We start from the raw sequence: 57,414 nt of genomic DNA, 5'->3' as shown, positions 1-57,414 counted from the left end.
GCCTGGATGCCGGGGTGTGTCAGGCTCTTGAGGTAGGTTTGCTGTTCTGAGAGGTTTTCCATCAGCCGCGCAAAGTGGAAGCGCATGGCGCTGTAGCGGATTTCGACGCCTCGGTGCAGAGACCAGTAATTGGTCAGCATCAGCAGCAACGCGATTCCTGTCAGCACCATCAAGCCTTTGTTCAGGCGCAATGAGCTGCGGGTAAAGGCTTCGAGAATCGCGTTATTGTGCTTCATCAGGGTTTTCCGCAGGCGCAGGATAAATCGGCACTGGATGGAGCTTACTCCTTATATCCGCGGCCGCCAGCTAGTGAGATGTCGCGGGGCCATCATTGTTCAGTAGCTGCTGAAATTGCTCTGAAGACACCGCGTGGGAGATCAGGAAACCCTGCACCTGATTGCAGTCGATTTTGCGCAACAGCGCCAATTGCTGCGGGGTTTCCACGCCCTCGGCGACTACCGTCAGGCCCAGTTTGCGGCCCAGGGCGATGATGCTCGCCAATGCCTGGGCGATGCCTTCGTTGTCGTGGCTACCCTGTACCAGCGCCTGGTCGATCTTGAGTTCGGTAAATGGCGTCGACACCAGGTTGAGGTAAGAGCTGTAGCCCTTGCCGAAATCATCCTGGGACAAACCGAACCCCTTGATCCGCAGCCGGCAGGCGCCGGCGTAGAAGTTGCTGATGTCCTGCGGCACCGAACATTCCATCAACTCAAAGCAGATCATTCCCGGGATACCGTCGTGGTGCAGCACGAACTCCAGCAAGCGGTCTGCCAGGTCATGGCTGTTGAGCAAGTGGGTCGGCAGGTTGATCGACACCGGGATTTCATAGCCGCGCTGGCGCCAGTGCTCCTGGGCGTGGATAGCCTGCTTGAGCACCAGCCACAACAACCGCTCCTCCAGTTCGAACGCTTTGATCGCCGGCAGGAACGCGGCGGGCAGCATCACGCCTTGCTCGGGGTGCATCCAGCGCACCAGGGCTTCGGCGGCGACGATACGGCCGTTGGCCAGGGATTTTTTCGGCTGGAACCAGGCTTGGAACTGGCCGCTGCTCATGGCCTGCACCAGCGTGTGACGGTCTATGTCCATGTGCTCGGGCAATTCGGGGGTGGGCTTGCGCACCCTGTTTCTGAGCTGGTTGACCAGAGTGCGCAAGGCCTCGGCATTTACGGGTTTGGAGATCAGGCCGATCACTTCCACATCGAGGTTTTTCGCCACCAGGCTGGCGGCCATCAGCATGCGCCGTGACGCCGCACTCATGATCGCCAGCGCCGGCTTGCAGCGCAGGCTGGCCAGGCACTGGATAAACTGCACGCCGTCCATGCCGGGCATCAGCAGGTCGGTCAGTACCAGGTCGAAGTCCCGCTGGCGCAGGCGCTCCAGCGCTTCTTTGCCATCCTCGGCGGTTTCGAGCAGGAAGTCCCCCAACTCGCTGAGCAGGTTCTGCAGGTAGATATGCTGCAGGGGATGGTCCTCGACAATCAAAATACTAAGGGGCTTCATGGGTGATCCGTGCATAAGGCGCCAGGGAGTTGAAGAGAGCCCGCAACGCAAAGGGTTTGACCAGGCAATGGTTCATGCCGGCGGCCAGGCACAGGTCGGCCTCGCCGCGCATGGCGTTGGCGGTGGCCCCGATAATCGGCAACGGGCAGCCCTGGCGCCGCAGTTCACGCGCCAGTTCGTAGCCGTTGATGTGGGGCATGTTCACGTCCGTCAACACCACATCGAAGTTGCCGGCGGTGTACAGCTGCAACGCTTCCTGACCATCGGCCGCCAGCTCCACGGTGCAGCCGAGTTCTTCGAGTTGGTCACGCAAAATCAGCTGGTTGATGATGTTGTCCTCGGCCACCAGCAGGTGCAGGTTGAGTTTATTCAGCTCGCGCTGGCGCGTTTGCTCATCGGCGCGGACCACCCATAGCCCTTGTGCCTGGCTCACGGCCTGATGAATGGCGCCCAGGTGGTTGAGGTTGACGTGCCAGGCATCGGCGTCGGTTTCTACTGCGGTGCAGGCGTTGCTGCTCACGTGAATCACCGGGCCAGGCCACTCGGGCACCAGCAACGGGTCCACGCTGCCGGGGTGCACTTGCAGCAGCAGGTGTGTGTCCGCCAGCGTCGGCAGGCCGGCCTGGGCCCTTGCACCCCAACGGCGCAACCAGCCGGCGACGGAGTTCGCCAGTTCCGGGATCGGTGAGGCCACGTAAATGGTCTCGGCCAGTAACGGTGTCATCGGTGGGGTAGGCGCTTCTTCCAGCGGCAGGATCAGGCTGAAACTGCTGCCCAGGCCAAGTTCGCTGACCATGCGGATATTGCCGTTCATCAACTCGGTCAAGCGCTGGCAGATCGGCAGGCCCAGGCCGGTGCCGGCGACCACATTGGTGTTGCCTTCACTCTGGTAAAACGGCTCGAAAATCATCGCCTGGTCTTCCTGGGCGATACCTTTGCCGGTGTCCGAGACTTGCCACAGCAGGCTGGAACGCTCGCCGTCGCGGCCCAGCACTTTGACCCGCAGTACCACGCGTCCATAGTCGGTGAATTTCACCGCGTTATTGAGCAGGTTGTTGAGAATCTGGCGGATGCGCGTCACGTCGCCGGTCAGCCGTTCCGGCAACTTGGGATCGAAGCAGGCATACAGCTGCAGACCTTTGGCTTGGGCCGCAGCGGCGTAGCCCTGGATGATTTCATGGACAAGATCCAGCGGCGAGAACTCGCTCAGTTCCAGTGCCAGCTGCCCAGCCTCGATCTTCGACACGTCCAGCACATCGCAAATCAGTTGCAGCAAGGTCGATGATGAGCCTTCGATCGCATGCAAGTAGTCCTTTTGCTGTGCATCCAGTTGCGTGCGCGCCAGCAACTCCAGGGTGCCGAGTACGCCATACAGCGGTGTGCGGATTTCATGGCTCATGGTCGCCAGGAACAAGGTTTTCGCGGCATTGGCTGCGTCTGCCGATTGCCGCGCCTCTTCCAGCGCCGCCTCGACCTGCTTGCGCGCACTGATGTCGCTGAAGGCGCAAAACAGTACGTCTTCGCCTTTGTAGCGGGTCGGTGCACTGCTCAGATACAGGTGGCGGCCGTCGATGGTTTCAAAATAGTCACTGCGTTCGGAAGGGCCGTTGGCAAAGGCTTTCTCGATCCAGCCGGCGCGCAGCACCTCGCGCTCCGGGCCGTTGCCCAGCCACTGCTGGGCCAGGGTGTTTTCCAGCACCACCTGGCCGTCGGTGCGGCGCAGCACGCAGAGGGCCACCGGCGCGGTCTGGATCACATCGCGGCCGAAGGCTTCGCTCTCGATCAAGGCCTGGATACGATGGATCGACGGAATAATGAAACGCTGGTCGACGCGGCGCATCACCAACCAGATCAGCGTAAGGCTGAACAGGCAGAACAACAATGAACCGAGCAGCTGTTTCCATAGGCCAGTGACCACCGCACGCAGGTCGATGGAGTACATCAACTGCCACTCGGAGGATTTCAGGTGCTTGCGTATCACCAGGTGGTCGGGCAGCCAGCCGCTGCCGACAAAGCCGAAAAAATTGTCCTCTCCGGGCCTCAGGTGTTGTTGGCTCAGCTGCGTATCCGTGCTGTTGGTGAACACCAGCATGCCCTGGGAGTTGAGCATCATGAACTCGCCGGCGCTCTGATCGCTGAGTGTCGAGGAGACTTCGCGGCTATCCATCTCCAGGCCGAGCCAGCCGGAGTCGGGGTCGCGTTCATCCAGGCGGACGAAGATGTACAGGTGCGAGTGCTGTTCAGTCCTGTCGCTCAGCCATAGTTCGTTGAGCGTGGCCGGGTTGCTGCGTTGCAGAGCCTTGAGGCGGTTGAGCATGCATTTGGAAATCGGCAATACCTGCGGTGTGGCGTCGTACAGACGCATCACTTGCGGGTTGGGGCCGGCGTTGACATAGAGCAGGTTGAGTTGTTTAGCCTTGAGGTAATCGCGCATGCGTGCGGTCAGCCAGATGCTCCACTGGTTGCCCGATGTGTCGCCCAGTGCCAGGTGTTGTTCTTCCGGCGAGGACGAGTAGACCCTGGACTGTTTGCGCACTGTCGACAGGCTCAGGCTTTCGAGCAGGGCCTCGCGGTTGGTGAAAAAGGTATGGGCTTCGGCAATGGCGCTGCTCATGTAGCCGCGGCGCTGGGAGATGTCGTTGTTGAAGGTCGACAGCAAAAAGGTATAGACCCCGCTGAGGATGCCCACCAGCAGCACAGTCGCAAAAATACGAAGCAGCCTTCTGGCTGCTTCGGGTCGGGAGAGGACGGGGTTGATCTGGAGCAGATAACTTTTCAATCGCATCGGCAGACTTTACGTCTCGGCCTTTGCCCGTGGCATAAGACGATCCTTAAAAATCACCTATTTGTAGTACATATCCACCACTACGGCCGCGTCGAACGCACCCGGAATCGGCAGGGTGCGCCACTTGAGGTCGGCGCGAAATTCATCGTGGCTCTGGCCCAGGCCCATCAGCTCTTGCAGCGTGAACCAGTTGTTGAAGGGCAGTTGCTGCTGGCTCTCGGCACGAGACAGCGAGATGCCGACTGAACTGTTGTTGTCCGGCACCAGCAAGCCATTGTTCACACTGCCGCCACCCGGCGTGGTGGCAAAGCGTGCGCTGACGGTATAGGGCGTGTCGCAGCCCTTGCGCAGGTTCAGGCTGAAGTTCGCGCTGCTGGCGACTTCACCGATCGCGGCCTTGCGCGAAGGTGTGGGGAAGTTGACCACGCTGGGGCTGATCGTCAGTTCGGGGGTGCACGGCACGAAGCGGATATCGTTCATGCCGGTGACCACATAGTTGAAGTTGCTGTTAGGTCGCGAGTTGAGCCCGCGCACGCCGTCCAGCTGGAACACGCGGTAAGAGGTCAAGGTGCTTGCCTGGCCGCTCGGTGGCGTGGGGTCATACTTCTCGATGAACACGCTGAAATTGAGGGTGAAGCGCGCCTTGTCCCAGCCCACGCAGCTGGACAAATTGCAGCCTCGATCGGAGAAAAAACCGGTACCGACCTTGCCGGTGCTTTGGGTAATCGGTTGGTTGTTATAGCGAATGCCCACGCGAATCCCGGTGCCGATACTCACGCTGGCCGGGTTGACGTAGAAATACACTTCCTCACGGCCGTGGAGGTAGTCGTCCTTGCAGATCACATTGGTCGAGCGCGGGCCGGATTCCCAAATGATGGTGCCGTTGGGCGCGTCGGCCGCGACTGCCAGTGCCGTGCCCAGCGCCTCCTGGGTAATGATCGAGTTAGTGCCGTCCTCGCGGCAGGCCAGCGCGTGGCTGGTGGCGGGCAAAACCGCGCAGGCCCACACCAGAAGCGGTAAATAGCGTTTGGTCAGTGACATCGGTACAGATACCCCGTGATTTATCAGTTGAGCGCCGTGCTATGACGGGCTTGTAAACCGATATCGGTGATTTCGGTGAAATGGAGCGTGGTGCCCTTGGGCAATGCGCTTGGTGCAGTCAGGGTTTTGCGCTCATAGGGCTTGAGCAGCAGGTAATCGCTGAGCGCCAGGTTGTCGGTTCGCAGGTTGACCAGCGACAGGTGGAAGGCGCTGGGGTTTTTGACCGTCACCGTGCGCCCGTCGCTGCTCCATACCAACTGCTGCACCGCCTCGGCCGAGCCGCCCTGGAGTGCGGGTGGCCGATAGAACAGCTTGAGCCGTTGGCGGATCGCGAACTGCACGCTGTTGGGGTCATCCGGCTTGAGCGGGATTTCCATGATATTGAGCCAGAACAGCGATTCACGATCGCTGGGCAAGCCCTCACCGGCATACAGGATGCGCAGCTTGTAATGCTCCCCGGCGCCCAGTTGTACCAACGGCTCGGTGGCGGCAAAGGGCACGGTGCGGTCGGTTGAATCGTCCTCGCCGGTGATCCAGGTTTGCACCACCACTTCCCGCGTGGCCTGGTTGACCACGCTGATACCGGCGCCCTTGTCCTGGCCGAAATAGATCAGGCGCGTGCCTTCAATCTTCAGCGCCGCATCGGCAGGTGGCGGCGCAAGCACCAGCAGCCCGCAGGCCAACAGCACCATTCTGAGTAGAAACATGAACACGACAATTCCAGGGCAGCGTATGGGAACGCAGCTCATGGTAGGGGGCGGGCGGCGCGAGGGCTTTGAGGCGATTCTTAAAAGTGCGGTGTGCCCCGGATTGGCGTTTCAGAATCGCCTTAAAGTCATGTTTCACACCTGACGGTTAATTTGTTCAGCGTTGAATGATCGACGCTGATGCCCAACTGTCAGGTTTACCCTATGTCCAATAAAGCGTTACGCCTTCTGATTGCCGATGCAGAGCTTTTGCAACGGATCAAGATCGAGAAAATGCTCAACCAGCTGGGCTATCACCGCATCGCCCCGTTGAGTTCGTTCGACGAGTTGCAGGCACTGACACGCTCGGGCGTCGTAGCGTTCGACTTGTTGATCATCAATACCGCGCTGGTGCACTCGCGGCAGGTCAACCTGCTGAAGTACTGCCATGACAACCCGTTGATCCGCCATACGCTGATCTATGACGGCCAATGTGCGCAGCGTTCGGTGGTGTCGGTATCGGTGAGCCAGACCTTGCACCTGTCGTTGTCACAGTCGCCAGACTTCAACTCCCTGCGTCGCTGCATGGAAATTGTCGACCCGGCGCACAGTTCCCCGACCGCTGAGCGGCCAATGCTGCGCGCCGTGGACGGCCGAATGCCCCAGCTTTCGATGACCCAGCGTGCGGTCTACCAGGGCGATCCGACGGTGGTGGCATGTGCTGTTGGGTTGTTTCCCAAGCGTTGATCGTATCGCGGGGCGTCAGGCGGGTGGCGATCATGATCTTCGCGATTTGAGCCATTGGCTGATGTACCGCCGTCGCGGCGTGGGAATCTGCACAGTTTTGGCGTGGTGCTGAACCTAATGTTGTGTAGATACTTATGCCCCGATGGCTGTGTGTCAGTCAGCCCATGTGGAGCTGATATACCGCAATCGGGGGCAAGCCCCCTCCCATATTTTGAACTGCGCTGTTTCAACGCCAGTGCGGATGCCTCACCATGACGCCCAACCGGACTTGAGAGGAACACCGCGTCCATGAGCGCCCTGATAGAAACCCACGCCCTTACGCGCCGGGATGAGCGTCGGCAGACGCTCTTGCTGCAACCGACGGACTTCAGCCTGAACCGCGCCGACCGCGTGTCGATCACCGGCTCATCCGGCTCTGGCAAAAGCGTGTTCCTGCGTGCACTGGCATTGCTGGACGCGCCGACCTCGGGGCAGGTGTTGTGGAATGGCCAGCCGATCGCCAACACCGAGATTCCCCATTACCGCAGCCATATCAGCTATCTGTCCCAGCGCCCGGCGTTGATCGAGGGCACGGTGGAAGACAACCTGCGTTTCCCTTTCAGCCTCAAGACCCTGCGCCAGCGCCGCTTTGATTTGGCAGCGGTCACGGCACTGCTGGAGCATGCCGGTAAAACCCAGGAGTTCCTGGGCAAGAACGCTGCCGATCTGTCGGGTGGTGAAGCCCAGGTGGCGTCGTTGATTCGCACCTTGCAACTCAACCCCGAAGTGCTGCTGCTCGATGAACCGACCGCCGCCCTCGACCCCACGTCATCTCGCGATGTCGAAGCCTTGATCAACGCTTGGTTCGCTGCTGATAACGCCCGTGCGTATATCTGGGTGTCCCATGATCTGGAGCAGGCGCGGCGCATGAGCGAGATCCACCTGCAGATGAGTGCCGGGGTATTGAGCGGTGCGGCCCGGCCATGAACTACCACGACCTCACGGCGCTGGACATGGCCATCGCCGCCTCGCTGATCCTGATCAACGGTGCGCTGTCGCTGCTGTTGCGCCTGGGCCTGGAACGCCAATTGCTGTGGGCCGCCGTGCGCACCGTGGTGCAATTGTTGGCGATTGGTTACCTGCTCGGCTGGGTGTTCGAGTTCGCCTACTGGTACGTGGTGCTGCCGCTGATGTGCGCCATGACCCTGATCGCCGGCCTGTCGGCGGCGGGGCGCGGTCGGCGTACTTACCGTGGGCAGCGGGTCGACAGCATCCTGTCGGTGTGGGGCAGTTCATGGCTGGTCACCGCAGTGGGCTTGTTTGCGGTGATCCGTATCCACCCGTGGTACGAGCCACAGTATGCGATCCCGATCCTTGGCATGATCCTGGGCAACACCCTGACCGGCGTGTCCCTGGGTATAGAGCGCATGACCCAGGAGTTGACCTCGGGCCGCAACACCATCGAGATGATCCTGGCGCTGGGCGGTTCTCGCTGGGAAGCCGCCCAGGAAGCCATTCGCCAGGCCGTGCGTGCCGGGATGATCCCCACGCTCAACCAGATGACCGTGGTGGGTATCGTCAGCCTGCCCGGCATGATGACCGGTCAGGTGTTGGCGGGGGAAAGCCCGGTGGACGCGGTGCGCTACCAGATCGTGATCATGTTCCTGATCGCCGCAGCGTCGGCCCTGGGCACGGTAGGGGCGGTGCTGCTCACCTACCGGCGGTTGTTTTCCAAGAGCCATCGGTTTTTGCGTGATCGGTTGCAAGAGCGGGCCTGATTGTTTCGCAAGGTGAAATGCTGGATTGTAAATCCTGGTCATTCCGCGCAATGAAGCAGGGGTGGAACATGGCGGTGTCGACGCCCATTCTTTCGGAGCTTTTCATGACCCAGTCTGCGATCAAACTCTACGGTTTCCCACTGTCCGGCCACTCCCATCGGGTCGAGCTGATGCTGTCTTTGCTGGGCCTGCCAAGTGAATTTATCCTGGTGGACCTCAAGCAAGGTGCGCATAAAACGCCGGAATTCACTGCCCACCTCAACAGCTTCGGCCAGGTACCGGTGATCGACGACGGCGGCACCGTGTTGGCCGACTCCAACGCGATCCTGGTTTACCTCGCCAACACTTACGGCAACGGCCAATGGCTGCCAAGCGACCCGGCCGGGCAGGCGCGGGTACAACGCTGGCTTTCGGCCGCCGCAGGCCAACTCCATGCTGGGCCGGCTGCTGCGCGACTGGCCGTGGTGTTTGGTGCCGACGTTGACACTGTCACCGCGATCAACCGGTCCCATGCCTTGCTCAAACTGTTGGAGCAGCAACTGAACCAAGACCGTTTCCTTGCCGGTGCGCAACCAAGCATCGCCGATATAGCCTTCTACACCTATGTGGCCCATGCGCCGGAGGGCAATGTGTCCCTGGCCGACTACCCTAAGGTGCACGCCTGGCTTGCCAGCATCGAAGCGTTGCCAGGGTTTGTCGGCATGCCGCGCACAGCGGTCGGTTTGCAATCACAGTCATGATCAAGGGGCGCCGATGGACCGATTCCATGAAATGCAGGTGTTCCTGGCGGTTGCCGAGGAGCAGGGTTTCGCTGCCGCGGCACGCCGCCTGAATACGTCGCCGCCCAGCGTGACCCGGGCGATTGCCGCGATGGAGCAACGCATCGGCACTCAACTGTTGGCGCGCACCACCCGCAGCCTGCACCTGACCGAAGCCGGCCAGCGTTACCTGGAAGACTGTCGACGCATCCTCGCAGAACTGGACGAGGCCGAGGAAGCGGCGGCGGGCAGTTACTCGATCCCTTGTGGGCACTTGGCGGTGACTGCACCGGTGCTGTTTGGCGAGCTGTTCGTGGCGCCGGTGCTGGGGGCCTATCTCGACCAGTTTCCGCTGGTGAACATCAATGCGTTGCTGGTCGACCGCGTGGTCAACATGACCGATGAAGGCGTCGATGTGGCCGTGCGTATCGGCCATCTGCACGACCCGGGGCAGCAGGCGATCAAGGTGGGTGAAGTGCGCCGGGTGGTGTGTGCAGCGCCGGGTTACCTCGACCAGCATGGGCGGCCTTCGCGGCCTGAGCAGCTGCGTGATGCGAAGATTGTTAGTGCGTCCTCCAGCCAATTGGTCAGTGAATGGACCTTTGTCGACGGCCGCCAGCCGCTGACGGTGCCCATTGAGCCGCGCCTGGTAGTCACCGCTAACAATGCCGCGATCAACCTGGCACGCCTGGGCTGGGGCATGACGCGGGTGCTGTCGTATCAGGTCGCGGCGGCAGTGGCGGCGGGTGAGTTGGAGCTTGTGCTGGAGACGTTCGAACCCGAGCCGCTGCCGATCCAGGTGGTGTTCCAGAAAAGTAGCCGGGTGCCGGCCAAGGTCCTTACCTTTGTGGACTTCCTCGCCCATCGCCTCGGGCAGGACGCGGCCCTGAACCCGGCGTTGAAGTTGCGCGGTTGCTAGAGCGGTGCGCCTGATGGAACGTTATCGAGATATGCAACTGTTCGCCGCACTGGCCGGGCAATCCAGCCTGGCCAGTGCGGCGCGCCAGGCCCAAGTCTCCGGCCCGACCCTGGTACGTGCAATTGCCCGTCTGGAAGCGCGCCTGCGGGTGGTGTTGCTGCAACGCAGCACTCGCGGGGCCAACCTGACCGACGCCGGCCACGCCTATCTCGCCGACTGCGTGCGCCTGCTGGCGGCAGTGGACGCCGCCGAGGCCTCGGCTAATGGCTCGCATAGGCAGGCCCAGGGCAACCTGCGGGTGTTCCTGCCGTTGCTGTTCAGCCGCTACGTGATGACGCCGCTGCTGGCCGACTATATGGAACGTTACCCGGCTGTACGTCTCTTTGCCCACTACCAAGACTATTACCCGAACCTGCATGAAGAAGGGCTGGACGTCGCGGTGCTGGTGGGCGAGTTGCCCAGCTCGTCGCTGATCGCACGGCAGGTCGGGCAGGTTCGCACTGTTCTCTGCGCCAGCCCGGATTATCTCGCGGCCAGGGGCGAGCCCCAGCACCCGGCTGATCTCAAGCAACATCATCTGATTGCCAACGCCGAAGCGGTGCATTGGGATTTCCCGCACTACATCCTCAAGACCCGCCCACGCCTGAGTTGCGCCACAGTGCAGGGCGCTATCAATGCGGCTGTGCAGGGGGCAGGGGTGATTCGTTGCCTGAGCTATCCGGTTCACGATCACCTGATGAGTGGCCATCTGCGCCGGGTCTTACCCGCCTTTGAGCTGCCGGCGCTGCCGGTGCATGTGGTCTACCGCGAAGGCCGCCATGCACCGATGCGCGTGCGCAGTTTTGTCGACTACTGCGTCACGGCGTTGCGTGAACATCCGGCATTTCAGTTGGCGTAATAGTGGATTGCCCAGGGTGGGCATTCTCTGCAGGGTTGGGTAGGCGCAGCATTCGGTTATCCAACCAGAGGTGATCGCCATGAACTCGATCGAACAATCCCCTTGGCATGTCGGCGAACGGCACTTGCAGGAAAGTGCAGGCGTCGCCGAACGCATGGCCATGATCGGGCCGAAGGTCATTCGTGATCATTTGCCCGAGCAGCATCGTGATTTTTATCCGTTGTTGCCCTACCTCATTCTGGGCGTGGTGGACGAACAGGGTATTCCCTGGGCGACCATGCTGGAGGGCGCGCCAGGGTTTGCCCATTCACCGGATCCACAGGCGCTGCAGATCGACAGCCTGCCGTCCAAAAGCGATCCCGCCTCGGCTGGCGTCACTCGTGGCGCGTCTGTTGGCTTGCTGGGCATCGACCTCAATACCCGACGTCGCAACCGCATGAATGGTCGGATCGGGTCGCTTGATCATGACGGCTTTGCGGTTGATGTGGTGCACACCTTCGGCAACTGCCCCAAGTACATCCAACTGCGGCCCGTTGCTGGGGTTGCGCGCAAACCTGGCGATACAGCCGAGTGCAGCACCAGCCTGGACGCCGCCGCCCAAACGCTGATCCGCAACGCCGACACCTTCTTCGTCGCCAGCTACGTGGACCAGCACGGCGAACGCTCGGTGGACGTTTCCCATCGCGGCGGCAACACGGGGTTTGTGCGGGTGGAAGGCAACGTGCTGACCATCCCCGATTTTGCCGGCAACCTGTTTTTCAACACCCTCGGCAACCTGCGCGCCAATCCGATAGCGGGGTTGCTGTTTGTCGATTTTGAAACCGGCGACGTGCTGCAAGTGGCGGGGCGCACATCGTTGATTCTCAGCGGGCCGCCAGTGGCCGAGTTCGAGGGCGCGCAGCGCTTGTGGACGGTGACGGTGGAGCACGTGGTCCGTCGTCCGGCAGCTTTGGCATTGCGGTGGCAGCTCGCGGAGTTTTCGCCCTACAGCCTGGCGATGGGCACCTGGTAGCCTGGCACGCGCTCCCAGGCACAGCTACCTCACTGATGCAGTGAGATCAAAATGTGGGAGGGGGCTTGCCCCCGATGGCGGTGGGTCAGTCACAGATGTATTGATTGACACTACCTCATCGGGGGCAAGCCCCCTCCCACATAGGAACGTCATTGCCTATTGAATTTGCGTTTATTCATCAGGCCACCGGACATGCCCGTTTCAGCGCTTCATCCATGAACATGTTGCTGGATGTTGAACCGTCTGATTGAGCAGTTCCTTTGGGTTAGCCTTGTTTTCCTACTGCCAACAAGGACTCGTCATGCAAAGAAAGGTCATTAATCCCACGACGGTATTCAATTCCCTGCAATACGGTTTCAGCCAGGCAATGGAAGTGCCGCAGGGTCGAAGGATCATGCTTTCCGGGCAGGTGGGTGTGGATGCTCAAGAGCGTACGGTGGGCCCAGGCATTGCAGAGCAGACAGCCACAGCGTTGGACAATATCGAAAAGGTCTTGGCTGAAGTGGGGGGCGATCTCTCTCATGTAGTTATGCTGCGGTTGTATATCGTCGACACTGCACGGGAGCAGCAAGAGTCGATTGCTGAAGCGCTGCGCCAGCGCTTCGCGCATAACCCGCCGCCGTCTTCGTGGATTATGGTCAGTGGGTTGTCGTTGCCGGAATGGTTGATCGAGGTGGAGGCAGAGGCGGTGGTTCCGTTCAGTTAGGCGGGCGCTTTTTTGAGCGTGGTGAAGGTAAAGGTGCGGGCTGAAAACGACAGCTATCTCACTGATGCAATGCGATCCAAATGTGGGAGGGGGCTTGCTCCCGATGGCGGTGGGTCAGTCAACACATCTGTGACTGACCCACCGCCATCGGGAGCAAGCCCCCTCCCACATGGGTTCGGTGTACACCAAACCAGATGTGCGCTACCCCCATTCAATACCGAATCATCACCGACTTAAGCTCGGTGTAATCCTCGATAAACGCACTGCCAAACTCCCGCCCAACCCCCGAAGACCGGCTGCCCCCAAACGGTACAGCCGGGTCGAGCAAGGTGTGCATGTTCACCCACAAAGTGCCCGCATTGATGGCCGGGATCATGCGCAGGGCCTTGCCCAAATCGTTGGTCCACAGGCTGGCGCTCAACCCGTAGGGCCCGTGGTTCATCAGCGCCAGCAGTTCGTCTTCGCTGTCGTAGGGCAGGAAGGTGGCGATGGGGCCGAAGGTTTCTTCGTTGAGCAGGGTGTCGTGCAGGGTGTTGGCGAGGATCACGGTGGGTTCCACGTAACAGCCGGGGCGGTCGATGAGGTGGCCGCCGTGGATGATCGTATTGTTCTCGGCGCGGGCCTGGTTGAAGTAGCCGAGCAGTTTCTGCTGGTGTTGCTGGTGCGTCACCGGGCCGAATTCGGTGTGTTCGTCCAGGGGCGAGCCGATGTTCAGGCGGCTCAGGCGCGCCTTGAGTTTTTTCAGCACGGCGTCGATCTGCGAGCGGTGCACGAAGAAGCGTTCAGCCGCCGCGCAAATTTGCCCGGAGTGCAAAAAGCCCGCTTCGATGATGCCTTCCACCGCCTTGTCCACGTCCATGTCGCGCAAGAAACCTGCGGCATTCTTGCCGCCCAGTTCCAGGGTCGCACGGGTCAGCCCGGCACCCATGGCGCTGCGGCCGACGGCGATGCCGGTGGGCACGGAACCGGTGAAGGACACTTTGTGTGTGCCGGGGTGTTCCACCAGCCCCTTGCCGACATGGCCGCCGCCCGTCAGCACGTTGAGCACGCCCGCCGGCAACCCGGCGTCGATGGCCAGTTCGGCGATGCGCAGCAGGGTCAGCGGCGTGAATTCGCTGGGCTTGATGATAATGCTGCAGCCGGTCACCAGCGCCGAGGCGAGTTTCCAGATGGCGATCATGGTCGAGAAATTCCACGGCACGATGCCCACCACCACGCCCACCGGTTCGCGCAGGGTGAAGGCGGTGTAGCGCTCGCCATTGAATGAGGGCAGCGACGGGGTAAGGGTCTGGCCGCTGAGCTTGGTGGCCCAGCCGGCGTAGTAGCGCAGGAAATGCGCGGCCTGGTCGACCTCGAAGGCGCGGGAAATCTGGATGATCTTGCCCGACTGGCAGGTTTCGATCTGCGCCAGTTCCTCGCGGTGGTGCTCCAGCAGGTCGGCGAGTTTCAGCAGTACGTTGCCACGGGTGGCGGGGGCAGTCTGGGACCATAGCTGGAAGCCACGGTTGGCGGAAGCGACCGCTGCGTCGATATCCGCCAGGTCAGCGTCGGCGACCTCGGCGATCACCTGGCCGTCGGCGGGGTTGGTCACGCTCAGGCTTTCAGTGGCGTGGCTGCGCACGCTGATACCGTCGATAAACAACCCATGGCGGCGACGCAAAAAAGCTTCGACTTGGGGCAGCAGCGGGATATCGCTCATGGCAGGTTCCTGGCAGTTCACAAAGAAAACCCGAGGGTAACCAACGCACCGAGTCGCGGCTTGACTGTGCCTGCCAGGTTTCATGCCTGTGCCTGCCGCGCCTGTGAAAAGTACAAGCTTGCCTGCCGAATGTGCATTTTCCGCCTGCGTGAGCCGTTCGATACTGGCCCTGCATCCCGCGCCGTTCCGCGATTCGGAACGCCAGCCAGACTTCCAATAATAAGCAGGGCCGCCCATGAAAAAGCCAAACCCGCTCCTCGAAGACCTCAAGCCCCTCCTGCCTGCCATCGCCGCGAATGCTTCCCGCGCCGAACAACTGCGCCAGGTGCCGGATGAGAATATTGCATTGCTCAAAAGCATCGGCCTGCACCGCGCCTTTCAGCCCAAGGCATTCGGCGGCCTGGAACTGTCGCTGCCCGAATTTGCCGACTGCATCGCCTTGCTCGCGGGCAGTTGCGCCAGCACCGCCTGGGCCATGAGTTTGCTGTGCACCCACAGCCATCAACTGGCGTTGTTCTCGGCCCGGTTGCAGGAGGAAATCTGGGGGGCCAACCCGCACGCCACGGCTAGCAGCAGTATTGCGCCGTTCGGTCGGGTTACCGAAGGAGAAGGCGGTGTGTACTTCAGCGGCGAGATGGGCTGGAGCAGCGGCTGTGACCATGGCGAGTGGGCGATTGTCGGCTGCCGTCGCCAGAATGCCGAAGGCACCCAGGATTATTGCTTCGCCGTGCTGCCGCGCAGTGACTATCAGATCCGTGATGACTGGTTCGCCGCCGGCATGAAAGGCAGCGGTACCAAAACCTTGGTCATCGACAACGCCTGGGTGCCCGAACACCGTATCCAGAAAGCCAAGGACATGATGGAAGGCAAGTCCGCAGGCTTTGGTCTCTACCCGGACAGTCAGATTTTCTACGCACCGTATCGGCCGTATTTCGCCAGTGGCTTCTCCACCGTCAGCCTCGGTGTGGCCGAGCGCATGCTGGAGATGTTCCGGGAAAAAACCAAGACCCGCGTGCGTGCCTACACCGGTGCCGCCGTGGGCGCCGCCACCCCGGCATTGATGCGCTTGGCCGAGTCCACCCATCAGGTAGCCGCCGCCCGGGCGTTCCTGGAGAAAACCTGGCAGGAACACGCCGAACACAGCGCCGCCCAGCGTTACCCGACGCGTGAAACCCTGGCGTTCTGGCGCACCAACCAGGCTTACGCGACCAAAATGTGCATCGAAGCGGTCGACCGCCTGTTCGCCGCCGCAGGCGGTAATGCCTGGTTCGAACACAACGAAATGCAGCGCCTGTTCCGCGATTCCCATATGACCGGCGCCCATGCCTATACCGACTACGACGTCTGCGCGCAGATCCTCGGCCGTGAGCTGATGGGCCTGGAGCCAGACCCGAGCATGGTCTGACGGGCCCTTCCACTACAACAATCAGAACGTCACGTTGAGGACGTTCGGGAGTCTTGCATGTCTGACGTCTTCGACCCACGCGCCTTTCGCCGCGCCCTGGGCAACTTCGCCACCGGTGTGACTGTGGTCACCGCCGCCACTGCCTCCGGGCGCAAGGTGGGTGTGACCGCCAACAGTTTCAACTCGGTGTCCCTCGACCCGCCGCTGGTGCTGTGGAGCATCGACAAACGCTCCAACAGCCATGAGGTGTTCGAGGAGGCCAGTCACTTCGCAGTGAATGTGTTGGCGGCGGATCAGGTGCACCTGTCCAACAACTTTGCGCGCCCCCGTGAAGACCGCTTCGCCCTGATCGAATACGAGCCAGGGGAGGGCGGCTCGCCGGTGTTCGCCGATTGCTCGGCGCGCTTTCACTGCGAGAAATACCAGCAGGTGGACGGCGGCGACCATTGGATCATGATCGGCAAGGTGGTGGCTTTCGATGATTTCGGCCGTGCGCCGCTGCTCTATCATCAAGGTGCGTATGCAGAGGTCCGGGCGCTACGTCCGTGCGCGCCCGACGTGGTTCAGAACGGTACCGCGACCACCAACTGACTGTAGACATTGGTGCCGTTGCCGCCGACCTGGTTGCCGCCGGTGTCGGCATCTCTGTTGGGTTTGTACAGCCCGAGCAGCGGCGTGATGATCAGGTGTTCGTTGACGGCCCATTCGGCGTACAGGTCCAGTTCGCGGCCATCCAGGTTCAACTGGCCGCGGGTGCTGACGGTGTTGTAGTCGAAGAACAGTGCGCCGAGGGTGACGTTCTCCAGCGGCTTGACCTTGAGCGCCACGTGTTGCACTGTCGTGTTGCTGTTGTAGGGGCCGGAATAGTTGCCCGCCACTTCGCCCTGCACCCAGGTGCCGTAACCGCGATTGAAGCCTGCGAACATGCCGTCCCAGTTTTTTGAATAACGCGCGTAGCGGTAGGTCAGGTCCGGTGACCAGGGCAGGTCGGCAAAGGTGTAGCCGGCTTCGGCATAACCGGCGTTTTCCTGGCTGTCGCGGCGGTCCTGGCGGGCCAGTTCGAAGGCGAAGTGCGCGTTGTCGATACCTGCGCTGCCGGCGCCGCGCAGGCTGTAGAGGTTCATGCCCTTGCGCTGGCGTTGCAGCTCGGTGGCGTAGCGCTCATCCACATCAATCCCGTGAAGATAAGTGAGCCCCAGGGTGCCGGGTGCGGCGCTGTATTCCAGGGTGCCGGCGGCCATTTCAGTCATGGCCTGGGCGGGATTGTCGGACTTGATCCACATCAGGCTGCCATGCACACCGTCCTTGCCGCCCAGGCGAATCACCGCGGTCTTGTCGAAGGCATGGCGCGCGGCGATGTAGTAGGCGCCGCCGCGATTGAACTCACCGTCGCCCACGCCCTTGCCCAGGTTGGGACCGTCATCATTGATGATAAAACCGTCACCCAACAGGATGATCTGTCGGCCGAACGACAGGTCCACGCCGTCCTTACCCAGCGCTGGGAACAGGTCGCCGGAACGCCAGCCGGCGAAGGCTTCGTCAAATTTGGTGGTGCGTTCGGTGCCGTTGGTGACTCCGGACGCATCGCCATCGCCCCAGGTTCCGGAACTCACCAGGTTGGCCGTGCCATACACGCCACCCAGGCTGCCCAGGCTTTGCTCGACGCTCAGGCCGTACTTGATGAAGGCCTCGCGCCAGGTGGAGCCGCCGCGGCGGCCATCGTAGTTCTTCGGGCTGTTGAACATGCCGTACACGGCGAGGAAGTTGCCGGTGACCTGGGTGTCGGCATCCGCGTACAACTCGACGGCCTGCGCCTGGCCGACCAGCAGCGCAATGCCCAGGCCGACCGTATGGCGCAGGCGGCGGTTTTTCAGTGTGTGCTCCATTGTTATTGTCCCCATCTTGGTTAAGAGTGAGGGTGCATTAGGACGAGCGGTATTGGCCTAAGTCTTTTCTCTGCGTGCCAGGGAATTGACCCTGGCCGCCAGGCAGCCGGCCGTGGCAGGCAGCAACAAAACCGGCGGCAGACAGGGGCAAGACGATCAACGCGGGTGGGGCGCAGAGTGCCGACACACTAAAAAAACCGCTTTCGAGGACCCCACCATGTCGATCAACGACCGACTCACCGCGCACCTCAACCGGGGCACGGTAGGTTTCCCCACCGCGTTGGCCAGCACCATTGGCCTGATTATGGCCAGCCCGGTGATACTCACCGCTACCATGGGCTTCGGCATCGGCGGCAGTGCGTTTGCCCTGGCGATGCTGATTGCGGTGGTGATGATGCTGGCCCAGGCGACCACCTTCGCCGAGGCGGCCTCGATGCTGCCCACTACCGGTTCGGTGTACGACTACATCAACTGCGGCATGGGCCGGTTCTTTGCGATCACCGGCACCCTGTCGGCGTATCTGATCGTGCATGTGTTCGCGGGCACCGCCGAAACCATCCTTTCCGGGGTCATGGCCCTGGTGAATTTCGAGCACCTCAATACCCTGGCAGAATCGGCCGGTGGCTCGTGGCTGCTGGGCGTCGGTTTCGTGATCGTGTTCGGGGTGCTGAATGCCTTTGGGGTCAGCGCATTTGGCCGCGCGGAGATCATCCTCACGTTCGGCATGTGGACCACCCTGATGGTGTTCGGCGTGCTGGGCCTGATCGCCGCACCGGCGGTGCAGTTGGAGGGCTGGTTCGGTGAGTCACTGGTCGGCACCGATCTGGTCACCGTGCTGTCGCTGGTGGGCATGGCGATGTTCATGTTCGTCGGCTGCGAGTTCGTCACCCCGCTGGCGCCGGACCTGCGCCAATCGGCCAAGGTGATGCCGCGGGCGATGATGCTCGGGCTGATGGGCGTGGCGACGTGCATGTTCATCTATGGCGCCGCGATGAAGCGCCAAGTTGAAAACGTGGTGCTCGATGCCGCGTCCGGCGTGCACCTGTTGGACACGCCCATGGCTATCCCACGGTTTGCCGAGCAGGTGATGGGGCAGGTCGGCCCATTGTGGCTGGGCATCGGCTTTCTGTTCGCCGGTGCTGCGACCATCAATACCCTGATGGCCGGCGTACCGCGCATCCTCTACGGCATGGCGGTGGATGGCGCCTTGCCCAAAGTCTTCACCTACCTGCACCCGCGTTTCAAGACGCCGCTGTTGTGCATCCTGGTGGCAATGCTGATTCCCTGCCTGCACGCGCTCTACCTGGGCGGCAACACCGACAACATCATGCACCTGGTGCTGGCAGCGGTGTGCGCATGGAGTTTTGCCTACCTGCTGGTGACGTTTTCGGTGGTGATCCTGCGCATTCGTCGCCCGGACTTGCCTCGGGCGTACCGTTCGCCGTGGTTTCCATTGCCACAGATCGTCTCGAGCATCGGCATCTTGCTGGGCATGTGGTTTATCACCCCGCCGGGCATGAACCCGGCCGACATCTACGTGCCGTTTGGGGTGATGCTCGGTGTGACGGCGAGCTATGCGTTGTTCTGGACCTTGGTAGTACAGAAGGTCAACCCCTTCAAGCCAGCCTCCGTCGAGGAGGTGTTGGCCAAGGAATTCAGCCATGAACCGGGGCCTGCCCATGACGGTTATAACGATTTTGCGGCAAAAACTGTTTGAACTGCTGCGCGCTGACCGTGCTCCGTCGGGGTACCGGCCGGGCGTGACCCTGGAACACCTGCGGCGCAACCTTGGGCTGGCGAGCTTTGAGCGGCTGTCGGCAAACAGCGCCCAGCTGTGTGTGGATGATGTGGCTTTGCAGATTGTCGAGCGCACTGAGTCGCAGCTCTTGATGCACCTGGTGATGACTGAATTCGTCCTGCGCATGCCTGCCTCGGCAGGCGGCACGGGTAGCTTCGACGTACACCATGGCGGCGTGATCCGGCGCAACGGTATTCGTCTGCGGCGTCGTACGGGCAACCAGGCCATCGGGCGTGAATTGCAGGCGCGCTTGGTGGCTGACGAAGCGTTGTTCCAGGCGCTGATGCCGCTGGACTTCAAGCGCCTGCGTATCGAACTGCGGGACCAGCAATGGTGGGTGCGCCTGGAACATATGGGGGGCAGTGAGGTGGTTAATCGGATGCCGGCGTTTCGGCGGTATATCGCGGTAAGCCCGGAGCAACGCAACCATTTACTGGCGGCGTTGGCTGGCATGAAGCGGGTACTGTCGAATCTCTGATTGGCATCATTAGTGCTTCTGCCAAGGGCAAACAGGTTGTTGTTGCGCGCATATAGATAACATGTTAACTATTGCGTCAGAACAACAAAAAGAACGCCACTGCGGAGACACCCCATGAGCATCCCACAGCATGCACCCGACGGGCTCGACAGCTGGAACCGCGAACTGCGCGCCGCGTGCGGTCACTTCGATACCGAACTGGCTTTTAACCGCTCGCTGTTTATCGGCGAGATCCACAATTTGCCGCGTGGCCTGGCCATCCTGCGCACCAATGCCGGGCTGATCAAGCGCCTGACGCACCATGCCGATCACGACAACGACCAGGAATGTTTCCTGGTCAGCCAGCGCAGCGGCTATTCGCAGATCACCCAGAACGATGAGACCGTACAACTGGCCCCCGGCGAGATGCTGCTGATGGACTCGGTGGGCTCCATCGAGATTACCCCCTTCGGTCTTATTGAGCACGCCTCGCTGTCGCTGTCGCGCACTGAGGTCTGCAAGCACCTGGGCGGCCAGGCGCACGCCTTCGGCAAGATCTCCTCGACCAAAGCCTGTGGGCGCATGCTGCATGTGCTGATGGACCAACTGTGCAAGGACGACACCGAAGACGACGTCACGCAAGTGCAGGCCTTGCAAGCAGCCTTTGTCTCGCTGCTGGGCTCGGCTTTGGAGCAGGGCGATGAGTGCCGCGAAGGCGTGGCCTCGTTGCAGGGCAATAACCTGCGCAGCTATGTGCAAAAGGTCATTGATGAGTCACTGAGCCAGCCTGGCCTGAGCCCGATTGGCCTGGCCAACCGCCTGAATATCTCGGTGCGGCACCTGTACCGCTTGTTCGAGGAACAGGACGACAGCGTCTGCCGCTACATTCAGCGCGCGCGGCTCAAGCGCAGTGCGGATGACTTGATCAACCCGTTCCTGCGCAGTGAGTCGATCACCTCGATTGCCTACAAATGGGGCTTTACCGACTCGGCGCATTTCAGCCGGTCGTTCAAGAAGCAGTTCGAGGTGTCGCCCAAGGATTTTCGGTCAAGCCGGCTGCAGGCGGTGGGGGCATAAACAGGTCCTTCAGGCTGCAGGAGATCAAATGTGGGAGGGGGCTTGCTCCCACATTGGACCGAGTTGAGTTTCAGACCTCTGGCAGGGTAGAGCCGCCGTCCACCACCAGGGTCTGCCCGGTGATATAGCCAGCCAAGTCAGAAGCCAGGAACACCATCGCCCCGGCAATATCCGCAGCCGTACCCAAGCGCCCCAACGGCACACGGCTGGCGATGCTGTCATTCAAGGCGGCATCGCCCAGGTTGCCCATCGCCGGCGTGGCGATCATGCCCGGTTCCACCCCATTGACCCGCACGTTCAACGGCGCCAGCTCCAGCGCCGCATTACGGATAAACCCATTCACCCCCGCCTTGGACGCCGCATAGTGGCTCAACCCTGGATAACCGACCCGATTGCCAGTGACCGAAGACGTCACCAGCACGCAACCCCGGCCTTGCTCACGAAACATCGGTAACGCCGCCTGGGTCAGCCAGAACAGCGCCGAGAGGTTCACCGCCAAGGTGCGTTGCAGGATCTGCGGGGTAATATCGGCAAACGCGGTCAGCGGGAAATACCCGGCGTTGTGCACCAGGATATCCAGTTGCGTCAGCCCTTGAACGCAGGCGAATACCGCCTCGGCTTGCGCCAGGTCGACGCCCACGGCCTCGACCTGGTAACCCTGCGCGCACAACCCTGTGGCCACCGTTTCGGCTTGTTCAAGCAGGCGGTCGGCAATCACCACCCGGGCGCCGCGTTGGGCAAATGCCTGGACGATACCCAGGCCAATCCCTTGGGCGCCGCCGGTGACCAGTACCACTTGGCCGCTGAAATCCAGGTCATTGGGCATGGGCAGACTCCAGGCGCGTAAACGCCAGCGTCGGCACGTCGACGATGCTGGACCCTCCGTCAGCTACCAGCGTGGCGCCGGTAATGATCGAGGCGTCAGCGCTGGCCAGGAAGCGGCACACCTTGGCGATCTCATCGGCACGGGCGGCGCGACGCAGGGGCACATCGGCACACACACGGTCGTACGCCTGCTGCAAGGTGTCGCCGTACGCGTCCATCAATGGCTGCATCTCCGCATCGGCCATCGGCGTGTGCACCCAGCCCGGGCATACCGCGTTCACGCGTACGCCGTGGGGCCCGTAGTCCCGGGCCAGCGAGCGATTGAGCCCGAGCAACGCATGTTTGGCTGTGGTGTAGCCGCACACGTCGGGCCCGGCCGCGAGCGAGGCGATGGAGCCGATCAGCACGATACTGCCGGCGCTTTCCTGCAACAGCGGCAGGCAGGCGCGGGCACTGTAGAACGCGCTGTCCAGGTTGCTGCGCAGTGCGCTTTCCCAGGTGGTCGGGCTGGTCTGGGTCGCGCTGCCCAGGCCATGGCCGCCGGCACACGCCAGCAGCACGTCAATGCGCTCGTAGTGGGCGCGGATCTGCCGGATAAAGTTGTCCCAGGTCTCAGGGCAGGCAGCATCGCCCACCAGGACCAGGCCGCCGGTTACCTGCGCCACCTGTTCCAGCGGCTCACGTCGTCGGCCGATCAGCACCAGCCGCGCGCCTTCCTGGGCGTACAGCTGGGCACAGGCTGCACCGATGCCGGTGCCGGCACCGGTGATCACCACCGTGCGCGCCTCAGTCACGGGGATACTCCGTGCGGTTGAGCACCTGGCAATAGGAACTGATCGGGAAGTTCGACAGCGTATCGAAAGACGCTCCGGCATAGCCGAAGATCTTGCCGTCGCTGCGGTGCTGTTGCAGGTCGATCAGCACCAGGCCGAGGGTGGGCACGATCTTCTCTTGCCAGACGAACAGGTACAGTTGCTCGGCGATCTTGTAGTAATGGCAGCGGTCGGTGTCGCACAAGCCTTGCTCCACGCCCTTGAGGCACTGCCAGGCGTAGAACCCCGCGTTGAGGTAGATGTGCTCGTAGACTTCGCTGGGGCTATAGCGGTACTGGTTGCGCAGGCCCACCAGTTCGTCGGTCGGCGCGTGCAGGCAGTGGCCGTCCTGCCAGGGTCGGTCGAGGCTGCCGTGGAGGAAGTCGGCGTGCACCGAGGTCAGCGGCTTGCCGGCCAGGGCGCGATGATAGAGCCCTTCATGGGTGTCTGCCTGATCCGGCAGGCGGCCAATCACGGCGGTAAACGACGCATTCGGCGTGTCCAGCACCAGGCTGATCGACCAGCTTTGCCCGGCCTCGTGCTTGATGAAATCCACCAGGTACAGGCCTGGGCGAATCGAACTGGCGCGGTAGGCGGCGCTGCCACTGGAGTGGCCATCGGCAGCGTGCCAGGCCAGGCGTTCCTGCTCGAAACGGTGTTCGATCTGCCAGCCATTGGCGAAGTGCAAGGTGAAGGTCTGGCCGGCCAGGTCGGCAAGGTTTGGCAGAATGAACGCCTCGGGTGCAAAACCGTCGGCCAGGGCGCCCACGGTGATCCAGTCAGAAGAACTCGTCATGGCAACGCCCTCCTTACACGACGGCGAAGTAGTGTTTGACGAAACTCTCGCTGACCACTTCCCACAGCACTGGCGTGCCCTTGGTCACGAACCAGCTGTCGCCGGCCTTGTAGCGCGTGGACTGGCCGGTGGACTCATCGGTGAGCACCACTTCGCCGGTGACCACGGTGGCCTGTTCGGCGAACGGGTAGACCATGCGGAACTTGCCTTGGGTAGTGCCGAAGTAGGCGCTGCTGACCGCATCGGTGGGGGCGCCGAAGGTCATCTTGCCGAAGGCGCGCACTTCGCCTTCGAGGATCTCGGAGCCAAGGTCGGCCACGGTGCCCCAGGCATCGAGTTCCGACAGCTGGACGTTGTGTTTGATCGTAGTGAGGGTCATGGCAGTGGTTCCTGATGAGTGAGAAAGTGGATCAACGGCGCCCGTTCCAGTAACCGGAAAGTTGGTGCCAGGATTTACCCGCCGTCAGCAGCAGAGGGCGGATCGCGTCCTTGCCGATAATGGTCGGGCGGTGGATCGAGCTGACCAGGTCATAGCGCGCCGAGCCTTCGCTCATGCCTTCGGCCAGGACCTTGCAGATGATGTGGCTGGGGGTGACGCCAAAGCCGGAATAGCCCTGTACGAAAAACGCATTGCTGCGCCCCGGTAAGGTGCCGACCTGCGGGAACAGGTTGGGGCTGCACGCCATCGGGCCACCCCAGGCCAGGTCGATTTTTACGTCCTTGAGGTAGGGGAAGATCTTCAGCATGAGGTGGCGGTTCCACGCTTTAAGGTCGCCGGGAATGTGTTCCACCAGGGGCGTCGCTGCGCCGAACAGCAGGCGGTTTTCATTGGTCACGCGGTAGTAGTCGATCACTGGGCGGATGTCGCTGTAGGCGCCACGGATCGGGCTGATGCGCTGGATCAATTCTTCAGGCAACGGCTCGGTCATCATCTGGAACGCGTAGGTGTTGATGGTCGAGCGGTGCAGTTCCGGCTCCAGCTTGTTGAGGAAGCTGTCACAGGCCCACAGCAACTTGCTGGCGCGCACCGAGCCGCGGCCGGTGCGCACGGTAATGCGCTCACCGTAGCTGACTTCCAGGGCCGGGCTGTTTTCGAAGATCCGCACGCCATGGCTGGCCAGCGCGGTGGCCTCGCCCAGCAGCAGGTTCAGCGAATGCACATGCCCGCCGCCCATGTGCAGCAGGGCACTGGTGTAGGCGTTGGAACCGATGATCTGTTGCACATCCGAGCCGCCGAGAAAGCGGATCTCGTGCTGGCTGTTGATGGACTTGAAGTCCTTTTCCCAAGCACGCAGGGTTTTTTCCTGGCGGGCGTTGAAGCCCATGTAGCCGTAGCCGTGGCAGAAATCGGCATCGATGTTGTACTTGGCGATGCGGTTCTTGATGATGTCGGCGCCCAGGTCGCTGATCTCGAACACCTGGCGCAGGCCGTCTTCGCCGACGTCTTTTTTGATCTTCTCCAGGTCATGACCGATGCCTGCCATGATCTGCCCGCCGTTGCGGCCGGTGCCGCCAAAGCCCAGGTAGCGCGCTTCGAGCACGACGATATTGGTGATGCCTTTTTCTGCCAGCTCCAGGGCCGTATTGATTCCGGAGAAGCCGCCGCCGATCACCACGACGTCAGCGTCGATGTCCTGTTCCAGGGTGGGGAAACTGAGATTGTATTTCTTGGTGGCGGTGTAATACGTAGGGGTTTCGATGTTGATCATGGCGCAGCCTGAAAAAGTAAAGGAAGGCTCTAAAGCGGATGCCTCCATTAGGGGCCCTGACGGGATGGAAGTCTTGATCCTGCCTGCCCGGGTTTTTGATTCAGCGCGCCAAGGGCAGGTGCGATTTACAAGTTAATCGCGCGTTCGTTGGCAGGGAATGCTAAAGTTTCGTTAAATTATTAACTAAATGCTTCGTGACCCCTGATCCTATGCTCAAACCTCGACAATCCCTGACTTTAGCCTTGTTGCAAGCCCGCGAAGCGGCCATGAGTTTCTTCCGCCCCTCCCTGAATGAACACGGCCTGACCGAACAGCAATGGCGAATCATCCGCATCCTCGAACAGCACGGTGAGTTGGAGATTTACCAACTGGCGGAACTGGCCTGCATCCTCAAGCCGAGCATGACCGGCGTATTGGTGCGCATGGAAGCGGCTGGCATGGTGCACCGGCGCAAGGCCGAGCAGGACCAGCGCCGGGTGCTCATTACCCTGGCAGACAAGGGCAAGGCGAGTTTCGAGTCCATGAGCCAGTGCATGGAGGCCAACTATCAGCGCTTGCAGGATCAGTTTGGCGAAGAGAAATTCCAGACCCTGTTGGGGTTGCTGGATGACTTGAAGAACATCAAGCGATAAGGCGATCTCCCCAACACAGGAGATCAAAATGTGGGAGGGGGCTTGCTCCCTCCCACATTGGATCTCAGTAGACACCACCGGTATTGGCAGCCACCGGTACGTCTTTGAACTTCCCGGCCAGGTTTTGCAACCCCCGCATCAACACCGTGGTATCCACCCCCACCGCCACAAACTTCGCCCCCAGCTCGATATAGCGCCGCGCCAGGCGTTCATCCGCACTGAGAATTCCCGCCGCCTTGCCGGCCCGAACGATGCGCACGATGGCGTCCTCGATCGCCGCTTGCACCTCAGGATGCCCAGGATTACCGCGATGGCCCATGGACGCGCTCAAGTCCGCCGGGCCGATAAACACACCGTCCACGCCTTCGACGGCGGCGATGGCCTCCAGGTTGGCCAGGCCTTCGCGGTTTTCAATCTGCACCAGCAGGCACATCTGCGCGTCGGCCTGGTCGAGGTAATCGGGGAGGCTGTTCCAACGCGAAGCACGGGCCAGCGCGCTGCCGACGCCTCGGATGCCCTGTGGTGGATAGCGCAGGGCGCGCACCAGCTCCTGGGCCTGGGCCGCGCTTTCGACCATGGGCACCAGCAGCGTCTGGGCGCCGATATCCAGCAGTTGCTTGATCAGCGCCGTGTCGCCGATCACCGGGCGGATCAACGCCTGGCTGGGGTAGGGCGCTATGGCCTGTAATTGCGCAAGCATGCCCGGCAGGTGGTTGGGCGCGTGTTCGCCATCGATCAGCAGCCAGTCGAAGCCGGCGTTGGCGGCCAACTCCGCGCTATAGGCATTGGCGAGACCGAGCCACAGGCCGATCTGTACCTCGCCTTGGTGAAGGCGTTGTTTGAAGCGGTTGACAGGCATGTCCATGACAGTCCTCCAGTATTCAGACGAAGCGACAGGCGATCGAGCCGAGCAGGTCGTAGTCGACGTGGAAAGTATCCCCGGGGCGGGCCGCGACCGGGCGGGTAAACGAACCGCCAAGAATCACTTGGCCGGGCAGCAACGTGACGTCATACGGCGCCAGCTTGTTGGCCAGCCACGCCACGCCCTTGGCCGGGTGGTTGAGCACCGCCGCCGAGACGCCGGACTCTTCGATCACGCCATTGCGATACAGCACCGCTGGCACTTTGCGCAGGTCGATCTCGGTGGGGCGCACGGCGCGGCCGCCGAGCACCACACCGGCGTTGGCGGCGTTGTCGGAGATGGTGTCGAACACCTTGCGGGTCACTTGGGTCTGCGGGTCGACCTGCTGGATGCGTGCGTCGATGATTTCCAGCGCCGGGATCACCCATTCGGTGGCGTCGAGCACATCGAACACCGTGCAGTTGGGGCCCTTGAGCGGTTTGCCGAGGATGAACGCCAGTTCCACTTCCACCCGTGGCACGATGAAGCGCTCAAAGGGAATGTCGCTGCCTTCGTCGAAAAACATGTCATCGAGCAGGGCGCCGTAGTCGGGCTCGGTGATGTTCGACGAGACCTGCATGGCCCGTGAGGTGAGGCCGATCTTGTGGCCTTTGAGCGTGCGCCCGTCCTTGATCTTCTGTGCCACCCAGGCCCGCTGGATAGCGTAGGCGTCCTCGATGGTGATGCCGGGGTAGTCGAGGGAAAACTGGCGCACCTGTTCGCGGCTGCGTTCGGCGCGGTCCAGGTGGGCGGCGGCGGCGAGAATTTGCTGGGAGTCGAGCATGGCATCGGTCTCTAGTGTGGGTTGACGATGGCGGCATGGGTGCGCAGCACCAGCAGGCCGCCGAGGGCGATAAACAGGGCGAGTACGTACAGGGCCAGGCTGGCGCTCTGGGTGGCGTCGCGCATCCAGCCGATCAGGTAGGGCGCGAGGAACGCGGCGATGCTGCCGAACGAGCTGATCATGGCGATGCCCGCCGCCTGGGTCGTGTTGGAAAGAAACGCCGGCGGCAGTTGCCAGAACATCGGCAGGGCCGCGCTGGCGCCCATGCCGGCGACCACCAACCCGCTCATCACCAGCAGCGCGTTGCCTGGCGCCAGGCCCGCCACGGCAATGCCGGTCGCAGCCATCAGCAGCGGTACGCACAGGTGCCAGCGACGCTCGCGATAGCGGTCGGAGGAGCGCCCGCAGCCGATCATGAAGAAGCAGCCGGCCAGGTACGGCACGGCGCTGAGCAAGCCGACCTGGCTGTCGCGGCCGATGCCGGCGCCGTGTATCAGGGTCGGCATCCAGAACGCCAGGGTGTTGACCGCGAGCATGACCGCAAAGTACACGGCCACCAGCAGCCACACTTGCGGGTCACGCAGAATGCCGCTGAACGAGGTGATGGTCTTGCGTTGTTCTTCGTTGCTCAGCTGAGTGCGCAGTTGCTGTTTTTGCTCGGCGCTCAACCAGTGCACCGACTCGAAATTGTCCGGCAGGCACTTGAGCACCACCAGCCCCAGCAATACCACGGGCGCGCCTTCGATCAGGAACATCCACTGCCAGCCGCGCAGGCTGCCGACGTCATGGAAGTTCTCGAGGATCGCCCCGGAAATCGGCCCGCCCAATACGCCGGCCATGGGGACGGCAATGGCAAACAAGGCGGTGACCTGGGCGCGACGACGGGCCGGGTACCAACGGTTGAGAAACACCAGAATCCCCGGGAAAAACCCGGCCTCGGCCACCCCCAATAAGAAGCGCAGCACGTAGAACCCGCGGGCGCTCTCCACCCACAACATGCCGGTGGAGAGCAGGCCCCACACCACCATCAGGCAGGCGATCCAGCGCCTTGGCCCAACGCGGTCCAGGGCGATGTTGCTGGGCACGCCGAACAGCGCGTAGGCAATGAAAAACAGGCCGGCGCCAAAGCCGTACACCGTGTCGCTGAAATGCAGGTCGTTGCTCATCTGCATCTTGGCGAAGCCGATGTTGATGCGGTCCAGATGGGCGAACAGGTAACACACCAGCAACAGGGGCATCAGGCGCCAGGTCACCAAACGATGGGTGCGGTCGTGCTCAGCAAGCAGCAGGCTTGCAGTGGAGTGGGCTGTGCTCATGATGTTGTACTTTTTGTCTGAGTGGCCGTGAGGGGAGGGCGGGGTTTACCCCGCCGCGTTGTTCAGAAACGCATGCACATTGTTCTGCTTGAAGTTGAGCTGCGGGTGCAACTCCACCATCTCGAACGACAGCGCCAACAAGCGTTGCGCTTGCAACTCGGCGAAGTGCGCGGTGATCACCGCGAACACGGCTTCGGCCACCGCCTGGCGCGTGGCCAGGTCGCGGCCATGGCCGACCTTGAGGGTCATGTGCACAAAGGCGTAGTCATGCTTGCCGTCCGCCATGCGCCAGGTGTCCAGCCGCACAGCACGGCTGCGGATACCGCCGAGGGGGAACACGCCACTGTCTCCCAGCACCCGGTGGACTTTTTCAAACAGGCCGGGCAGGTCGGCCTGTTGCGAGAGGTTGTCGGTGTATTCAGCGATAAAGTGCGGCATAGGTTTCTCCCAAAGCTACAGCGGGAAAATCGCGTTGATCTGGCCGGTGCCCGAACTGCCAAACGGCGGCGTGATGATCTCGGCCGGCTTGGCATAGTCCGGCCCACCCAGCAGGCCCAGGAGCATGGCGGTGTCGTGCATCTTGCCTTCGCCAAAGCAGTGTTCGGCGTAGTCCGGCAGCATCGCGCAGAACTCCTTGAAGCGGCCTTGCTGCCACATCTCGACCACGTGCAGGTCTACCTGCTTGTCGAATTCGCGGGTCCAGTTGTGGATATTCGCTTCGGCCTCGCGGTCGTCGGAAAAACGGTGGGACAGCGACCCGGACGCCAACACCAGCACCTTGCGGTCGCTCTTTTCGATGGCCCGGCGTACGGCGGCGCCGAAGGCGAAGCTGTCTTCCAGGCGATGCCAGGCACACCAGGCAGCGATGGAAATGACCTTGAACTTTTCGTCCTCGGGCACGCCCATGTGCATGTAGCGCATGGGCACCAGAGTGCCGTATTCCAGCTCCAGGCTCGGGATGTTATGGGCCATGCTGCGCACGCCGGCCAGGTTGGCTTCGGCGGCGATCAACTCACCCAGCTCGGGGCAGCCTGGGTAGGCGTAGTCCATGTTCTTGATGAAGTGCGGCAGCTCGTTGCTGGTGTAGGTGCCCTGGAAGTGTTCGCCGCAGTTGACGTGATAGCCGCTGTTGACCAGCCAGTGCACGTCGAACACCACGGCGGTGTCGGCCCCCAGTTCGCGGGCGCGGCGCCCGATTTCCTTGTGCCCGGCAATCGCCGCTTCGCGACAACCGTGATGCTTGCCGGGCAGTTCCGACAGGTACATCGACGGTACGTGGCAGATCTTCGCTGCCAGAACCACTTCGCCCATGATGATTCTCCTGAATAATTATTCTTGTAAGGCCTGTAGGAGCGTGTTTCAGATGCCCCAGCGCGGAATATGATGACTGCCCATGGAAATACACACGTTCTTGATCTCGGCAAACACTTCAAAGCTGTACTGGCCACCTTCACGGCCGGTGCCCGAGCCTTTCACCCCGCCGAACGGCTGGCGCAAATCACGCACGTTCTGGCTGTTGATAAATACCATGCCCGCTTCAATACCGCGCGCCAGGCGGTGGGCCTTGCCGATGTCCTGGGTCCAGATATAGGACGCCAGGCCGTATTCGGTATCGTTGGCCAATTGCAGCGCCTCGGCTTCGTCCTTGAACGGGATCAGGCACACCACCGGGCCGAAGATTTCTTCCTGGGCGATGCGCATCTTGTTGTTCACATCGGCGAATACCGTCGGCTGGATAAACTGGCCGCGGCTCAAGTGCCCAGGCAAGTTGGCCGGCCGCTCCAGCCCACCGGCCAGCAGCGTAGCGCCTTCCTCGAGGCCGATCTTGATGTAGCCGGTGACCTTGTCGTAATGAGCCTGGGTGATCATCGAGCCGACCTGGGTCTTGGGGTCCTGAGGGTCGCCCACAATCAAGCGCTTGGCCCGCGCCGCGAATTCGGCGACAAACTGCGGGTAGACACTTTCCTGGATAAAAATCCGGCTGCCGGCGGTGCAACGCTCGCCGTTGAGGGAAAAGATCGTGAACAGCGCGGCGTCGAGGGCCCGCTCAAGGTCGGCGTCTTCAAAGATCAGCACCGGCGATTTGCCGCCCAGCTCCATGGAGTACTTTTTCAGGCCCGCGGTCTGCATGATTTTCTTGCCGGTGGCGGTGCCGCCGGTAAAGGAAATCGCTCGCACATCCGGGTGGCGCACCAGGGCATCGCCGGCGGTGGCGCCGTAGCCCTGGATCACATTGAGCACGCCGTTGGGGATCCCGGCTTCCACCGCCAGGCGTCCCAGTTCATTGGCGGTCAATGGCGACAGTTCCGACATCTTCAACACCGCCGTGTTGCCCAGGGCCAGGCACGGCGCGGTCTTCCAGGTGGCGGTCATGAACGGCACGTTCCACGGTGACACCAGCCCGCACACGCCCACCGGCTGGTACAGGGTGTAATTGAGCATCTGGTCGTCCACCGGGTAGCTGTGGCCGTCCATGCGTGTGCAGACTTCAGCGAAGAAGTCGAAGTTGTGCGAGGCGCGTGGGATCAATACGTTTTTGGTCTGGTGGATCGGCAGGCCGGTGTCGAGGGTTTCCAGCTCGGCCAGGCGTGGCACGTTCTGTTCGATCAATTCACCCAGTTTGCGCATCAAGCGTGCGCGCTCCTTGGCCGGGGTGTTGGCCCACTTGGGGAACGCCTCCTTGGCCGCCGCTACGGCCTGCGCGACTTCTTCGGCGCCGCCGCTGGCGACTTCACCAATGGCCTCGCCGGTAGCCGGGTTGTAGTTGATGAACACGTCTTTACTCTCGACCTCACGGCCGTTGATCCAGTGTTTGATCATGTTGCTCAAGCCTCTTTGCGCGCGGAGAAAAACGCCGTCTCACTGACAATACGGTTGACCAGGCGGCCCACACCTTCGACTTCCACCACCACTTCATCCCCCGGCACCACATCGGCCAGGCCCTCGGGCGTACCAGTGGCAATCATGTCGCCGGGTTGCAGGGTCATGAAGCTGGACAGGTATTCGATGAGGTAGGGGATATCGAAAATCATGTCCTGGGTGCTGCCTTCCTGGCGCAGCTCGCCGTTGATCCAGGTGCGCAGCTTCAGGTTGCTCGGGTCGGGCACATCGGCCACATCGACAATCCATGGGCCGACCGGGGTGGTGGCGTCGCGGTTTTTAACCCGCAGGTTGGGGCGGTAGTAATTTTCCAGGTAGTCGCGGATCGCGTAGTCGTTGCACACCGTGTAACCGGCCAGGTAATCCAGGGCGTCGGCGCGCTTGACGTTGCGTGCGGTCTTGCCGATCACCGCCACCAGCTCGCACTCGTAGTGCATGTAGGCGACGTTGTCCGGGCGCCAGGTGACTTGGCGGTGGCCGGTGTAGGTGCCGACCGACTTGATGAATACCAGCGGTTCGGTCGGCGGTGTGAACGCCAGTTCGGCGGCGTGATCGGCGTAGTTCAGGCCGAGGGCGAACATAGTGCCGGTGGCGGGTGGCAACCATTGCACATGTTCTTCCGCGAGCCGGCGGCCATCACTGAGGCGCACGCTGTAATCGTCGTCTACCTGTACGGTATGGATTTGACCTTCAAAACGAATACGTGCGTGTTTCATGCCGATGCCTCCGCTTGAACGATATTGAGCAAGCGACCGACACCGCTGATTTCAACTTCAATCCGGTCGCCAGGCTGCACATCCACGCGGCCTTCTGGCGTGCCAGTGATCAGCACATCGCCGGGGTGCAGGGTCATGAATTCGCTGATCTCGGCAATCAATTGCGGGATGTCCCGCACCCACTGGGCGGTGGAGTTTTCCTGGCGCAGTTCGCCATTGACGAAGAGCTTGAGGTCCAGCCGGTTGGGGTTGGCCACTTGATCCCGTGCAATCACTTGCGGCCCGAGGGCGCAAAACCCATCGCGGCATTTGGCTTTGACGGCGGGGCGGTAGTAACTGTCTTCCGGCAGGCTGAACTCGTTGACCACCACATACCCGGCCACATGGGCCATGGCATCGTCCAGGCTGACGCGGCTGGCCCGCTGGCCGATCACCACACCTAATGCCGGGCCTGGTTGCAAGCGTTCGCCCGCCGGCTGCAGCACCACGCCGCCGTGTGCATTACGAGTGTTGGGGGTCTTGATAAACAGCACCGGCTTGGCCGGCGGCTTCTGGTAGGGCGCCTGCTGGAAGGCGGCGAGATGTTGGTCCAGCAGGCCCTGGTAGTTCAGCGCAACGCCGAACAGGGTGCCGCTGGCAACATCATGCAGGGTACGGCTCATGCGTTTCTCCTGGCGGTGACGACGGCTGCGTAGGCAGTTCGTTAAGTTGTTAACGTTATAATTAATATGTTAACTACCGTCAAGCATGGCAAACTCCAGCGGCATCGGAACAACAAGAAGAGAGCCGCGTGAAGCCGATTCCCAATATCAACATCGGGCAGGTCTACGACCAGCGCTACAGCGACGCCGAGGTGCATTACGACAAGCTTGGCAACCTGGCGGGGTTCTTCGGGCGCAATATGGCCGTGCATCGGCATGACCGGTTTTTCCAGGTGCATTACGTCAAGAGTGGCGCGGTGCGGGTCTACCTTGATGACCGCCAATACGTCGAGTCGGGGCCGATGTTTTTCCTCACGCCGCCCACAGTAGCCCACGCCTTCGTCACCGAAGCCGATGCCGACGGGCATGTGTTGACGGTGCGCCAGCAGTTGGTGTGGGGGTTGATCGACGCCGACCCCAGCCTCGCCTCCGGTGCGGCCTGTGTCGCGCTGGGCGGTGACGCCGAAGGGCTGGATCAGCTATTCGAAGAGCTGTGCAGTGAGATCAACGCCGAACGGGCAGGGCGTGCCGCCGCCCTCGACAGTCTGACGCGCCTGATCATGATCCGCTTGCTGCGCCTGTGCGCCCACGCCCTGCCGGCGCGCCCGATGGCTCATGAAGACCTGCGCATCTTTCATCGCTTCAACGAACTGGTGGAGGCGCACTACCTGGAACATTGGCCGCTGGCACGCTATGCCGAAGGGATTGGTGTGACACCGGCGCGGCTCAACGAGGTGTGCCGACGCATTGCCGACCTGCCCTCCAAGCGCTTGATACTTGAACGGCTGATGCAGGAAGCCAAGCGTCTGTTGCTGTTTACCGGTAGTTCCGCGAATGAAATCTGCTACCAGCTCGGGTTCAAGGACCCGGCGTATTTCAGCCGGTTTTTCCTTCGTCATGCGCAGATGACGCCTGGAGATTACCGACAGCAACTGTCAGGAAAAAAACCGTAAATAACAGAAAACTCTCCTCGCATTTTTTCAACGTTGAAGGCTGCTGATACAAGTGGCTGGCCCACTAACAGGAACCTATCGGGCGAGGGCACCACTGAGTAATCGAACATTTAAGTGGCAGCAGGGGGGGCGCTGTCTCCCTGTTTCAACCTATTCGATGACTGAGAGAGTGAGTGTGTATGTTTGGAACGCTGACGCAAAACCATTATTACTCTGCGCAGCAGATGTATTCCCGTAGAGCACCCATTGAGCAGAGTGATTCTACGCCCGGGCGTCATAGTCGTGCCGGGAATGAAATGCGTACTGTCTCTGGGCCGCCCGCCAGTAATAAACCAGCGGCGCGCGAAGACTTTTCAGAGTTGGGTGTTCTTTTGAACTTACTGGTAGGGACCCTGAAAACGATTGTTGAGGACATACATCCTCACACCACACCTGACCTGAATAAAGAGGCCGATGGCACGCCTGTACATTCCAATGATCATAAAAATGATCTGCTCGCCTTGACCTCATTGCTGAAGTTGCTCGGTGAGTCGTTAGGGACAGTGCCGCAGGAGAACAACCCACCTGTGGTGCCGGTAACCCCTCCCCAAGACGCGCCCGCGACCGAGGAGCCGCTTGAACCCGCCACACCGATCCTTCCTCCCATAAAAGTTCGTTTAGAAGATGTGGGCAAGCCAAACCTGCGTTTCGTGCCGCCGTCGGGGTGGACGCCGTCGCCCGTGTTGCCCTCAAGTCTGACGACGCCGGACGACGACAACGAGGTTGATCCTTTTGACGAACTTGAGCTTGCTGACGGTCGGGGTGTGAGGGGCGGGCTCCGTTTGGATGACTACGAGCGTAAACGAATATCCAGCCAGCACCCGCAGTATGACGTTGCTAACTTGCCGATGTCTGGAAAAAGAAAAGGTGAAAAACCGGAGGACATGAAAAATGGCCTTGCTTCAATACATGAGCCTTATCCGTGGCTGGGCCACGATAAACGCACAACGTTCGTAGAAGTCATAAAGATGGGGATGGATAAATACGGCCAGACAGTTGACAGCGTTTTCAATGAAGTGACGGCTGTAGACGGTGGATATGATGTGACCATGAAGGACAACTTCAAACTCTTTATTTCCCATAAGGAGTTGGGCATGGCAAGAAAGGCCAGCCGGTTTGCAGGCGCTGATGAAGGCATGCTCGGAGACGCTTACTTTATGTTTGGAGTGATGTGCAAGCGTGGTCAAATTGAAAGAGCCCCTTGGGCCGATGCCTATAATTATGTTTGGAGTGACAAGGTGACTAATACTTACCTGGATGTTCTGGTTAACTCCACTGCGGAGCATGATCGGGAAAAGCTGGTTATCTGGTTAGGGTTAGGCCGACATTTAAGTCCACAGGAAATAGCTGCAGGTGCCTATGAGCCCTACGTTCATCAGAACAATGGGCTTACTCGGCGTCGTTGATTCATTCAGAGATGTTTCCCAAGCCTGTATGGTTACAATATTTACGTGCCGTCACGTTATCGTTGACTATTATTTTTATGCTGGAGAATAGCGGTGTCCGTTTCTTCCATTCAAAGCGTCCTGCCCAACTATCGTGAACCTCCTTATTGGCCAACTGCCACAGCATCGACAGCACTATCGAAGCCGCCTTCGACAGAATCGCTGGAGGCTCGTAATCAGGTTTCACCCGGCACGTACGCGCCATCGTTCAACAGCTTACGTCATTTGGTTACCAGGCTCGGCGTTGTCGCGACGCGCCTGATCCAGCAGCCTTCATCGCCGATGGCGCAAGGGCCTGTTAACAATGCTCAAAGGCAGGCTCCGGCTGTTGGCAAAGTACCCAATTTCTATCTACCGGATAACGCCCAGAATGCAGTGGAACAAATAGCAGATATTGTCTCCGCGTTCTATCAAGGTCCAACGGGCAATTGCGTGACAGTCGCATCCATCAAGGCAGCCATGGCAAGGTTTGGACATAGCCCTCATCAGGTTTTTCAAAAAGTCACTCGGTTAGATGATGGATTTGACGTGGTTATGAGGGATAACTACACATTGAAAATAACTGATGAAGAACTGGAAGAAGCTAAATACGGAGCAGGCTTCGAGACGACTAAACCAGGTAATGCAGTGTTCACGAGTGCGATATTTTTATTTGCGGTGAGCGCGAAACGGGCGCAGCTGGAAAATAATGATGACATTGCCAAGCGTAGTTTCGAGACGGCTATGGCCACACTCAATGATGGTGAATTTGCCGGGGAAGGTCTTCTTCGCTTGGGGCTGAAAGGGCATATGGTTCGCACCAATATCAAGGAACTAATGAGAGGCGCTATCGGTACGATTGCGAACAACGGTCACGACCTTGCCGTCATGGGTGGTTATTTAGACGTGTATGGAAACAAGAAAAGGCTGATGAGAGACATGCATTGGAAAGCTGGCATTAAACTCGTCTAGAACTGTTTTTGCTCAACGCTAGGATATCTATTGATAAGGAGTGTGTGATGAGTGGTTTCAGCAAGGTATCAGCGTTGTCCAAAACCCTGATAGGGGGTGATCTGCACAATTCAAGCCTGCGCGACGATGTGGTTGAACACGATTACAAGCAAGCTGACGACCGCTCTCAGCGCTTGACGGGGTTGATGACAGAGCTGGGCGTATTAGCGCAACGCTTATCGGCGATGCTTGATAAGCCCTCTCATCGCACGCGTGAGATGCCGCCCCAGCCGGATTTTTTACGGACGATGAAAGAGGCGCCTGTCGGTCGTAGGGTATCGGTTATGCCCGACACTGATAAGTCTGTTCAAAACGGCTACAGCCAGGGCGTACGGGCGCTCAAAGACGATGGCCCGATTATCCTCGGTGCGCCTGATACGGTAGGTATAAAGCCAGGCGATATTTTCAGTGATTTTACTCAAGGCGCGAAGGGTGATTGTGTTGTCATCGCGGCTATCAAGGCGGCCATGATGAAATTCGGGCATAACCCCCATGGCATTTACAAAAAAATAGAAACCACCCCTGATGGCTTTAACATCGTTATGCGCGACGACTTCACGTTGCATATAACCCAGGCAGAGTTGCGGCATGCCATGGGTAAAGCAGGGTTTGAAGCCCATGCCCCAAGTGATGTGCTCACTCACGCTAAGTTTTTATTTGCGGTGAGTGCCAAGCGAATCCAGCTGGAGCGGTATTACGATAATGATGAGGAAACTTTCAACGATTCCATCGCTGCGCTGAACACTGGAGATTACCCCGGTGAGGCCCTGCGCCGCCTGGGGCTCAGCGCGCGCGTTGTGGCAGCGACAATGAAAGACCTGAGGAATGGCGCGATAGGCACATTAGCCACCGGGGGCCATGTCGGATTAGTCGTTGACGGTTATCTGGATCACTACGGCAAGGTCAAGCTTACTGACACCAATCGAGGCATCGCGGGCAACATCGGCTTGAAACTGGTGTAACTACTGCATTAAACGGGCGATGGAAGCGTGACCATCCCCCCATGCCCCACCCAGCGCTGTATACAGATTCACCTCCGCCACCAATTGCGCCAGCCGATCCACAATCAGCGCTTGCTGGGAACTGAACAACGCCCGCTGCGCGTCGAGGAACGTCAGGTTGCTGTCCACGCCGCTGCGGTATCGGTGTTGGGCCAGGTCGTAGTAATTCTGGTTGGCGGCGACGAAATCCCGTTGCGCGTCCAGTTGGTCGTTGAAGGTCTGGCGGGCGGCGAGGCCATCGGCGACTTCCTGGAAGGCGGTCTGGATGGACTTTTCGTATTGGGCCACCGTGATGTCTTTCTGCAGCCTGGCGTAATCGAGGCTGGCACGCAGGCTGCCGGCGTTGAAGATCGGCAGGTTGATCTGCGGCTGGAACGTCCAGGTGCCCGAGCCTCCCTTGAACAGCCCCGACAGTTCCTTGCTGGTGCTGCCGGCATTGGCCGTCAGGGTCACGGACGGAAAGAACGCGGCACGGGCGGCACCGATGTTGGCGTTGGCCGCCTGCAACTGGTATTCGGCCTGGAGGATATCCGGGCGGCGTTGCAGCAGGTCGGAGGGCAAACCGGCAGGGACACGGGCGACCAGTTCATCGGCTAGTGGGCGCGAAGGCAGGTTGTCATCCACCGGGCCGCCCACCAACAGGGTGAGGTTGTTGAGGTCCTGGGCGACCTGGCGTTCATAGCGGGCCACGCTGGCGCGGGTGCTTTCCACCGCTGTACGTGCTTGTACCACTTCCAGCGCCGAGGCTTTGCCCGCACTTTTACTGCGGCTGGTCAACTGCCAGCTGTGGTCGTTGGCCACCAGGGTTTGCTCGGCCAGGGCCAGCAGTTCCTGATCGGCCCGCCAGGTCAGGTAGGCATTGGCAACGTTGGCAACTAAGCTCAATTGCACGCTGCGACGCGCCTCTTCGGTGCCCAGGTAAGTGAGCATCGCCTGTTCGCTGAGGCTGCGCACGCGGCCGAACAAATCCAGCTCATAGGCGCTCAGGCCCAAGGTGGCGGAATAGTTGGAGGTGATTGCCGACTTGCCGGTGCCGGTCACGCCCCGCGGCAGTTTCTGGCGCTTGCCGGCGCCAGTGGCGGATATCGCCGGGAACAAATCTGCACGCTGGATACGGTACTGAGCCTGAAAAGCCTGCACATTCAGGGCCGCGACCCGCAGATCGCGGTTGTTGACCAGCGCCTCACCGATCAACCGTTGCAGCGCCGGGTCGTGGAACAGCTGCTGCCAGTCCGCGTTCTGCGTGAGGGTGCCGGCCTGCGCCAGGCTGTACACGCCGCCCTGGGGATACTGCGCGGGTGTCGGCGCCGCGGGCCGTTGATACTCGGGGATCAACGAGCAACTGCCGAGCATCCAGGCGACGCCGACGGTGCAGAGCGTGAGTTTGTTCATCAGGCGCCCACCATCCATTTGGCCAGGCCATGTCGGCCACTCACGCCAAGCTTGGCGGCAGCGCGCTTGAGGTAGGTCTCGATCGAACTGTTTTTCACACTGAGCTTTTCTGCGATCTGCGGCACGGTGCCTCCCGTCAATAAGCCCAGGCAGACTTCCTGCTCCCGCGCCGACAGGGTGATATCGCTGAGGGACAGGCGCTTGTAGAACTCACGCTGCAACTGCGATTGCTCCAGCAAGTTGTGGGCCGGCTCGGTCTCGGTGTGGTGGGCCTGGCGCAGGATCTGCGCGTGCCGTTCCATCAGTGGCAACAGGGTGTCTGACAGGCATTTGAGAAATGACAACTCAGCCAGGGAAAAACCACGTTGGGTCGGCGGGCGGTAGAACGAGATCACGCAACGCCGATTGCTTTGGCGCGAGACCAGGTTGCACTGGTGTGAGCTGCCCCGCGGATGTGTGCTGTTGGCCTTGGCTTTCATCTGGATCAGCAGCGGGTCTTGCATGCGCAGCATTTCCCGCAGCAACGGGTGGTCGTTCAGCGGGTGCAGGGTCTGGGGTACAGACAAATCCTGTTTAAGCCCGGCGCTGCCCAGCAACTTGATGTCCAGTACGCGGTCGCGCAGTTCATCGAGGGTCCATTCGCTGAGGTCTACCAGGTGAATCGGCACCCACTTGTCCACCAGGTGCAGCATGTTGGCGGCAAAATGTTCGTCGCCGCTGTTTGAAATCAACTCGCCCATTTCGGCATAGAAATGCGGGCCGCGTGTGTCGCCAATACTACGGGTCAGACTCATAGCCATCTCATCCTTGATGTCGAAAACCGTCTATGGATGCCCTGGGCTCTAACAGGACGATCCTTACTCCTTGAACGTGACTCGGCGTCCGAGATTTTATTTAGCCATAGGGATTTATCCTACGTATGTAGCGGAAACGAGGGACACAAGCTGCCATAAAAATCGCGTCATTAATTCGACGTTTCGGGCGAGTAAAACCGCCGACGAATGCACGCAGGATATGTTTATCGCTGACTAACTGTTTGATATTTAAATTAAATTGACTAATCGCGAAAAATATTCGAAATGCCAGCATCGGCTACTTATAGCCAATGTCCTACAGCGCTTTAATCGTTTCAGCAATCAACCACCCACCAACCCCTGTCCGTGCGTTTGGATGTCCGGGTTTCGGGTGACAGACACCGCCAGGCCCCCATGCTCAAATCCGGCAACTTCGGCTTAATGGGCCACCCTGCGCGGCCAGTGCCTGACCCCCATGAGAAGGATCTTATGCAGCATTCCTCCCGCCTGCCGGCCAGCTTTCCCCTCACTGGCGCCCAACAGGACATCTGGCTCGATCAATTGCGCCTGGGTGATTCGCCGCTGTACAACATCGGCGGTTATCTCGATTTCGCCGGTGCAGTAGCGCCCGAGCGCATCCAGCATGCCCTTGCGCAGTTGGTGGCCAGGCATGATGCGTTGCGCACCCAACTGCATATCGACACCGACGGCATGCCACGGCAGACCTTCGCCCCAGCACTGCCAGTAGACGTGGCCCTGCATGATTTCTGCGCGCTGCCCGACCCGTCAGCCGCGACCCATGCCCTGATGCAGGCGCAAATGGCCCGGCCCTTCGCCATGAGCGGTGAGCCGTTGTTGCGCTTTATGTTGGTCAAGCTCGACGACGACCTCTACCGCCTCGGCATCCAGGCTCACCACCTGATCCTCGATGGCTGGGGCTTTGGGCAGTTGCTGCAATCCCTCGCCCAGCTCTACACCGCCCAGGAGCAGGACCGGCACGCGGAGCCCTTGGTGACGTCGTATATCGATTTTATCGAGGCCGACCAGCGCTACCTGCAATCGGCCCGTTACGCCCGCGACCGCGAGTATTGGCTGGACAAATACCACGTGTTGCCCGAACCGCTGCTCAGCCCGAAGCACCCTGCCAAGACGTCGAGCAACACCTTCGTGCAAGCCTTCCCTGCGGCGCTGCTCAACCGCATGGAGCAGGTCGCCAACCGCCATCAGGCATCGGCTTTTCATGTGTTGCTGGCGGCGATGTATGTGTATTTCACCCGCACCAGCCAGCGGGAGGAGTGGGTGGTGGGGCTGCCCATTCTCAACCGCTCCAACGCACTTTTTCGCGCCACCGTGGGCATGTTCACCCAGGTCAGCGCGGTACGGTTTCAGTTCAGCGAGTCGTTGTCCTTCAGTGCCCTGGTACGTGGCATACGTGATCAGCTCAAGCAGGATTTTCGTCATCAGCGTTTCCCGTTGAGTGAGATGAACCGTGAGCTGGGCCTGAGGCGTACGGATCGCGGGCAGCTGTTCGATTTGTCGGTGTCGTACGAGCAGGACGACCATGACCTGCGCTTCGGTCAGGTCCAGGCCCGCGCTATCAAGGTCTCTAACCACCACGAGGCGTTGCCGATCGCCATTCACCTGCGCAGCAACCGTTATCAGGACAGTGCATGGCTGCATTGCGTCTACAACGAGGCGTACTTCCAGCACGATGAAGTCCAGGCGTTGGCGCTGCGTTTCACCTGTCTGTTGGAGCAAGGGCTGGAAGACACTGCATTGCAGGTCGGTGAATTTTCCCTGTTACCGCCTGAGGAGCAGGCCCGGCTGCTGCACTGGAACGCCACCGCGCAGCCCAACGCCATGCCGCAGACCCTGCACGGGCGGATTGAAGCGCAGGCCGTACGTACACCGAATGCTATTGCCGCGGTGTGTCAGAACCGTCAGTTGACCTATGCCCAACTCAATCGCCAGGCCAATAGCCTGGCCCATCAACTATTGGCACACGGCGTACAACCGGATGATCGCGTGGCGATCCTGGCCCGACGCGGCCTGGAGACCCTGGCGGGGCTGCTGGCGATCCTCAAATCCGGCGCCTGTTACGTGCCGCTGGACCCGGCCCATCCCGCCGAACGCCTGGACTACCTGCTGCACGACAGTGCCCCCGTGGCAGTCCTGACTCAACACGACCTGCGCCAGCGGCTGCCTGCGTCTACGGTGCCGGTGATCCTGCTGGAGCCTGCCACCGCACACATCGACAGCAACCCACAGGTGGCGGTTACGCCGTCGAACCTGGCCTATGTGATCTACACCTCCGGCTCCACCGGTTTGCCCAAGGGCGTGATGGTCGAGCACCACAGTGTGTCGAACCTGGTGGACTGGCATTGCCGCGCCTTCGACCTGCACGCGGGCAGCCACACCGCCAGCGTCGCCGGCTTTGGCTTTGATGCGATGGCCTGGGAAGTCTGGCCGGCCCTGTGCGCAGGCGCGACGCTGCACCTGCCACCGGCCCATGATGGCGCTGAAGATATCGACGCACTGCTCGCCTGGTGGCGCGCGCAGCCGTTGGATGTGTGTTTCCTGCCCACGCCGGTCGCCGAATACGCCTTCAGCCAGCACCTGGCGCACCCCACCTTGCGCACCTTGCTGATCGGCGGTGACCGCCTGCGCACGTTCGCTCAGGCGCAAACGTTCACGGTGATCAACAACTACGGCCCCACCGAAGCCACCGTGGTTGCCACATCGGGAGCTGTTGCAGTGGGCCAGCCGCTACATATCGGCGCGCCGGTCGCCAACGCCCGCGTCTATGTGCTGGACGCTCAACAACGCCCTGTGCCGATTGGCGTGGCGGGGGAGGTGTACGTCGGCGGCAAAGGCGTGGCACGCGGGTACCTGAACCGCCCCGAACTGAGTGCCGAACGCTTTCTGCATGACCCCTTTGGCGACGGTCGTATGTACCGCACCGGCGACCTCGCGTGCTGGCTGCCGAACGGCAATCTTGAATACCTGGGGCGCAATGACGACCAAGTGAAAATCCGTGGCGTACGCATTGAACTGGGGGAAATCGAAGCGGCCCTGGCCAGCCATCCGGCGATCAGGGAGGCGGTGGTGCAGTGCCGCGAAGGGCAATTGCTGGCCTGGTTTATCCAGCGTCAGCCTGTCGATATCGAAGCACTGCGCGCTCACCTGCAAGCCTCGCTTCCCGACTACATGCTGCCGGCGGCCTACATGAGCCTTGAGGCCTTGCCCCTGACCGCCAATGGCAAGCTTGATCGTAAAGCCCTGCCGTCACCGACCCAGGAAGCCTTTATTACCCGACGATTTGAAGCCCCACAGGACGGTGTGGAAACCACCCTGGCGCAGATCTGGGCGCAGTTGCTGCACGTGCAGCAAGTGGGGCGCCATGACCATTTCTTCGAGTTGGGCGGGCATTCGCTGCTGGCGGTGCAACTGGTGCAGCGCATGCGCCAGGCCGGTCTGCGCGCCGATGTGCAGGTGCTGTTCGGCAAGCCAACATTGGCGGCGCTGGCGGCGGCGTGTGTCGGCAGTGACAGGGCGGTGCCGGCCAATCGGATTCCCCCAGGCTGTACCCATCTCACCCCGGAGCTGCTCGCGCTGGCCGACCTGGATCAACCCAGCCTGGATCGCATCATCGCCGGCATCCCCGGTGGTGCGGCCAATGTGCAGGAAATCTACCCGCTGGCGCCGTTGCAGGAAGGGTTGCTCTACCACCACATCACCGACGAGTGCGACCCGTACCAGCAACAGGCGCTGTTCAGCTTTGCACACCGTGAACAACTGGATGCCTTTGCCCAGGCCCTGCAACAGGTGATCGATCGTCACGATATCCTGCGCACCAGCCTGGCCTGGGATGCCCTTGAACAGCCGATGCAGGTGGTGTGGCGCGAAGCGCGGTTGCGGGTCGAACCGCTGCGCGAACCGGCCGAACCCCTGGACTTGCGCCAGGCGCCACTGATGGCCCTGGATTATGCCGAAGAACCCCACAACCAGCGCTGGGTCGCCAGGCTGCGCTTTCATCATCTGGTCAACGATGCCACTTCGACCACGGTGCTGGTGGACGAAATCCGCGCTCATCTGCTCGGTCAACAGGCGCAATTGCCCGCGCCCGTGCCCTATCGCAACGTGGTTGCGCAGGCCCGTTGCGTCACACGCCAGGCTGCCCACGAGGCGTTCTTTCGTGAGCGCTTGGCGGATGTGGATGAGCCGACCCTGGCGTTCGGCGTGCAGGAGCGCCAGGCCAATCGGGCCGAGATCGAAGAGGCCGAGCGCTCGCTCAGCGATACGCTCAATCTGCGTTTACGCAGCCAGGCCCGCGCCTTGGGTGTCAGTGCCGCGAGCCTATTCCACCTGGCCTGGGCGCATGCGCTCAGCCGTGTAGCGGGCCGCGACGATGTGGTGTTCGGCACCGTCTTGCTTGGCCGCCTGCAAGCCGGCGAGGGGGCCGAACGAGCCTTGGGCATGTTCATCAACACCTTGCCGCTGCGCCTGCGCCTGGCCGGGCAAAGCGTGGTGGATGCACTGCACGACACCCACGCGCAACTGAGCGCCTTGCTCGCCCATGAGCAGGCGTCCCTGGCGCTGGCCCAGCGTTGCAGCGGCGTGTCACCACTGTTCAACAGCCTGCTCAACTACCGCCATACCTTGGCCGACCCCGAGTTGAACCTGGTGCCGGGCATTGCCTTGCTCAGCAGTGAAGACATCCTCAGTTACCCGCTGATGCTCACGGTGGACGACATGGCCAGCGGTTTCCGGCTCAAGGCCAAGGCGCCGCGCACAGAGGGTGCCGAACGCGTGTTGAGCTACTTCGACACCGCGCTCAACGGATTGGTGGACGCGCTTGAACGCACGCCGAAAATGCCGCTGCGCGACGTGCAGGTGCTGCCTGCCAGCGAATTGCACACGCTGCTGGTGGACTTCAACGCCACTGCTACCGACTACCCTAAAAGCCTCACGGTTCAGGCGCTGTTCGAAGCCCATGCGCAGCAAATCCCCGATGCCATCGCGGTACAGGCCGGCGCGCAGCAATTGACCTACCGCGAACTCAACGAGCGCGCCAACCAACTGGCCTTCCACTTGCAAGCGCGTGGCGTACAGCCGGATTCGCGAGTAGCGTTGTGCGTGGAGCGCGGATTGGAGTTGGTGGTGGGGTTGCTGGCGATTCTCAAGGCGGGCGGCGCCTATGTGCCCCTCGACCCGGGATACCCGCGTGAGCGCCTGGCCTACATGCTTGCCGACAGCCAGCCGGTGGCGCTGCTGGTACACGGCGCCACCCGCGAGGTGGTGGGTGAGGTCTCGATCCCGTTGATCGACTTCGATCACTGCACCTGGCACCAGGCACCGAGCGGTAACCCTTCGGTGCCTGGCTTGAGCGTGACCAACCTGGCCTACTTGATGTACACCTCGGGTTCTACCGGCATACCCAAGGGCGTGATGATCGAACATCGTGGCCTGGGCAACCTGCTGCACTGGGGCTCGCAACTGTGCCCGAACGCCGCAGGCGGCGCCTTGTTGCAGCGCGCCCCGTTCAGCTTCGACGGTTCGGTGTGGGAGCTGTTCTGGCCGCTGAGCAACGGCATGCGCCTGGTGCTGGCGCGGCCCGATGGCCATCGTGAACCGGCGTACCTGGCCCAGCTGATTCGCGAGCAACAGATCAGCGTGATCAAGTTCGTGCCGGCGATGTTGCAGCAGTTCCTTGAGCTGGACGAGTCAGCCCTGTGTACCAGCCTCACCGATGTATTGTGCGGCGGCGGTGAACTCACCGAAGCCCTGGCCCGTGGCGTGCAGGCGCGCTTGCCCAAGGTGCGCTTGCACAACGTCTACGGCCCCACCGAAGCCACGGTAGACAGCAGCGCCTGGACCCTCGAACCCGGCGCACCGGTACCGGCCCTGCAACTGCCGATTGGCCGCGCCATCCACAACACTCGCCTGTATGTGTTGGACGCGCATGACGCGCCGGTGCCCATGGGCATCAGTGGTCAATTGCATATCGGTGGGGTGGGCGTTGCCCGGGGTTACCTGGGCTTGGAGCAGATGACGGCCGAGCGCTTTATCGACAGCCCCTTCGTGGCCGGTGACCGCCTGTATCGCACTGGCGACCTGGTGCGCTATTTGCCCGATGGCAATCTCGAATTTCTCGGGCGCAATGACTTCCAGGTCAAACTGCGCGGCGTGCGCCTGGAACTGGGAGAGATCGAAGCACGCCTGGCTGCACACCCAGCCTTGCGTGAAGTAGCGGTGCTGATTCGCGATGAGCGCCTGGTCGCCTATTTCACGCTAAGAGGCCAGGCGCCGAGCCTGGAAACCTTGCGCACCCATATGCTGGAGCAACTGCCGGAATACATGGTGCCGGCCGCCTTCGTACAACTCGATGCACTGCCTCTGAACCCCGCCGGCAAACTCGACCGCAAAGCCCTGCCCGAACCCGGCTTGGAAGCGGTGCTCAGCCGCGCCTATGAAGCGCCCGAGGGCGAGGTGGAAACCTTGATGGCCGCGATCTGGGCCGACGTGTTGAAACTGGAACGGGTAGGGCGCCATGACCACTTCTTCGAACTCGGTGGCCACTCGCTGCTGGCGGTAAACCTGGTGGCGCGTATGCGCAAGGCCGGCCTGGAAGTGGATGCGCGCAGCGTGTTCAGCCAACCCACATTGGCCCAACTCGCCGCCAGGACCGTGGCGCAAGCCCAACGCGTTGAAGTCCCGCAAACCGCCATTCCTCAACTCAACCGCCGCCGTCGGATCTAAGCATTGGAATGCGCTCAGTGTGGGAGGGGGCTTGCTCCCGATGACGGCGTGTCAGTGCCGGATATATCTGCTGACACACCGCCATCGGGAGCAAGCCCCCTCCCACATTTTAGGGCGCTGCCTTCAAGGGCTTCATACACTCGATGGAGCGATCCACCGTAGTCCTGGCAATCTCCAGCAAATGCCACACTGCGAGAATCTTCGCCCGCCCAGGGCTGTCCAGCAGCTCGCCACAATCCAGCGCCGTCGCTGAAGCACTGTCGAGCAGGCTGGCGGTGTACAGCAACGCATCTTCGAAACTCAGGTCGTCGTTGATGGCGTGGAAAACCTGGCTGGGCAGGTAATGGTCGATGGCGCGGTTGAAGGCGGCGCGGGTTTTGGCGGGATCGAGGGGCGGATCGGGTATGGCTTTATTCATGGTGTAGCTCCAACTGGTAGGTAAGGAGCCGAGCCCTTCGCGACTAAACGTTGGGTGGCGGCTGTACGCAGGTTAGTCGACCGGCCAGTTGGATCCGGCGCACCCGAAGGTGCCCTGCGCACAGCCACCATGAACAGGGTGACCGCTTGCGCACAACTGGAATCCGGGCGACTAAACCCGATCACTGATGAGCAGTGACGGATCGCAGACTAGCCACCGATTCCAACCGGCACAAGGCGGCGGGGATTGTCTCGGAAACGTCCTGCAATTTAAAGGGATACGACTTGCTGGCCCTTTACAAACCATGACGAAAGGCCATCAAGGACTACCTAATTTTTTCTGTATGAAAGATCTGTCATGACGAGCTTTGATGGCTACGCTGATGAGGTTTCGCTTTTTCGAGGAGGGCTGAGGTTAGTTAAATGAGTGCTCTTAACTAACCGCCGTAAAGGATTGCGATGAACATAGACATCAGTCATTTTCGTCAAGAAGTAGCTAAAGTCAGACTCTCTCAAGCAGCATTTGATGAATTGCTAAGCGCAAGAAATATTGTTGAGGCAGGTATCCAAGGTAATCGATTTGATACGAATCCCGCTTATATCAATCCGCTTCACTCGCCCAGCCTAAGCGCGGAATTGAATAATATCCGAAACATGATTGACCGTGAAACTCATGTCTTAATATTAGATGGTTTTCAGGACGATAACCTCGCAAGCTTTAAATCCCTGGTTTGGACATTCGGCTCGTTGCTCGGGGCGCCAATGGTGCAGAACCATCTAGACCATAAGGTGATTGAGGTGTACGACCGGGGAGGTAAAAGTATTGAAGAAGGTGCTAGATACCATCAAACCCGGCAGGGTGCTTACGTACATAACGATGGTGTGAGTGACCCGTTACCTATCGATTATTTGATCTTGGCATGTGGCCAGAAAGCGCTGCTGGGTGGTGAAAGCATTCTGATTGATGCAAGCGCAGCATATGCAGAGTTGATGGCGTTTCCGGAGATACTAGAAGAGCTAAAGTGCGATTTCTTTTTTGAGAATCGCGGAATGGCAGAGAATGAAGAATTGTTTAAGGCGCCCATCTTGAGCTTTTCTGAAGAAGGTATTCCTTTAATTAGGTACTTTCGTGTCTATATTGAGTCTGCTCACCTTAAAGCGGGCATCCCGTTAACCTGTGCACAAACTGAAGCGTTGAACTTCTTAGATACCGTACTTGACCAGTCGACAGTGCAACATCGGGTACTGCTTGAACCTGGGCAATTGCTTATTTCCGCGGACAATAAGTTTTTGCACACCCGTACACATTTCATAGACAAAAATGCTCCATGTATGGAAATCAATGATGCTGAGCGGTTGAGCGATCTCAACCGCTATATGCTACGGATGTGGTTACGCAAGCCCTGATATTTGTTTGTTCGCAATGACGTACTCCTCTGTTACCAACCAAAGCCGAGCCCCATGGACAACTCCGATATCGCAATCACCCTTGTCTTGATCTCCGCCTTCATGCATGCCACCTGGAATGCCGTTGTACGCGCCGGAAGCAGCCGGTTCATGACCTTGGCGATGGTCGATGGCACCGCATTGCTGATCTGTCTGGCGGCGCTACCATTGGTCCATGTGCCGAGCCTGGAGGTGTGGGGCTATGTGCTGGTCTCTGTAGTGTTGAACACGATCTATCGATTGTTTCTGATCAAGGCGTACGAGACTGGTGATTTCGGCCAGGTTTACCCGGTAATGCGCGGTGTGCCGCCGGTATTGGTTGCGTTGTTTTCCTACTTCTTACTGCATGAACAGCTGTCATTTCAGGCTATGGCCGGGGTAATGATGATCTGCATGGGGATCATCAGCCTGACGTTTGTACGCAGGATGACAGCGCACATGTTCAAGCCGATCCTAATGGCGGTATGCGCTGGGGCGTTCATTGCGGCCTATACGGTAGTCGATGCCAAAGGGGTGAGAGCCAGTGAGACGGTGCTGCAATACATCATCTACCTGACGGTGTTCCAGAGCATCCCGATCCCGCTACTGGCTTTTTTCAAGGCACGCCCGGCGCTGACCCAGGCGATCCGCTGTCATTGGCGGGTGGGGATTTTGGGGGGAGTGTTTTACCTGGCGTCCTACGGCTTGGTGTTGTTTGCTCTGTCACTGGATGCGGTAGCCAAGGTGTCAGCGCTGCGGGAGACCAGTGTTATCATCGGCGCCATTATTGCCGCGCTGTTCTTCCATGAACGGTTTGGCTGGCGGCGAATGCTTTCGGCATTCGTCATTGTTGGCGGGATCATCCTGATCAAAGTGAGCAACTGATGGCCCAACGTCCGCCCCCGACCCCCATGCTTCAAGCCTTCGTCAGTGCGGCGCAAACCGGCAGCTTTGCGCGCGCCGCATCTGAGCTGAACCTCACCGCCAGCGCTATCAGCCATCAGATTGCGGGCCTGGAAGATTGGTGGGGTGTGCAGTTGTTCGAACGCCACTCACGGGGCGTCAAGCTCACGGCGGCAGCGCAGGCGCTGTTGCCGGTTGCCGAAGGTTTTTTCAAAGAGCTGGACGCTGTGCTGCATTCGCTCAACCCGGGCAAGTCTCAGCCGCTTTACCTCTCCTGCACATCCTCTCTCTGTTCAACCTGGCTGATTCCCAGGATGCATGGCTCTCATGCTCAAGCGTCATTCAACCTGGACTTGGTGTTGACCAGCGCGGATATGAGCAGCGCCAGCTTGAGTGCTCATCAGTACGACGTCGCAGTGGTGATGGGGTACGGCGACTACCCTGACCACTATGTCGAACCGCTGATGCGCGATGCGGTATTTCCTGTGTGTTCGCCAGCGTTTCAGCGGTTACACGGCGATATTGCCTTGGCGGATATCGCCCGGTACCCGTTGATTCATCGGGTGGATGATCAAGTGTGCCCAGGATGGGAGAGCTGGTTTGCATTCCAGGGGCTGGCGGCACCGCCGTATCATCATGGCCCCCGCTTCCCTGATTCCAGTTTGGCGATCAGCCTCGCGGTGAAAGGCGGGGGGATCGCCTTGGGCAGAACGGCACTGGTATACGACGCGTTGAAGGAGGGGGCGTTGGTTGCGCTGAAAGCACCCGTGATGATGTCGCCGGCTGCCTACTACATCATTTGCCGCAGTGGGCGCCAGTCGGAGCCGGATATCGCTCGGTTGATTGATTGGCTCAAGGCGCAAGCGGATGAGTTTGTGCGTGAGGTATAGATGACCCCCGCAAGGAATGCGCAAACCTATGGGAACGGGGGCTTCTCTTTCGAATCTCAGCGCGGCGTCGGCACAAACGCCACACTCCCTCCCTCACGCTTCTGAAACAACCGCTCGCCATTATCCGGCTGCGTCCTGACCACCTGATGATCCACCCCGAGGAAGGCCAGCGGCGCCGGCTCCTCCTTGGAATACTGCGCGACAATAATCGTGCGCTGTGGGTCGAAGGCCTGGCCGCTGGTTTTTTCCAGCCAGGCCATGAACGCGGCGCTGTCGCCCTGGCGGGGGAAGTCCTGGGTTTCGCTGACGTAGTAGAAGGGCTTGCCATGGTTTTGCAGGTACATCGGCAGCTTGTTGTCGACTTCTACCAGCACCATTTGCCATTGGTTCCACGGTGCGCTTTTCACCGCTTGGGCTTGCAGGTCCTGGGCGAAGCGGGTCACGCCGCCGTTGCCGGTGGTCCAGGGGTAGATCACGCCCAGTACCAGTAAGAGCAGGCCTGCGCTGAGGCCAAAGCCTTTTTGCCAGCGCGGCCAACGGGCCGATGTGTTCTGCAGGCGTTCGCTCAGCCACCAGGCGGCGAGCAATTGAGCGAACGGCACCAGCGGCAGTACGTAGTAGCTGCGGCGGCTGCCGCTGGCGGTGAAGAACACAAACAGCAGGCCCAGGCCCCACACTAGCCAGCGTACGTTGGGTGGGGTCTGGCGCCAGTGGCGCACGGCGAGCCATAGGCCAAGCATCCAGCAGGGGGCCCAGGGCAGGGTGTAGGCCGGCAGGTAGATCAGGTAGGTGTAGATCGGCCCCATATGGTCGAAGGGGTCGAAGAAGCGCACCACGTTTTCCCGGAACACCAGTTCCAGACCGCTCTCGCCGTAGGTAGGGGCGCCGTAGCGGTGAGACAGCACAAAGGGAATCGCGTAGAACGCCCCGGCGATGACCATCGCCAGCAGCAGGCGCAGATTGAGGTGGCGCTTGTAGCGCTGCTCGCTGAGCAGGTGCGGCAACAGCACCAGCCCCGGCAGTACAAAACCGATCAAGCCTTTGAACAGCGATGTGGCTGCCAGCAACAGGAAAAATACCGTGTAGCGCCCAAGGCGCGTGTCGTCTGGCCCGCGCCAATACCACCACACGGCCGCCAGCACGCCGCACACAGTCAGCACATCGGCGGTGGCTACTCGCGCCCAGAACAGGAAGTAGAAGGTGGTGGCGAGCATCCAGCCGGCAATCAACCCGGTGCCCTTGCGGAACAGACGCTCGCCAATCAGGTACACCAGCCAGATACTCAGCCATGCAGCAATCACCGACGACAAGCGCAACGACCACGGGCCGAGGCCGCCCATCAGGTGGGCAAAACCGGTGATCAGCCAGTAGGAGGGCAGGGGCTTGTCGTAATACGGCGTGCCTTTGAGGTACGGGTCGAAGTAGTCGCCGCTTTGCAGCATCTGTAAGGCGATATTTGCCCAGCGGGTTTCCGGCCCCCACAGGTCGCGGCTGCCCAGGCCCATTAGCAACAGCAAGGCCGAAACGCCCAGCAGCAACACCAGGGCGCCGCGTTCGGTTTTCCAGAAGCTCATGGGTTTTCCCTGTGGCAGGCGCTGCATTAAGGTTGCTGTGGGTAAATCGTCAGCATCAGGTTGCCCTTGCGATAGCGTTTGCCGCCGGGCGGTAATTGCCCTTCTTCGCGGTGTTCGCTGGTGCTCTTGACCCGCATCAGCACGCCGACCGAACCTTGCTGGCGGGCCTCGGTCAACCAGGCTTGCACGTTATCGAGCGTGACCTTGCGGTGTGCCGCGTGTTCGTCGTGCAGGCCGTAGCGCAGCTCGCCCTGGGTGTTATAAAGCGCCACTTCTGGCCGGCGCAGTCGCCACGACAAGGCCGACGCCGAACCCAATTCGTTGCTCAGCAAAGCACGGGTTTGTTGCAACTCGTCCAGATGCTCAAGCACAAATTGGTCGGGCATTTCGTTATCCGCAATCAGGGCGGGCATGCCTGCCGGTAGCAGCGCCACCAGCACGCCAATGCCCAGGGCTGGCATCGCCCATAACGTCAACGGGCGCACCGCTTGCAGCAAGTTGACGAGAATCCAGGCCAGCAGCACGATAAAGGCCAGGGACAGGCTGAACATCTCGGCATGGCTATTGCCGTACAGCGGGTCGCACATTTGCAGGTAAATCAGCCCCACCATGGCCGCCACGCCGAGGATGACATTCAGCGCGCCGTTGATCACAATCGTACGCGCCTTGCCTTGCTTGATCCGGTCGATCAAGCCGTGGCCCATCAGCAGCGCCAGGGGCAACAGGCACGGCATGATGTAGGTCGGCAGCTTGCCTTTGCTCAGGCTGAAAAAGCCCAGGGGCAGCAGCAGCCACAGGGCGAGAAAGGCAATCGCCGGCTGGCGCTTTTCCTGCCAGGTCTTGAGCACCGTATCGGGTAACAAGGCGGCCCAAGGCATGCACGCCAGCACCATGATCGGCAGGAAGAACCACAACGGCCGCGCATGTTGTGCGTTGTCGGCGGCAAAGCGGCGGATGTGTTCATGCCAGAAAAAGAAGCGCCAGTAGTCCGGTTCCTGCAGGTGGATTGCCAAGGCCCACGGCAGGCACATCAGTGCGGCGACCAGCACCGCCAGCGGCCCGTAACGCAACAGCTCGCCCACGCGGCGCTGCCAGATCATGAAAGGCACGGCGATCAACACCGGCAGCAGCCATGCCAGGAACCCCTTGGTCATGAACCCCATGGCGCACGCCACCCCCAGCAATGCCCAGGCGCCCAGGCGCTCGCGAGGCGTGCGGCTGTCCAGGGCAAACCACAGCGCGACCAAGCTCAAGTTCACCCACAAGGTGAATTGCGGGTCGAGGTTGGCATACCCCGCTTGCCCGGCTACCAGGCCAAAACTCATGTAGAGCAGCGCGCACGCGAAACTTTTGCGCGGGTCGTCCCACAGGCGGCGCGCGATCAGGTAGGCCAGCAGCACACTCAGGGCGGTGGCCAGGACTGAAGCGATGCGTACCCCGAACAGGTTTTCACCAAACACGGCCTGGCCGAGGGCGATCAGCCAATAGCCGGCGGCAGGTTTCTCAAAGTAACGCAGCCCCATGAAGTGCGGCGCCACCCAGTTGCCGCTCATCAGCATTTCCTGGCTGACCTGGGCGTAGCGGGTTTCATCCGGGGTCCACAGACCGTGAAAGCCCAGGGGCAGCAAAAAGAACAGGGCAAAGCCCAGCAATAACACCGGCAGGGGTTTCAAGCGCGTCATGAGTACGTCGCTCCGTGACGTTTAATCAGGTGCAATGGGGGTATTAAATCAATAGGGCCAAGCATCGTGATGTTCACTAAACCGTTGAAGGGGAACTTAACTAATAGGCGCAACTAAATATGCCAGAAACGGGCTGTCGTTTTGCTGAACGTAATGGCCGCTGGATATGTAAATAAGTGTAATTAAAGTTGTTTAAGTGCGGCGGTCCATTGCTGGCTATTCATCGTGCCCATCGCCTCAAGTTTGCCGTTGGGCAATACCTTGACGAACAGTGCGCTGCCATACTCGGCGGCGGCGGCGTGGGGGAAGCCCAGGCTCGTTTGGAAGTCACTCATGCAGGCGCTATGGGTGACCAGCATCAGGTTGCGGCCTGGCTGTTTGTGGCTGAGGATTTCCTCGCCCATGGCGTCGCCACAGATGGCGAGCGGGCCGGGGGACAGCTCGGTCTTGCCGAACATGAACAGCGAGGTCTGGGCGGTGCGCGTGGTCGGGCTGCTGAGCACGTCGGTGAGCTCCATACCCAATGAATCAAAGGCTTTGCCCAGTTGTTCAGCACGTTGAGTGCCCTTGACCGTGAGGCCGCTGGCAGGGCCGAAGCACGGGTTGGTCGAGCGGTCGCAGCGCTCTTCATGGCGCACCAGTACCACTACGTCACCCTTGCGCCAACTGGCGAGAACCCCGGAGGTCACCAGGCGATTACCGACGCCCAGGTCCAGCGGCGAGCTGGGCCACAACAGAAAGCCCGCCAGCAGCAGGCCGGTGACTGCAATGCCGAGCAGATGCAGCCGGTATTTTCTCAGGCGCTTTAACTTAGGTTGTGGGTTGGCCAGGATCATGTCTGCCACGCTGTTCACCTTCGGCACTGTTTGTTGTGTTTATAAAAAGGCGTCATTAATGGGCGGTTGCCCGTAGTGGAGCAGAAGCCTGTCACAACACTGCTGTCTTTTTGCTGAACATTTGCATGTTTAAACGCGCCGTTTACATTAACTAATAAGTTGCCGGTTATTACCAATTGGCGGGCAATCTAAAGTAGGGGGGATGGGCAAGCGGTGAAATCCATGTGAAAAATTTGCGTGGGCTCGAGCATCAGCCGTTATTCTCCTTCGCAGTCCTTCAGATGAGCGTTCTTATGTTGCAGGTGCAAGGTGTTGTCAAAAACTACGCCACCCCTCAAGGCCCGCTGGCCGTGCTGGCTGGCGTCGACCTCCACCTGAGCGCGCGCAGCAGCCTGGCGCTGATGGGCGAATCGGGCAGTGGCAAAAGCACGCTGTTGCACCTGGTGGCCGGGCTGGACCGGGTAGACGGCGGCAGCATCCGCATCGGTGAGCAGCGCCTCGACCAACTCAACGAAGGGCAGTTGGCCCGATGGCGCCGCACTGAAATCGGCCTGGTGTTCCAGCAGTTCAACCTGATCGGCAGCTTGCGCGTGGACGACAACCTGGCGTTCCAGGCACGGCTGGCCGGGCGTTTCGATCCGCACTGGCAAGCGCAGTTGGTGGAGCGCCTGGGCCTGGGTGATTTGCTCAAGCGTTACCCCGAGCAATTGTCTGGCGGCCAGCAGCAACGGGTGGCGGTAGGGCGGGCACTGGCTTCACGCCCGGGTTTGTTGTTGGCCGACGAACCCACCGGCAACCTCGACGAAACCACCAGCGATGAAGTGCTGCAACTGCTGCTGGACCTGTTGCGTGACAGCCCCACCAGCCTGTTGATGGTCACCCACAGCCCACGCCTCGCCGCGCGCCTGGACCGCCAAATGGTGCTGCACCACGGCCGTGTCGTGCCGATGGATGCGCGCTGAGATGGCGCTGTTCTACTGGACCCTGCGTGGGTTGCTGAGCCATTGGCGGCGCCACCCGGTGCAGTTTTTCAGTGTGCTCACCGGCCTTTGGCTGGCCACGGCGTTATTGACCGGGGTGCAGGCCCTCAACAGCCAGGCGCGGGACAGCTATGCACGCGCCAGCCAATTGATCGGCGGTGAACCCCAGGCCAGCCTCAGCGCACCGGACGCTGCCAGTTTCCCGCAGCCGCTGTTCGCACAACTGCGCCGCGCCGGGTGGCCGGTGTCGCCGGTGGTGCAGGGGCGGGTGGTGCTCAAGGGGCACGAGGAACAACGCCTGCAATTGATGGGCATCGACCCGGTGTCGCTGCCCGGCAGCGGCAGTGTGGCAGGGCAACGCTTGAGCCAGGCGCAGATGCTCGCGTTTTTCGAGCCGCCAGGGCGCACCTGGGTTGCCGCGCAAACCCTGCAGGCGCTCGGCTTGCAGGAGGGCGAGCAACCCGGCACGGCCAACGGGCAGACCCTGCCGCCGTTGCAGGTGCAGGCCGACATGGCGCCCGGCGTGCTACTGACCGATATCGGTTTTGCCCAACCCTTGCTCGACATGCCCGGGCAGCTGTCGCACTTGCTGTTGGACAACACCTTCGCTGCTGGTCACCCCACACCGCCCGTCGCGCTGCAACTCAAGCAGGGCGAAGACAACAACCTCGCGCGCCTCACCGAAAGCTTTCACCTGAACCTCGACGCCTTGGGCTTTTTGTCCTTTGTGGTGGGGCTGTTTATCGTCCACGCGGCCATCGGTCTGGCCCTGGAGCAACGCCGTGGGCTGCTGCGCACCTTGCGTGCCTGCGGGGTCAGCGCACGCATGCTGATCCTGAGCCTGGCAGTCGAATTGGGGGTTCTGGCGGTGTTGGGCGGCTTGCTCGGCATTGCCAGCGGTTACCTGCTGGCCAGCCTGTTGCTGCCGGATGTGGCCGCCAGCTTGCGTGGCTTGTACGGTGCGCAAGTCCCGGGCCAATTGAGCTTGAGCCCGTGGTGGTGGCTCGCCGGCCTGGGCTTGGGCCTGCTCGGCGCACTGCTCGCCGGGGCCAGCAGCCTGTGGCGTGCGGCGCGCCTGCCGTTGCTGGCACTCGCCAACGCCCAGGCCTGGCATGAGGCCCATGGGCGCTGGTTGCGGCGCCAGGGTTGGGTGGCGGCTGCGGCACTGCTGGTCGCGCTGCTGGCGCTGTGGCTGGGCGATAGCCTGGCCGCCGGGTTCGTGCTGATGGCGGCCTTGCTGCTGGGCGCGGCGCTGGGGTTACCGGTGCTGCTCAATGGGTTGCTCAAGGGCGTATTGGGGCGCAGCCGCTCGGTGCTGGGCCAATGGTTTCTCGCTGATTGTCGCCAGCAACTGCCGGCCTTGAGCCTGGCGCTGATGGCGCTGCTGTTGGCGCTGGCGGCGAACATCGGCGCGGGCTCCATGACTTCAGGCTTTCGCCAGACCTTCAGCAACTGGCTGGAGCAACGCCTGACCGCCGAGCTGTACCTCAACCCGCAGAATCCGGCACAAGCCGAGCAACTGAATGCCTGGTTGGCCCGCCAGCCGCGGGTACAGGCAGTGCTGCCCACCTGGCAGGTCGCGGTGCAACTGCAAGGCTGGCCAGCGGAGGTGTTCGGGGTGGTCGATGACCCTACTTATCGCCAGCACTGGCCGCTGCTGGAAGCTGCGAGCGCGCCCTGGGACCGCTTGCTGCAGGACGACAGCGTGATGCTCAGCGAACAACTGGCGCGACGCTTGAAAGTACAACTGGGCGATACGGTTTCGATCCCCACGCCACAAGGAACGTGGGTGCCGACGATCGTCGGGATCTATGCCGACTACGGCAACCCCAAGGGCCATCTGCTGGTCAATTCCAGGCACCTGCTGGCGCACTGGCCTGCACTGTCACCGGCACGCTTCAACCTGCGGGTGGCGCCGGCAAACGTGCCGCCGCTGGTGCGTGAAGTGCAGCGCGCATTCGGCCTGGAAGACAGCCGCATCGTCGATCAACAGCAACTCAAGGGCTGGTCCAGCCAGGTCTTCGAACGCACCTTCGCCGCCACCGCGGCGTTGAACAGCCTGACCCTGGGTGTCGCCGGCGTGGCGCTGTTTATCAGCCTGCTGACCCAGAGCCAGAGCCGCCTCGGCCAA

49 protein-coding genes and 1 pseudogene (2 of these 50 cut by a window edge) are annotated in these 57,414 nt (G+C 61.0%); 24 read left to right on the top strand and 26 right to left on the bottom strand.

Annotation, left to right across the window (positions count from 1 at the left end; genetic code table 11):
• The 5 genes from FRT59_RS08015 to FRT59_RS07995 all read right to left on the bottom strand — a co-directional run.
• Window positions 1-236, bottom strand: the 5' end (the start) of a protein-coding gene (locus FRT59_RS08015; protein WP_034120515.1) for a hybrid sensor histidine kinase/response regulator. 2,938 nt of this gene lie to the left of the window's left edge; only the first 236 of its 3,174 coding nucleotides appear in the window; it begins with the start codon at window positions 234-236; the stop codon falls past the left edge of the window.
• 70 nt (window positions 237-306) lie between these two features.
• A complete protein-coding gene (pvrR, locus tag FRT59_RS08010; RefSeq protein ID WP_034120514.1) occupies window positions 307-1,500 on the bottom strand; it encodes a response regulator cyclic di-GMP phosphodiesterase PvrR in 1,194 nt (397 codons plus the stop codon).
• A complete protein-coding gene (locus FRT59_RS08005; protein ID WP_153870883.1) occupies window positions 1,487-4,285 on the bottom strand; it encodes an ATP-binding protein in 2,799 nt (932 codons plus the stop codon). Before FRT59_RS08005 ends, pvrR begins: the two co-directional genes overlap by 14 nt.
• A gap of 57 nt (window positions 4,286-4,342) precedes the next feature.
• Window positions 4,343-5,326, bottom strand: a complete 984-nt coding sequence (locus FRT59_RS08000) for a fimbrial protein (RefSeq protein WP_153837961.1) — start codon at window positions 5,324-5,326, stop codon at window positions 4,343-4,345.
• A 23-nt stretch (window positions 5,327-5,349) separates the two neighbouring features.
• Window positions 5,350-6,033 (bottom strand): fimbrial biogenesis chaperone, encoded by a 684-nt coding sequence (locus FRT59_RS07995; RefSeq protein WP_233094167.1) that lies wholly within the window; start codon window positions 6,031-6,033, stop codon window positions 5,350-5,352.
• A gap of 204 nt (window positions 6,034-6,237) precedes the next feature.
• Here FRT59_RS07995 and FRT59_RS07990 point away from each other — a divergent pair, with 204 nt between their 5' ends.
• From FRT59_RS07990 to FRT59_RS07955, 8 genes are all read left to right on the top strand, one after another.
• Entirely contained in the window at window positions 6,238-6,759 is a 522-nt protein-coding gene (locus FRT59_RS07990) for an ANTAR domain-containing protein (RefSeq protein WP_153870881.1), read from the top strand.
• Window positions 6,760-7,047: 288 nt separating this feature from the next.
• Window positions 7,048-7,725 carry an ABC transporter ATP-binding protein gene (locus tag FRT59_RS07985; RefSeq protein ID WP_153870880.1) on the top strand — a complete coding sequence of 226 codons (678 nt, stop codon included), beginning with the start codon at window positions 7,048-7,050 and terminating at the stop codon, window positions 7,723-7,725.
• Window positions 7,722-8,516, top strand: a complete 795-nt coding sequence (locus FRT59_RS07980) for an ABC transporter permease (RefSeq protein ID WP_153870879.1) — start codon at window positions 7,722-7,724, stop codon at window positions 8,514-8,516. The genes FRT59_RS07985 and FRT59_RS07980 overlap by 4 nt, the downstream gene beginning before the upstream one ends.
• A 104-nt stretch (window positions 8,517-8,620) precedes the next feature.
• The gene (locus FRT59_RS07975) at window positions 8,621-9,256 is read left to right on the top strand and encodes a glutathione S-transferase family protein (protein WP_153870878.1); all 636 of its coding nucleotides are present in this window, start codon (window positions 8,621-8,623) and stop codon (window positions 9,254-9,256) included.
• Between the two features lie 13 nt (window positions 9,257-9,269).
• Complete coding sequence (locus FRT59_RS07970; RefSeq protein ID WP_153870877.1) at window positions 9,270-10,193, top strand: LysR family transcriptional regulator; 924 nt, start codon at window positions 9,270-9,272, stop codon at window positions 10,191-10,193.
• Between the two features lie 13 nt (window positions 10,194-10,206).
• Window positions 10,207-11,091, top strand: coding sequence for a LysR family transcriptional regulator (locus tag FRT59_RS07965; RefSeq protein ID WP_153870876.1), 885 nt, complete (start codon window positions 10,207-10,209; stop codon window positions 11,089-11,091).
• 79 nt (window positions 11,092-11,170) lie between these two features.
• A complete protein-coding gene (locus FRT59_RS07960) occupies window positions 11,171-12,103 on the top strand; it encodes a pyridoxamine 5'-phosphate oxidase family protein (RefSeq protein ID WP_153870875.1) in 933 nt (310 codons plus the stop codon).
• Window positions 12,104-12,404: 301 nt separating this feature from the next.
• Window positions 12,405-12,809: a RidA family protein gene (locus tag FRT59_RS07955; protein ID WP_153870874.1), complete on the top strand. Its 405-nt coding sequence runs from the start codon at window positions 12,405-12,407 to the stop codon at window positions 12,807-12,809.
• Window positions 12,810-13,020: 211 nt separating this feature from the next.
• Here FRT59_RS07955 and FRT59_RS07950 read toward each other — a convergent pair whose 3' ends face one another.
• Window positions 13,021-14,508 (bottom strand): aldehyde dehydrogenase family protein, encoded by a 1,488-nt coding sequence (locus FRT59_RS07950; RefSeq protein WP_153870873.1) that lies wholly within the window; start codon window positions 14,506-14,508, stop codon window positions 13,021-13,023.
• A gap of 235 nt (window positions 14,509-14,743) precedes the next feature.
• Here FRT59_RS07950 and FRT59_RS07945 point away from each other — a divergent pair, with 235 nt between their 5' ends.
• Both FRT59_RS07945 and FRT59_RS07940 read left to right on the top strand, forming a co-directional pair.
• Complete coding sequence (locus FRT59_RS07945) at window positions 14,744-15,913, top strand: p-hydroxyphenylacetate 3-hydroxylase oxygenase component (RefSeq protein WP_153870872.1); 1,170 nt, start codon at window positions 14,744-14,746, stop codon at window positions 15,911-15,913.
• A gap of 57 nt (window positions 15,914-15,970) precedes the next feature.
• Window positions 15,971-16,444 (top strand): annotated as a pseudogene (locus FRT59_RS07940) (flavin reductase family protein); the annotation flags it as partial.
• A gap of 32 nt (window positions 16,445-16,476) precedes the next feature.
• Here the strand turns inward: FRT59_RS07940 and FRT59_RS07935 are convergent.
• Window positions 16,477-17,799: an alginate export family protein gene (locus FRT59_RS07935; RefSeq protein ID WP_153870871.1), complete on the bottom strand. Its 1,323-nt coding sequence runs from the start codon at window positions 17,797-17,799 to the stop codon at window positions 16,477-16,479.
• A gap of 217 nt (window positions 17,800-18,016) precedes the next feature.
• Between FRT59_RS07935 and FRT59_RS07930 the strand changes: the two genes are divergently transcribed.
• The 3 genes from FRT59_RS07930 (at window position 18,017) to feaR (ending at window position 21,131) form a co-directional block, all read left to right on the top strand.
• Window positions 18,017-19,516, top strand: coding sequence for an APC family permease (locus tag FRT59_RS07930; RefSeq protein WP_153870870.1), 1,500 nt, complete (start codon window positions 18,017-18,019; stop codon window positions 19,514-19,516).
• Entirely contained in the window at window positions 19,479-20,075 is a 597-nt protein-coding gene (locus FRT59_RS07925; protein ID WP_153870869.1) for a DUF3156 family protein, read from the top strand. The genes FRT59_RS07930 and FRT59_RS07925 overlap by 38 nt, the downstream gene beginning before the upstream one ends.
• A 114-nt stretch (window positions 20,076-20,189) precedes the next feature.
• A complete protein-coding gene (feaR, locus tag FRT59_RS07920; protein WP_153870868.1) occupies window positions 20,190-21,131 on the top strand; it encodes a transcriptional regulator FeaR in 942 nt (313 codons plus the stop codon).
• A 70-nt stretch (window positions 21,132-21,201) separates the two neighbouring features.
• Here the strand turns inward: feaR and FRT59_RS07915 are convergent, their stop codons facing one another.
• The 5 genes from FRT59_RS07915 to FRT59_RS07895 are packed head-to-tail and all read right to left on the bottom strand — an operon-like array spanning window position 21,202 to window position 25,273.
• Complete coding sequence (locus FRT59_RS07915) at window positions 21,202-21,957, bottom strand: SDR family oxidoreductase (RefSeq protein ID WP_034120495.1); 756 nt, start codon at window positions 21,955-21,957, stop codon at window positions 21,202-21,204.
• A complete protein-coding gene (locus tag FRT59_RS07910) occupies window positions 21,947-22,750 on the bottom strand; it encodes an SDR family NAD(P)-dependent oxidoreductase (RefSeq protein ID WP_198809613.1) in 804 nt (267 codons plus the stop codon). Before FRT59_RS07910 ends, FRT59_RS07915 begins: the two co-directional genes overlap by 11 nt.
• Window positions 22,743-23,564 carry a molybdenum cofactor biosynthesis F family protein gene (locus FRT59_RS07905; protein ID WP_153870867.1) on the bottom strand — a complete coding sequence of 274 codons (822 nt, stop codon included), beginning with the start codon at window positions 23,562-23,564 and terminating at the stop codon, window positions 22,743-22,745. Before FRT59_RS07905 ends, FRT59_RS07910 begins: the two co-directional genes overlap by 8 nt.
• Window positions 23,565-23,577: 13 nt before the next feature.
• Complete coding sequence (locus tag FRT59_RS07900; RefSeq protein WP_153837949.1) at window positions 23,578-23,943, bottom strand: cupin domain-containing protein; 366 nt, start codon at window positions 23,941-23,943, stop codon at window positions 23,578-23,580.
• 31 nt (window positions 23,944-23,974) lie between these two features.
• Entirely contained in the window at window positions 23,975-25,273 is a 1,299-nt protein-coding gene (locus FRT59_RS07895; protein ID WP_034120491.1) for an NAD(P)/FAD-dependent oxidoreductase, read from the bottom strand.
• Window positions 25,274-25,482: 209 nt separating this feature from the next.
• Here FRT59_RS07895 and hpaR point away from each other — a divergent pair, with 209 nt between their 5' ends.
• Entirely contained in the window at window positions 25,483-25,905 is a 423-nt protein-coding gene (gene hpaR / locus FRT59_RS07890; protein WP_034120490.1) for a homoprotocatechuate degradation operon regulator HpaR, read from the top strand.
• A 64-nt stretch (window positions 25,906-25,969) separates the two neighbouring features.
• Here hpaR and hpaI read toward each other — a convergent pair whose 3' ends face one another.
• The 8 genes from hpaI to FRT59_RS07850 are packed head-to-tail and all read right to left on the bottom strand — an operon-like array spanning window position 25,970 to window position 33,164.
• The gene (hpaI, locus tag FRT59_RS07885; protein ID WP_153870866.1) at window positions 25,970-26,770 is read right to left on the bottom strand and encodes a 4-hydroxy-2-oxoheptanedioate aldolase; all 801 of its coding nucleotides are present in this window, start codon (window positions 26,768-26,770) and stop codon (window positions 25,970-25,972) included.
• A gap of 16 nt (window positions 26,771-26,786) precedes the next feature.
• Window positions 26,787-27,590, bottom strand: a complete 804-nt coding sequence (gene hpaH / locus FRT59_RS07880) for a 2-oxo-hept-4-ene-1,7-dioate hydratase (RefSeq protein WP_153870865.1) — start codon at window positions 27,588-27,590, stop codon at window positions 26,787-26,789.
• A gap of 11 nt (window positions 27,591-27,601) precedes the next feature.
• On the bottom strand, window positions 27,602-28,906 hold the full coding sequence (locus FRT59_RS07875) for an MFS transporter (RefSeq protein ID WP_153870864.1): 1,305 nt from the start codon (window positions 28,904-28,906) through the stop codon (window positions 27,602-27,604).
• A gap of 45 nt (window positions 28,907-28,951) precedes the next feature.
• Window positions 28,952-29,344, bottom strand: a complete 393-nt coding sequence (locus FRT59_RS07870; RefSeq protein WP_153870863.1) for a tautomerase family protein — start codon at window positions 29,342-29,344, stop codon at window positions 28,952-28,954.
• Window positions 29,345-29,359: 15 nt separating this feature from the next.
• Window positions 29,360-30,217, bottom strand: a complete 858-nt coding sequence (hpaD, locus tag FRT59_RS07865) for a 3,4-dihydroxyphenylacetate 2,3-dioxygenase (protein ID WP_034120485.1) — start codon at window positions 30,215-30,217, stop codon at window positions 29,360-29,362.
• A 48-nt stretch (window positions 30,218-30,265) separates the two neighbouring features.
• On the bottom strand, window positions 30,266-31,726 hold the full coding sequence (hpaE, locus tag FRT59_RS07860; RefSeq protein WP_153870862.1) for a 5-carboxymethyl-2-hydroxymuconate semialdehyde dehydrogenase: 1,461 nt from the start codon (window positions 31,724-31,726) through the stop codon (window positions 30,266-30,268).
• 5 nt (window positions 31,727-31,731) lie between these two features.
• On the bottom strand, window positions 31,732-32,502 hold the full coding sequence (locus FRT59_RS07855) for a fumarylacetoacetate hydrolase family protein (protein ID WP_153870861.1): 771 nt from the start codon (window positions 32,500-32,502) through the stop codon (window positions 31,732-31,734).
• Complete coding sequence (locus FRT59_RS07850; RefSeq protein WP_153870860.1) at window positions 32,499-33,164, bottom strand: fumarylacetoacetate hydrolase family protein; 666 nt, start codon at window positions 33,162-33,164, stop codon at window positions 32,499-32,501. The genes FRT59_RS07855 and FRT59_RS07850 overlap by 4 nt, the downstream gene beginning before the upstream one ends.
• A gap of 128 nt (window positions 33,165-33,292) precedes the next feature.
• Here FRT59_RS07850 and hpaA point away from each other — a divergent pair, with 128 nt between their 5' ends.
• From hpaA to FRT59_RS07830, 4 genes are all read left to right on the top strand, one after another.
• Window positions 33,293-34,156: a 4-hydroxyphenylacetate catabolism regulatory protein HpaA gene (gene hpaA / locus FRT59_RS07845; protein WP_034120480.1), complete on the top strand. Its 864-nt coding sequence runs from the start codon at window positions 33,293-33,295 to the stop codon at window positions 34,154-34,156.
• Window positions 34,157-34,335: 179 nt separating this feature from the next.
• Window positions 34,336-35,601, top strand: coding sequence for a hypothetical protein (locus tag FRT59_RS07840; RefSeq protein ID WP_153870859.1), 1,266 nt, complete (start codon window positions 34,336-34,338; stop codon window positions 35,599-35,601).
• Window positions 35,602-35,694: 93 nt separating this feature from the next.
• The gene (locus FRT59_RS07835; protein WP_153870858.1) at window positions 35,695-36,591 is read left to right on the top strand and encodes a hypothetical protein; all 897 of its coding nucleotides are present in this window, start codon (window positions 35,695-35,697) and stop codon (window positions 36,589-36,591) included.
• Between the two features lie 47 nt (window positions 36,592-36,638).
• Complete coding sequence (locus tag FRT59_RS07830) at window positions 36,639-37,592, top strand: hypothetical protein (protein WP_153870857.1); 954 nt, start codon at window positions 36,639-36,641, stop codon at window positions 37,590-37,592.
• Here FRT59_RS07830 and FRT59_RS07825 read toward each other — a convergent pair whose 3' ends face one another.
• Both FRT59_RS07825 and FRT59_RS07820 read right to left on the bottom strand, forming a co-directional pair.
• Window positions 37,593-39,023: an efflux transporter outer membrane subunit gene (locus tag FRT59_RS07825; RefSeq protein WP_153870856.1), complete on the bottom strand. Its 1,431-nt coding sequence runs from the start codon at window positions 39,021-39,023 to the stop codon at window positions 37,593-37,595. It abuts the gene before it with no gap.
• Window positions 39,023-39,817, bottom strand: a complete 795-nt coding sequence (locus FRT59_RS07820) for a helix-turn-helix transcriptional regulator (protein WP_034120477.1) — start codon at window positions 39,815-39,817, stop codon at window positions 39,023-39,025. Before FRT59_RS07820 ends, FRT59_RS07825 begins: the two co-directional genes overlap by 1 nt.
• A 489-nt stretch (window positions 39,818-40,306) precedes the next feature.
• Here FRT59_RS07820 and FRT59_RS07815 point away from each other — a divergent pair, with 489 nt between their 5' ends.
• The gene (locus FRT59_RS07815) at window positions 40,307-46,576 is read left to right on the top strand and encodes a non-ribosomal peptide synthetase (protein ID WP_153870855.1); all 6,270 of its coding nucleotides are present in this window, start codon (window positions 40,307-40,309) and stop codon (window positions 46,574-46,576) included.
• A gap of 109 nt (window positions 46,577-46,685) precedes the next feature.
• Here FRT59_RS07815 and FRT59_RS07810 read toward each other — a convergent pair whose 3' ends face one another.
• Window positions 46,686-46,994: a DUF6124 family protein gene (locus tag FRT59_RS07810; protein ID WP_153870854.1), complete on the bottom strand. Its 309-nt coding sequence runs from the start codon at window positions 46,992-46,994 to the stop codon at window positions 46,686-46,688.
• Between the two features lie 458 nt (window positions 46,995-47,452).
• Here FRT59_RS07810 and FRT59_RS07805 point away from each other — a divergent pair, with 458 nt between their 5' ends.
• The 3 genes from FRT59_RS07805 to FRT59_RS07795 are packed head-to-tail and all read left to right on the top strand — an operon-like array spanning window position 47,453 to window position 50,211.
• Window positions 47,453-48,400 (top strand): TauD/TfdA family dioxygenase, encoded by a 948-nt coding sequence (locus FRT59_RS07805; protein WP_153870853.1) that lies wholly within the window; start codon window positions 47,453-47,455, stop codon window positions 48,398-48,400.
• A 54-nt stretch (window positions 48,401-48,454) separates the two neighbouring features.
• Window positions 48,455-49,303, top strand: coding sequence for an EamA family transporter (locus tag FRT59_RS07800; protein WP_034120469.1), 849 nt, complete (start codon window positions 48,455-48,457; stop codon window positions 49,301-49,303).
• Complete coding sequence (locus tag FRT59_RS07795) at window positions 49,303-50,211, top strand: LysR substrate-binding domain-containing protein (RefSeq protein ID WP_153837933.1); 909 nt, start codon at window positions 49,303-49,305, stop codon at window positions 50,209-50,211. Before FRT59_RS07800 ends, FRT59_RS07795 begins: the two co-directional genes overlap by 1 nt.
• Before the next feature lie 56 nt (window positions 50,212-50,267).
• Here FRT59_RS07795 and FRT59_RS07790 read toward each other — a convergent pair whose 3' ends face one another.
• The 3 genes from FRT59_RS07790 to pmrG all read right to left on the bottom strand — a co-directional run bounded on the left by FRT59_RS07790 (window position 50,268) and on the right by pmrG (window position 54,321).
• Window positions 50,268-51,785 carry an ArnT family glycosyltransferase gene (locus FRT59_RS07790; protein ID WP_153870852.1) on the bottom strand — a complete coding sequence of 506 codons (1,518 nt, stop codon included), beginning with the start codon at window positions 51,783-51,785 and terminating at the stop codon, window positions 50,268-50,270.
• A gap of 26 nt (window positions 51,786-51,811) precedes the next feature.
• Window positions 51,812-53,467, bottom strand: coding sequence for a lipid IV(A) 4-amino-4-deoxy-L-arabinosyltransferase (gene arnT / locus FRT59_RS07785; protein WP_153870851.1), 1,656 nt, complete (start codon window positions 53,465-53,467; stop codon window positions 51,812-51,814).
• 182 nt (window positions 53,468-53,649) lie between these two features.
• Window positions 53,650-54,321, bottom strand: a complete 672-nt coding sequence (gene pmrG / locus FRT59_RS07780) for a lipopolysaccharide core heptose(II)-phosphate phosphatase PmrG (protein WP_198809612.1) — start codon at window positions 54,319-54,321, stop codon at window positions 53,650-53,652.
• Between the two features lie 275 nt (window positions 54,322-54,596).
• On the opposite strand from pmrG, the gene FRT59_RS07775 reads away from it, so the two are divergent.
• Window positions 54,597-55,265 (top strand): ABC transporter ATP-binding protein, encoded by a 669-nt coding sequence (locus tag FRT59_RS07775; protein WP_034120464.1) that lies wholly within the window; start codon window positions 54,597-54,599, stop codon window positions 55,263-55,265.
• A gap of 1 nt (window position 55,266) precedes the next feature.
• On the top strand, window positions 55,267-57,414 hold the 5' portion of the coding sequence (locus tag FRT59_RS07770) for an ABC transporter permease (RefSeq protein WP_153871130.1). It continues 315 nt past the right edge of the window; only the first 2,148 of its 2,463 coding nucleotides appear in the window; the start codon lies at window positions 55,267-55,269; its stop codon lies off the right edge, out of view.

The organism is Pseudomonas haemolytica (assembly GCF_009659625.1).
Classification (GTDB): Bacteria; Pseudomonadota; Gammaproteobacteria; order Pseudomonadales; family Pseudomonadaceae; genus Aquipseudomonas; species Aquipseudomonas haemolytica.
Note: the sequence above shows the minus strand (reverse complement) of the source record. Positions and strands in the feature narration are given on the sequence as shown.

Excerpts from the sequence above, each read along its gene's own strand:
- FRT59_RS07895 (WP_034120491.1), bottom strand. The coding sequence starts at position 25,273 with ATGATCAACATCGAAACCCCTACGTATTACACCGCCACCAAGAAATAC.
- FRT59_RS07905 (WP_153870867.1), bottom strand. The coding sequence starts at position 23,564 with ATGACGAGTTCTTCTGACTGGATCACCGTGGGCGCCCTGGCCGACGGT.
- FRT59_RS07980 (WP_153870879.1), top strand. The coding sequence starts at position 7,722 with ATGAACTACCACGACCTCACGGCGCTGGACATGGCCATCGCCGCCTCG.
- hpaI (WP_153870866.1), bottom strand. The coding sequence starts at position 26,770 with ATGGACATGCCTGTCAACCGCTTCAAACAACGCCTTCACCAAGGCGAG.
- FRT59_RS07960 (WP_153870875.1), top strand. The coding sequence starts at position 11,171 with ATGAACTCGATCGAACAATCCCCTTGGCATGTCGGCGAACGGCACTTG.
- FRT59_RS07840 (WP_153870859.1), top strand. The coding sequence starts at position 34,336 with ATGTTTGGAACGCTGACGCAAAACCATTATTACTCTGCGCAGCAGATG.
- FRT59_RS07820 (WP_034120477.1), bottom strand. The coding sequence starts at position 39,817 with ATGAGTCTGACCCGTAGTATTGGCGACACACGCGGCCCGCATTTCTAT.
- FRT59_RS07930 (WP_153870870.1), top strand. The coding sequence starts at position 18,017 with ATGTCGATCAACGACCGACTCACCGCGCACCTCAACCGGGGCACGGTA.
- FRT59_RS07950 (WP_153870873.1), bottom strand. The coding sequence starts at position 14,508 with ATGAGCGATATCCCGCTGCTGCCCCAAGTCGAAGCTTTTTTGCGTCGC.
- arnT (WP_153870851.1), bottom strand. The coding sequence starts at position 53,467 with ATGACGCGCTTGAAACCCCTGCCGGTGTTATTGCTGGGCTTTGCCCTG.
- FRT59_RS07810 (WP_153870854.1), bottom strand. The coding sequence starts at position 46,994 with ATGAATAAAGCCATACCCGATCCGCCCCTCGATCCCGCCAAAACCCGC.
- pvrR (WP_034120514.1), bottom strand. The coding sequence starts at position 1,500 with ATGAAGCCCCTTAGTATTTTGATTGTCGAGGACCATCCCCTGCAGCAT.
- FRT59_RS07795 (WP_153837933.1), top strand. The coding sequence starts at position 49,303 with ATGGCCCAACGTCCGCCCCCGACCCCCATGCTTCAAGCCTTCGTCAGT.
- feaR (WP_153870868.1), top strand. The coding sequence starts at position 20,190 with ATGAGCATCCCACAGCATGCACCCGACGGGCTCGACAGCTGGAACCGC.
- FRT59_RS07800 (WP_034120469.1), top strand. The coding sequence starts at position 48,455 with ATGGACAACTCCGATATCGCAATCACCCTTGTCTTGATCTCCGCCTTC.
- FRT59_RS07965 (WP_153870876.1), top strand. The coding sequence starts at position 10,207 with ATGGAACGTTATCGAGATATGCAACTGTTCGCCGCACTGGCCGGGCAA.
- FRT59_RS07935 (WP_153870871.1), bottom strand. The coding sequence starts at position 17,799 with ATGGAGCACACACTGAAAAACCGCCGCCTGCGCCATACGGTCGGCCTG.
- hpaE (WP_153870862.1), bottom strand. The coding sequence starts at position 31,726 with ATGATCAAACACTGGATCAACGGCCGTGAGGTCGAGAGTAAAGACGTG.
- FRT59_RS07850 (WP_153870860.1), bottom strand. The coding sequence starts at position 33,164 with ATGAGCCGTACCCTGCATGATGTTGCCAGCGGCACCCTGTTCGGCGTT.
- FRT59_RS07870 (WP_153870863.1), bottom strand. The coding sequence starts at position 29,344 with ATGCCGCACTTTATCGCTGAATACACCGACAACCTCTCGCAACAGGCC.
- FRT59_RS07775 (WP_034120464.1), top strand. The coding sequence starts at position 54,597 with ATGTTGCAGGTGCAAGGTGTTGTCAAAAACTACGCCACCCCTCAAGGC.
- FRT59_RS07830 (WP_153870857.1), top strand. The coding sequence starts at position 36,639 with ATGAGTGGTTTCAGCAAGGTATCAGCGTTGTCCAAAACCCTGATAGGG.
- hpaR (WP_034120490.1), top strand. The coding sequence starts at position 25,483 with ATGCTCAAACCTCGACAATCCCTGACTTTAGCCTTGTTGCAAGCCCGC.
- FRT59_RS07790 (WP_153870852.1), bottom strand. The coding sequence starts at position 51,785 with ATGAGCTTCTGGAAAACCGAACGCGGCGCCCTGGTGTTGCTGCTGGGC.
- FRT59_RS07975 (WP_153870878.1), top strand. The coding sequence starts at position 8,621 with ATGACCCAGTCTGCGATCAAACTCTACGGTTTCCCACTGTCCGGCCAC.
- FRT59_RS07925 (WP_153870869.1), top strand. The coding sequence starts at position 19,479 with ATGACGGTTATAACGATTTTGCGGCAAAAACTGTTTGAACTGCTGCGC.
- FRT59_RS07990 (WP_153870881.1), top strand. The coding sequence starts at position 6,238 with ATGTCCAATAAAGCGTTACGCCTTCTGATTGCCGATGCAGAGCTTTTG.
- FRT59_RS07985 (WP_153870880.1), top strand. The coding sequence starts at position 7,048 with ATGAGCGCCCTGATAGAAACCCACGCCCTTACGCGCCGGGATGAGCGT.
- FRT59_RS07900 (WP_153837949.1), bottom strand. The coding sequence starts at position 23,943 with ATGACCCTCACTACGATCAAACACAACGTCCAGCTGTCGGAACTCGAT.
- FRT59_RS07855 (WP_153870861.1), bottom strand. The coding sequence starts at position 32,502 with ATGAAACACGCACGTATTCGTTTTGAAGGTCAAATCCATACCGTACAG.
- FRT59_RS07915 (WP_034120495.1), bottom strand. The coding sequence starts at position 21,957 with ATGCCCAATGACCTGGATTTCAGCGGCCAAGTGGTACTGGTCACCGGC.
- FRT59_RS07825 (WP_153870856.1), bottom strand. The coding sequence starts at position 39,023 with ATGAACAAACTCACGCTCTGCACCGTCGGCGTCGCCTGGATGCTCGGC.
- FRT59_RS07945 (WP_153870872.1), top strand. The coding sequence starts at position 14,744 with ATGAAAAAGCCAAACCCGCTCCTCGAAGACCTCAAGCCCCTCCTGCCT.
- FRT59_RS07995 (WP_233094167.1), bottom strand. The coding sequence starts at position 6,033 with ATGTTTCTACTCAGAATGGTGCTGTTGGCCTGCGGGCTGCTGGTGCTT.
- FRT59_RS07970 (WP_153870877.1), top strand. The coding sequence starts at position 9,270 with ATGGACCGATTCCATGAAATGCAGGTGTTCCTGGCGGTTGCCGAGGAG.
- FRT59_RS07815 (WP_153870855.1), top strand. The coding sequence starts at position 40,307 with ATGCAGCATTCCTCCCGCCTGCCGGCCAGCTTTCCCCTCACTGGCGCC.
- hpaH (WP_153870865.1), bottom strand. The coding sequence starts at position 27,590 with ATGCTCGACTCCCAGCAAATTCTCGCCGCCGCCGCCCACCTGGACCGC.
- FRT59_RS07955 (WP_153870874.1), top strand. The coding sequence starts at position 12,405 with ATGCAAAGAAAGGTCATTAATCCCACGACGGTATTCAATTCCCTGCAA.
- FRT59_RS08000 (WP_153837961.1), bottom strand. The coding sequence starts at position 5,326 with ATGTCACTGACCAAACGCTATTTACCGCTTCTGGTGTGGGCCTGCGCG.
- FRT59_RS08005 (WP_153870883.1), bottom strand. The coding sequence starts at position 4,285 with ATGCGATTGAAAAGTTATCTGCTCCAGATCAACCCCGTCCTCTCCCGA.
- FRT59_RS07875 (WP_153870864.1), bottom strand. The coding sequence starts at position 28,906 with ATGAGCACAGCCCACTCCACTGCAAGCCTGCTGCTTGCTGAGCACGAC.
- hpaD (WP_034120485.1), bottom strand. The coding sequence starts at position 30,217 with ATGGGCGAAGTGGTTCTGGCAGCGAAGATCTGCCACGTACCGTCGATG.
- FRT59_RS07805 (WP_153870853.1), top strand. The coding sequence starts at position 47,453 with ATGAACATAGACATCAGTCATTTTCGTCAAGAAGTAGCTAAAGTCAGA.